The sequence below is a fragment of the Nocardia sp. NPDC006982 genome, assembly GCF_042869435.1.
Classification (GTDB): domain Bacteria; phylum Actinomycetota; class Actinomycetes; order Mycobacteriales; family Mycobacteriaceae; genus Nocardia.
The window spans coordinates 57,672-114,380 of sequence record NZ_JBIAFV010000016.1; the positions used below are offsets into that span (position 1 = coordinate 57,672).

Here is a 56,709-nt window from a genome sequence, read left to right on the forward strand (position 1 = left end):
ACCGAGCACCGTGCCGAGGCCGATGATGACCGCGATATGCCCGAGAATGCCGCCGAAACCGGTCTCCAGCAGCGAATCACCGGGCTTGATCGCCGTACCGACGATCTTCGACACCGGTAGTCCGGCCGCGAGCGCCAGCCCGAGCCCGGTGAGCAGCAGCGCGATGAACGGCTCCAGCTTGACCTTGATAATGGCGAACAGCAGTACGGCAATCGCGAGACTGCACAGCACCAGCAATCCGGGTGTGGTGGTGCGCAGCCAGTCGACAGTGGCGTTCATGCCCGTGCCTCGCTGGCGCTCGGCCCGGGCATACGCCACTCGGCGCTGTGTTGGATGGCTCGCTCGCTGCGCTCGCTCACGGTGGGTACCTCTCAATTCATGGATCGAACGAATGACGCCGCACGCGAAGCGATTTCGGACCATCGGCCCGCGGCGACGTCGGATGGGGCCACGACATCGGTACCCGCGGTCACGGCCACGGCTCCGTTGGCGAGGAATTCGGCGGCATTGCCCGCATTGACGCCCCCGGAGGGAATGAGCGCCACATCGGGGAAGGGACCGCGCAGGTCTTTCAAATAGCCGGGACCGAGCGCCCTGGCGGGGAAGATCTTCACCGCGGCGGCACCGAGGTCGAGTGCGGTGAGCACCTCGGTGGGCGTGAAAGCGCCCATGACGACCGGAATGTCGCGTTCGGCCGCGACGGCCGCGACCTCCGCGCGCACACCGGGCGTGACGAGGAACCGTGCACCGTTATCGATCGCGGCCGCGGCCTGGTCGGCATGCAGTACGGTTCCGACACCGACGACAGCATCGGGAGCTGTTGCGGCGATACGCAGGTAATCGAGGACGCCAGGCGTGGTGAAGGTGAGCTCCAAGGTGCGAATCCCGGAGCGCGCCAGCGCATCCGCGAGCGCCAATGGATCCGGAATCTCCGGTGCCCGCACCACGGTCAGCACGCGGTCGGCGCGCATGACTTCCAGAGCGCTCGTGGCGTTCAATATGTCTCCTTCCGCGTGGCATCCATGCGCAGCGCGCGGCCGGCGAGCTTGCCGGTGGGCGCACCGTTCTCGATGGCGAATTCGCCGTTTACCAGCACGTGCCGAATGCCGCGCGCCTGCTGCTTCGGGTTGTCGAAGGTCGCGGCATCGGTGATCGTCGATGGGTCGAACAGCACGAGATCGGCTGCGTACCCGGTGAATACGTGTCCGCGGTCGCTCAGTCGCAGCCGCTCGGCGGGCCGACCCGTGAGGTGGTGCACACACTCCTCCAGCCCGAGCACACCGAGCTCGCGGACGTAATGGCCCAGATAGCGCGGGAAGGTGCCCCAGGCGCGCGGATGCGGCCGATCGCCGACGAGCAGTGCGTCACTGCCGCCCATATGCACCGGGTGCACCATGATCGCGCGCACATTCTCCTCGTGCCCGACGTGCTGCAGAATGGTGGTGGCCAACTGATCTCTGCGCAGCAGATCGAAGAACACCGCAACCGGTGCGCGATCGGTATCGGCCGCGATTTCCGCGACGGTCTTACCGACGTACTCCCCCAGCTCCGCATTGGCGACACCGCTGATTTGAATGGTCTCCCATTCGACCGTGACGCCGTGGCAGCCGTCGGAACCGTTCACGTTCACGTCCAACGTGATTCGCGCGCGCATCTCGGGATCATCGATGCGAGCCAATGCCGCATCCGGGCCACCGGACATCGCCCAGCTCGGCAGCAGCGCCGAAAGTGTGGTGGAACCAGGCAAGTACGGATAGGTGTCGAGGGTGATATCGCATCCCTCGGCCCGGGCCGCGTCGATCAGCGCCAGGAATTCCGGTGCGCGCCCGCGGTTCACGCCGAAGTTCATCGTCGCGTGGGTGAGATGCAGTGCGCACCCGGTGCTGCGAGCCAGGCCGATCATCTCGGCGTATGCCGCCAACGCGCCCTTACCGTAGGAGCGTGTATGCGGCGCATAGAACCCGCCGTATTCGGCGACGATCTCGCACAGCGCCGCCAATTCCCCGGTGTCCGCATACATTCCGGGCGTATATGTGAGCCCGCTCGACATACCGACAGCACCCTCGCGCAGCCCCTGCGCGAGCAGGTCCCGCATCCGCCGGATCTCCGCCACCGTCGCCGGGCGCTGCTCGCTACCGACGACCAGCAGCCGCAGCGTGCCCTGCGGTACGAGATACGCGGCGTTCGGAGTTATGCCCTGATCGAGCCGGTCCAGATACTCCGCGACCGTGCGCCAGGAGAAGTCCAGATCGGTGGGATTGCCGTTCCATCCGGCGATCTGACGCCGCAACACCGCCAGCGCGGTGTCATCGATCGGGGCATACGAGAGCCCGTCCTGTCCGATGACCTCGGTGGTGACACCCTGGCTGATCTTCGGGAAATGGCCGGGCTCGGTGAGCAGATGCAGATCGGAGTGCGCGTGCATATCGATGAAGCCGGGGGTGAGCACCGAACCAGGCGCGTCGATGAACCGGGCCGCGTCGATGATCGTTCGCGGGTCGGCGATAGTGCTGATCCGTCCCCGATCGATGCCGACATCGGCGCGGAAGCGTGGCGCTCCCGTGCCGTCTATGACATCGATATCGCGAAACACTAAGTCCGTCATGGCCACTCGTCAGAAGAAGGTGTGAACGAGATCGACAACACGTGGCCGTGCCGCATCGGCATCATCGACGACCGGGATCAACCGCCACTTGTCGAATGCGGTGCACGGATGTGATAGGCCGAGCCGCACCACACTGCCGACTGGCAGGTCACCGGCGGCACCGCCCGGCAGCCGCAGGAACGTGTGCTGATCATTGAGCGCACTGACATGTGCCGCCGGATTCAACGAACCTTCCGGTCCCGCAACGAATTGCGGGACCGGAAGCCCCTCATCGAATGGCAGATCACGCTTACCGGCGTCCAGCAGCGCGAGTTCTGCCTCCGGTCGCGAAACGGTCCGCGCCCAGCCGTGCATCGCCGAGCGCAGCGGTCGTTCGCTGCGTGGCGCGGCCAGCGGCGAAATGCCCGCGTAGAAGCCGTCGTCGTGAATGATGTACGCACCGGAGCGCAGAACCACCGCGGTCGGAACACCTTGCTCATCGGCGAGTCCGGCCAGACATTCGACGACCAGATCCGGGAAGGCGCTGCCGCCCGCGGTGACGATCGCGCCGTCCGGGTAGCGTCCGGCTGCGGCGAGTTCGCGGTGTAAGCGGGCGATTTCGTCCAGATAGTGCCGGACGGCGGCGATCCCGTCCGGGGTGCGATCGTGAGCGAGCGCACCCTCATAACCGCCGACTCCGGCCAGCGTCAGTCGCTCGGCGCGGCCGACTGCCTCGGCAATCGCATGCGCCTGTTCGACCGTGCGCGCGCCCGTACGCCCGTGCGGCCCACCGAGTTCGACGATCACCCGAATTCGCACATCACCCGTCAGGTGCTGCTCCATCAGCGCGACAGTCTCGACGCTGTCGACCCAGCAGAAGAATTCGAACTCCGGATCCCGCGCGGATTCCGCGGCGACCCAGCGCAATCCGACCGGATCGACGAGCGCATTGGCCAGCACGATCCGTCCGACTCCGAACGACCGGGCCACCTGTACCTGCCACACGGTGGCGAAGGTGATCCCCCAGCACCCGGCGGCCAACTGCTGCGCCCACAGCTGCGGGGCCATGGTGGTCTTCCCATGCGGCGCCAGGCGCACACCCGCGGCCGCGGCCCAATCGGCCATGACCGCGACATTCGCCGCGACAGCCGCGCGGTCGACGGTCAATACCGGGGTTTCGAACTCGTCGAGGTGTGGCGCGGAGTCCAGAAAGTCGCGAACCGTGCGGCCCCACGCCGCGGGCGGCAGGCCCTTGTGCTCGGGTCCGAGCGTCCGATCCGCCAGTGCGGCAACGGCTTTCTGATCGATAGCCATGTCGCTCCTTCCCGCGGAATCTCTCCGCCGAATCATATCGCTCAGGCATTGCATATTTTGCAACACTTGTTGCACATCGTGTTTTGTGTGGTTATTCTGCACTGGATGGCCGGTAGCCGCAAGGGCAGAAGGGAGATCGATGTGACGTGGCCTACTACGTCGCTCCGCCCGCGGGCGGTGACCATCGGTGAGGGGCTCGCCGTGCTGGTGGCGTGTCCCGGTCCGCTGGAGGACTCGGAGAATTTCGAGCGAACCGCGGGCGGCGCCGAGGCGAATGTGGCCACCGTGCTCGCTCAGCTCGATGTGGACGCCGCGTGGATTTCCCGGGTCGGCGATGACGGATTCGGCCGGTATCTCACCGGACACCTCGCGGCACGCGGCGTGGATGTGTCGGCGGTTGTCATCGATCCCGCACGCCCCACCGCCGTCTATGTGAAGGAGCGCGGCAGCGGCTCGGGCAAGGCGACCGATCTGGCCGATGGAGCCAGCCGCATGCTTTACTACCGCACCGGCTCCGCCGCCAGCGCACTGTCCACCGCCGATCTGACAGCGGCGGCCGGACTGCTCGAACGCACCGACCTCGTGCACTTCACCGGAATAACCACCGCGCTCTCGGAATCCGCGACCCGCCTCACGGAAACCCTTGTCACACTTCCCCGCCGGGCCATGCTGGTCAGCTTCGATCTGAATTACCGTCCGGCGCTGTGGGCGGGGCGCGTCGAGCGGGCAGCCGAGGTGCTGGCTCGTCAGGTACGCGGCTGCGATGTGGTGTTCCTCGGCGCCGACGAGGCGGATGCGGTCTTCGGCACCGACGATGCCGACCGATTGCGCGCACTGTTCCCCGAGCCGGAACACTTGGTGGTCAAGAACAATGAGCATTCGGTGACCGGGTTCTCCGGAACCGAGCGCGTCGAAGTACCCGCGCTGGAACTGGAGATCACCGAGCGGATCGGTGCCGGTGATGCCTTCGCGGGCGGCTATCTTGCCGCCCTGCTACATGGACGCCCGCTGGCGCAGCGGCTGCGCTTCGGGCATCTGTGCGCCGCGGCCGCGCTGACCGGCACCGGTGATGTCGCGGAACTGCCGTCACCCGGTGCGCTGGAAGCATTGGCGATGCTCGACGAGTCCGCTTGGGGGCGCGTGCACTACAGCAGGGATGTCGTAGCAGAGAATGTGGCGTCATGAGCGAGCGAATCGAAGGCACAGCGCCCATGGCGATGACGGAGCCGAGTGCCGGCGAGGCGCAGTCATGAGCCAGAGTTTGTTGCGCGCGTTGACCATCCTGCTTTCGCTCGGGGAGGATGCGCGCTCGCTCGATCAGCTGGCCGGTGAACTCGGCGTGCACAAGTCGACGGTGCTGCGGCTACTGCAAACCATGGAATCGCAGCGCTTCGTCACCCACGACAGTCAGCACCAATACATTCTCGGTTCCCGGCTTTTCGAACTCGCCAATCGTGCCTTGGAACAGCGTGATGTTCGCACCATCGCCCGCCCGCACCTGAGCGCACTGAATTCCGCTACCGGACAGACGATTCACCTCGCCACCTACGAATCCGGTGACGCCATCTACATCGACAAATTCGATGCGATCCAGAGCGTGCGCATGTATTCCCGCATCGGCCGACCCGCCCCGCTGCACTGCACGGCGGTCGGGAAGGTGCTCGTCGCCGCACAGCCGCGCACGGAATGGCGCGCGATCGCCGAGCGCCTCGACTACCGCAAGTTCACCGACCGCACCATCCGCACCCCGGAGCGCTATCTGGAAGAGCTGGAACTCGTTGCGACACAGGGCTATGCGGAAGACCACGAGGAGCACGAAAGCTTCGTCAACTGCATCGGCGTCCCGGTGCGCAATGGCACCGGGACGGTGGTCGCCGCGGTCTCGATGTCGGTGCCGGACATGCTGCTCGACCACGACCAGGTGTTGGCCGAATTGCCGAGGGTTTGTGCGGCGGCCGATGCCATTTCTGCCGAACTCGGCTGGACTCCCGGCCGCACCCCGATGAAAGGCCACTCATGAGTGAGAAAATCGCCGTCCGCACCACCGACGCCCCCGCACCCGCGCACACCTTCTCCCAGGGCGTGCGCAAGGGCCCGTTCGTGCAGGTCTCGGGCCAGGGTCCGGTCGACCCGGCGACCAATGAGTACCTCTTCCCCGGCGACGTTGCCGCCCAGACGATTCGGACGCTGCAGAATGTCAAGGCAATCGTCGAGGCGAGCGGCGCCACCTTCGACGATGTGGTGATGCTGCGCGTCTACCTGACCAAGCGCGAGGACTTCGCCGTCATGAACGACGCCTACGGCCAGTTCGTCACCGCCAACACCACCGGAGACGTTTTGCCGAGCCGCACAACGGTATTCACCGGCCTGCCGCGGGAGGAAATGCTGGTCGAGATCGATGCGGTCGCCATCGTGTCGGCGTAACTAGCCGGAGTTGCGCAGCGCGGTGGCGAGTCCGTTCATGGTCAGCAGGATGCCGCGTTTGACGAGTTCGGAATCGTCGCCCGCCCGCAGCCGGCGCAGCAACTCGACCTGCATCTGGTTCAGCGGTTCCAGGTACGGGAAGCGGTTGTGGATCGATTCCGCCAGTGACGGGTTGTCGGCGAGCAGGTGATCATTGCCGGTGATCGCGGCGTGCATGCGGATGGTGCGGGCGTGCTCGTCTCGGATCATCCCGAAAATATGTTCGCGCAATGCCACATCATCGACGAGTTCGGCGTACCTGGCCGCGATATCCAAGTCGCTCTTGGCCATGACCTGGGCCAGATTCGACAGCACCGTCCGGAAGAACGGCCAGCGGCGATAGAGGTCCGACAGAATCGCCAAGCGGTTGGAATCGCCGCCGACCCACTCCTCCAACGCCGCACCGGTCCCGTACCAGCCCGGCAGCATGACGCGGGCCTGACTCCACGACATCACCCACGGAATGGCCCGCAGATCGTTCACCGAATTCGTCGGCTTGCGGGAGGCGGGACGACTGCCGATATTCAGATCGCCGACCTCGGCAACCGGCGTGGACTGCCGGAAATACTCGACGAATCCCGGTGTTTCGTGCACGAGCCGCGCATAAGCCGCACGGGCGCGCGCCGCCAGATCATCCATGAGGTCATAGGACGGCTCGGCATCGGGGCCGAGCCCCTCCACATCGAGCAGCGTCGACTCCAGGGTGCCCGCGATCAACGACTCCAGATTGCGATGCGCCGCACCGGATTCCGCGTATTTGGCCGCGATCACCTCACCCTGCTCGGTCAACCGCAGCGAGCCCCGCACGGCGCCGATGGGCTGGGCGAGAATGGCGTCATAGCTGCGCCCGCCACCACGACCGACCGTGCCGCCGCGACCGTGGAAGAGCCGCAGGCGAATTCCGGTCTTGCGCGCCACCTCGACCAGATCCAGCTCCGCCCGGTAGAGCGCCCAATTGGCGGCCAGATACCCACCGTCCTTGTTGGAATCGGAGTATCCGAGCATGACCTCCTGCCGCATTCCCTTGGCAGCCACCAGCTCTCGATACACCGGGACATCCAGCACCGCGGACAGGGTCGCCGCACCGGCACCCAGATCCTCGATGGTCTCGAACAGCGGCACGATATTCACCGGGCAGCTCGGCGGCCCATCGGGCTCACCGGGATCGAGCAGCCCGCCCTCCTTCAACAGCAGCGCCGCCTCCAACATGTCGCTGACCGAGGTGCACATGCTGATGATGTAGTTCGGGACCGCCTCGACGCCGAAGGTGACGACGACATCCCGTGCGGCACGGACGATATCGAGCTCCTTGGCGGCGAGTTCACTGAGCCGTGCATGCGGGCCGAGCAGCGGGCGACGGGTACGCAACTCGGCGGCGAGCAGTTCTACCCGCTCCGGCTCGGCGAGACTCGCGTAGTCCTGATGTACACCTGCCCAGGCCAGCAGCTCGGTGACGACCTGTTCGTGCATCTCCGAGTTCTGGCGCATGTCCAGGCCCTGCAGGTGAAATCCGAATGTCTCGACGGCATATCGCAGTGCGGCGAGCCGATCGTCGGCGAGCAGACCGTCACCACTGGCCCGCATCGAGACGTCCACGGCGTCCAGGTCGTCGAGTACCGCCTGCGGGGTCGCGTATGCCGGTGCACCCATGTCCAGCCCGTCCGCGGGCAATTCGCCGAGCGCGGCAAGTGCCGACGCCGACAGTCGCGCCCGAATCCGGTGCAGCGCACGGCGATACGGCTCATCGGAATGCGTCGCGGGATCGGGATAACCGGCCTCGGCCAGTGCGGCCACTTCCGGTGTCACCAGCACCAGCCGCGCCGATTGCGACAGCGACTTCTCCAGCTCCACCAGCTCGTGCAGGTACCGTCCGAACGCCACCGCCGACGCTTGCGATGCTGCCTGACGCACGACATCCGCTGTCACATAAGGATTTCCGTCACGATCGCCGCCGATCCACGATCCGGGGCGCAGGATCGGCCGCGGCAGCAATTCCGCGCCCGGCCACCGGGACCGCAGCGCCGCCCGAACTTCCGCATTGATCGCCGGAATGACGTCGAAGAGCGTGATGTCGTAGTAGCGCAGACCGACCGAGATCTCGTCCTGAATCCGCAAGCGCTGCAATCGAATCAGCGCGGTGCGCCACAGCGAGAGCACCTGGCGGCGGATCCGCAGCTCCAGATCCGCACGCGCCCGCTCGGTTTCGGTATAGCGCTGCCGCAATCGCATCAACTCGGTAATGCGGGTCTGCACATCGAAAACGGTGCGGCGCCGGGTTTCGGTCGGATGTGCGGTGATCACCGGCGATACCAAGGCGTCGGCGAGCAGATCGGCGACCTCGGCGCCGTCCAGGGCCGCTGCGTCGAGCTTGCGGTAGGTCGCCGCGAGCGAGGAATCCTGCGGCGGCTCCCCCGCCGCCTCATGCGCCGCGCGCCGCCTATCGCGCTGGATATCCTCGGCCAGATTCGCCAGCAGCACGAAATAGGTGAACGCGCGGATCAGCGGCAGCGCGACCGCTATCTCGACGCCGTCCAGCATCTCCGCCACCGCGCTGCGCTCGACCTCCTCGCGCCGCACCCGGAACGCCTCGATCCGCACCCGCTCGATCAAGTCGAAGACCTCGGGGCCCTCGTGATCGCGGATGGTGTCGCCGAGGACGCCGCCAAGGAAGCGAATGTCATCGCGCAGTGGCCGGGTCGCATCCTGTTCCGTCTCGATCCGCGCTTGGGTCATAATTTCGACCCTAGTGCCAGGTGCGACCCGGTTGGCGGTGACATTCGCCTCGGGCGGTTCGCGGCGAATCAGCCGAGCAGCTGGGAGAACCGCAGGTGGTTGCCCCACGGATCGCGGAAACCGCAGTCGCGGACGCCGTAGGGCTGGGTGATCGGCTCCTGATCGACATCGACACCGGCGTCACGCAGCCGGGCGAAGGTGTCGTCGACGGCCTCGGTGGTGAAGATCAGGGTGCCCTGCGCACCGCTGGCCAGCCTGGCCTCGGCGGCCGCGCGAGCGGCCTCGTTCGGGTTCATCCCTGGGTTCTCCAGGATGAATTCGATACCCGGCTGCGATGCCGGCCCGACGGTCAGCCAGCGACCGCCCGGAAACGGCATATCCTGGCGGACCTCGAAGCCGATGACATCGCGGTAGAACTCCAGCGCCTTGTCCTGGTCGCCGACCAGCACCGCGACGTGGGTGAGGGTGAAATCCTTGCCGTTGCTCATTTGATATCTCCTAGTCTCGAGCGGTATCACGAGCAAAGACGGCGAGTGCGCCCGGAATTCATCGGTGATCCCGCGAAAATGTTCGATCTCGGTGAATCGCTCACAGCTCCCCCAGCACCGCATCGCGCCGCTCGGTTTCCTCCCGGCGCGTGCGGTTGAACTCGTCGCACAACCCGCTGTGCCCGGATGCGCTCGGCCACCAAATCCGGATCGCTGTCCCGGTACAATTCGCCGCGCAGCATCCGTTCCTTTTGCTCGCCCACGAGCGCCGGGTCAGCCGACCTCGCTGGGTTGCCTGCGTGGTGCGGACAGGCGCTGGACGAGCACCTGTTCGAGCAGTGCGACGAGTACCTCTTTTACCGATCCCCGGTCTCGCGCATCACATTCCAGGATGGGGATCCACTCGTCGAGCTCGAGTGCCTCCCGGACCTCGTCGAGTTCGAAGTGCTCGCCCTGTTCGAATCGGTTGACCACCACCACGAATGGCGTGTTGTGCTCTTCGAAGTAGTCGAGCACCGGATAGCAGTCCTCGACCCGGCCCGTGTCCACCACGATCACCGCGCCGAGCGCGCCGTCGACCAGGTCGTCCCACAGGAAGACGAAGCGGTCCTGGCCGGGGGTGCCGAACAGGTACAGGATCAGCGAGCTGTCGAGGGTGATGCGGCCGAAGTCGAGGGCGACGGTGGTCTCGGTCTTATCCGCGCGCCGCCCCGGATCGTCCACGCCGATGGCGACCTCGGTCATCGCCGCCTCGGTCACCAGCGGTTCGATTTCGGAGATCGCGCTGATGAATGTTGTTTTGCCGACACCGAATCCGCCGCTGATCACGATCTTGACCGACGAGGGCATCGACCGCTCGGCCGGTGGTGTCCGATATTCAGAGTGCCCGTACAAGGTCCCTGATCCTCTCGATGGCTGCGGTGGAAAGTTCCGGAGCGTCCCGGACCGAAACATGCCCGGCGGCCGCGAGATCGCTGACGATCACCTTCGCGACGCCCACCGGAACGTGCAGCGCCGTCCCGATTTCGGCGATGGAATGCGGCTGCTGGCACAGCCGAACGACGGTGCGCTGTTCGAAGTGCAGCGGCGCGGACAGCGCGGCGGGCAGCGCCCGCACCAGTGTTTCGATGCGCAGCCCGTCGATCAATGGCGTGGTGCGTCCCGCCGTGACGACGAACGGGCGCACGAATCGGTCATCGACGCCCTGCTCGTCCGGACTGTCTTTCGGCGACCGGCCGGCCGCGAGCCGGCCGAAAGTTTGGTTGACCGGGATCATCCGCGGGTCCGGCAACCGCGGCCGGTATGGATCTCTCATCGGCGCAACGACTCTCGCAATTCCGAAATGAGCGCCGGGTCCAGCAGCGCACCGGCCCGCTCGGCCAGCACCGCCATCTCGTAGCCGACGAGACCGACATCGCAACCGCCGTCGGCGATGACCCCGAGGCAGCTGCCGTCACCGATGGCGGAGACCAGCAGGAAGCCACGCTTCATCTCGATCATGATCAGCTTCAGGCCGTCGAATGCGTAACTGCGCGAGGCACTTCGAGCCAGGCTGGACAGACCCGACACCATGGCCGCCAGTCGATCCGCACCGGTACGGTCCAGGCCCTCCGACATGGCGATGAGCAGGCCGTCGGAGGAAACGGCGACGGTATCGCGGACGCCATCGGTATTGCGGACGAAGTTGGCCAGCATCCAGTTGAAGGTGTGCGGGTCCGCAGCCTGTATATGGGTGGTCATCGAATCTCCTCTGCGGTGGTGGGTGAAGCCGAGGTTTGCGCCAAATCCGTGGCGCGCGGGATGTTTTCGGACGTCCCTGTTCCTGGCGGGGTGAGAGCGCCACGCTCATGTCCGGCGCGGAAGGACGAGAGCATGCTGCGAATCTCGGCCGGTGAGCGATCCGCGACCGGAGCGCTCGGCGGCTCAGGAGCGAGAAGCCCTGGTGCGCCGTCAGTTCCGATGTCCGCTGGACGTGCTCGCTTGTTGCGCTTGACCAATCCGTTCTTGGTGCGCTGCACCACGTTCGGCGCACCAGCGGATTCCGCTGCCGCTGTGACCGTTTCGGGAACCTGCCATAGCGAACCGCTGGCCGAAGACGGCGAAGCGGGCTGTGAACCCTTGAATGCGGTTATGCCGTCGATAGGGCGGGCACCGGATCCGTCGGCTGCGGGCACACCGTGCGGGGCTCGGCTGGCACCATCACTTCCGGTAGCGCTGGGCAGACGGGTCAGCGATCCATTGCTCCCGTCGCGTGTGTATATAAATCCGATGGATCCGATGGATTCGGCACTGTCATCGGAACCGTCCGGCGTGGACAGGAATTGGGCGAACGGCGCGGGTCCCGGTGCGACGAATCCCGGTCGGGAATGCGCGGGTCCACCGGAGCGTGGTGGCCGAGACGCGGTGCCGTCGGGGTCGGATGCGCCGGTCGTCCGCGCATCATGGGTCGGCGCACCGGATAGCGGAGCGCCAGGCACCGAAGCGTCGGGGTCCGGAGCACCGGCGAGCGGGGCACCAGGCATGGAGCCGCCACCTACCACCGCGTCATCGGCTGGGGCACCATTGACCAGAGCGACCGGCACCGAGGTCCCGTTCACCGAGGCACCAGCTATCCGAGCGCCGTTAACCGGAGCGCCAGGAGCCCCATCAGCCGGGGCACTGTGCCGCGGCCTGCCGAGCACCGGTCTCGGCGAAACAGCTTCGCTCGCGGGAGATCCCCCCAAGGCCGGGAGGTCACCGGTCGCCGCCGACTCGACCTGCCCTTGCGCACCGGCCACCGCAGCCGAATCGCTCCGCTCTCGCGCTGCGGGTGCGCGCCGATCTTTCTCTCCCGCAATGATTCCCGCGGGCAACAGCAGCCGCGCGACGACCCCGCTCACCGGCGAGACATTCAACTCGACTTCGATCCCGAGCCGCCGCGCCAACCGGCCGACCACGTAGTGGCCCAGATACCGCGTCGGCGCGACAACGAAATCGGTCTCGCCGCGCAGCCGGGCATTCGCCTCGTCCAACTGCTCCACCGGCATCCCGACACCGTGATCCACCACCGCGAGCAGATATCCGGCAGGCAGCTTGCGTCCGTAGATCTCGACCTCCATATCCGGTGGAGAGAAGGCCAATCCGTTCTCGATGAGCTCGGCGAGCATATGCGCGAGATCAGTGACCACCGCGCCGGTGATCGCGAGATCGTCCACTCGCCGCAGCACCACCCGGCGATAGTCGTCGACCTCCGACAACCCGGCGCGAATCACATCGGTGAGCGAAATCGGCTCGGCCCAGCGCCGCGGGCTTCCCGCACCCACCAGCACCAGCAGACTTTCGGCATTGCGCCGCATGCGGGTAGCGAGGTGATCGAGCTCGAACAGATTGGACAGCGCCTTGGGATCGAGTTCCTCGCGTTCGAATTCACTGATCAGCCCGAGCTGACGGCGAACCAGATTCTGGTTGCGCCGCGCCAGATTCGCCATCGATTCGGTGGTATTGCGGCGGACCAGCGCCTGTTCCGAAGCCAATTCGAAGGCCGTGGTCTGGACACCGTCCAGTGCGCCCGCCACCGCGGCGATTTCGACACTCGCGCCGCGCGGCGTGCGCACCGGCGCAGGCGGATCCGGTTGGGTGTCATCGGATTCCCGCCAGGCCGCGATCACCCCGGGCAGTCGGTGATTGGCGACATCATCCGCCTCCGCCGCCAACTCGGCGAGTGGACGCACGATGGCGCGCACACTGGTGAAGACCAGCGCTACCTCGGCGGCAACGGCGATCAGCGCAGCGAGCAGGAAGCCGCCGAGGGTCAACAACGCATCCCGGCGCAGCGCCGTCGCGCGCCGCTGCACATCGTCACCGACCGCCTGCTGGACCGTGCGCTGCTCATCGATGACCGCCGTCATCTGCGCCCACCAAGTGCTCGGATCCACCGAACGCCCCAGCGGACCGGCGCTCGACGCGATCGCGATCCGCTCCGATTCACCAGCCTTGACGGCATTCTCGCTGCGCAGCGCCGCATCGAGCTCGGCCTGCTGTGCCGCGGTCGCGTCGCGCGCGAAGGCGGTCAGACCGGCCATCTTGGCGGCGCGAATATCGAGGAATTCGACATACTCGCCATTGCGGAACTCATCGGCGGCGAAGACGCCATTGAGGAATCCGCGTTCCTTGGCGGTCTGCTCCTTGGCCTCGCCGAGGGCGTACAGCGCCTCGAGGCCGTGCCGCACCTCGGCGTCGCGCGCCTGATCGAGCCCGAGCGTCAGACGATTCAGTGCGGAAATACCGTCGGTATAGAACTGAAAGGCGGCCTGCCTGCTGGTGCGGCGGGCATCGATCTGGGTACGGGTCGCATCCAGCGCGTCGAATTGGCCGATCGCCGAACGCACCTGGGCCGCGCCCGGCGCGTTCCCGGCCGCGGCCTCCTCGAGTGCGGCCAGCGCACGATTCGTTTCGACCCGCTGATCGGCCACGGTCTGCACCAGCCGGGCATCGCCGCCCAGCAGACCATTGCTGAGGCCGCGTTCGCGCTGTGCCTGCTGCACCAGATCCTGGACGGCCAGCGCGAGCGAGACCGCGCGCACGGTGTCACCACTGTCTCGGAAGGCCTTGACCTCCCGGGCGACCGTCACGCCGAGCAGCGCCAATACCAAAACCAATGAGACGACGAGGATTCGGGCCAATTGCCCCCGAATCGTGCGCGGTCGCACTATTCCGCTTCCGGCAACCTGGCGTTCACTTCTGGAGTCGGCAGTCATATCCGTTGTGCCACCGGGTTTTTCCGACCGTTGACGTAAACGCACCACCCTGCTCCTCCGATTGCCAAGCCGTGACAGCTCCACGGCGAGCACACGGAAGGTCACGCAGCAGCCTGCTGCAGGGGTAGGTCGCTGTCAACGCGAAAACCGGGCAAAACGGTCACAGAACGCATTTGTATACATGCTGGTAATGCACCGTTTCCGCGGTGTCGATCCGCTCACACCGCGGCGCCGGACGGTGTGACGTGACGGCCGTCGCAGACAGCTGTGCCGAGGATTCGCTGTGCACGATTCCGGCCGAATCCTTCGCTCCCACCTCCCATCGCGACCAGCAATGCCCCGCATATCGTTTGATATGGTCATGATCTCCGGATAGCCGCAGGTCGAGAGGGCGGGGATGGCGCACCGATTGAAGTTGATGCTGCTCGCGGCGGCTGTGCTGCCGGGGTTGGTCGCGTGCGGGAGCTCGAAGAGCGGAGACGCGACGCCGAGCAGCGGAACGAGCGCCGCTCCTGTGAAGTTGTTCGATCCCTGCACGCAGATCCCCGATGACGTACTCACCGCAGCCGGGGTCAAGCCGTCGACCAAGGAAAGTGGTATCGCTGGCGTCCACCAGTCGGGGTGGGAGATCTGTGGCTGGAAGGCCCCCAAGTATTCGATCACTGTCTTCTCCACGGCTCGCCCGGTATCCGACTTTGAGCAGAAGCCCGGCAATGTCGATTTTCATGACACCACCGTCGGGGGGCGAAGCGGCCGCCAATTCCGGGTCGAAGGAGGGTCCAAAGACCTTCGCTGCGACGTTGTCCTTCCAGCCGCTCAGGGCGTGCTGCAATTGATGTTGGTCAACAACGCCGCCCTCGATAACCCTGAGGACCCGTGCGTCCTTTTGAACCGAGTCGGTTCCTCGATCGTGCAAGTTCTTCCGAAGTAGCCAGAAGGGGGAGATGTGAGCGAAGACGACATTGCTCAGTGGCGCAAGTTCGCAGGCCAAGCTCGGACCGGGGAACTGTATCTAGATGACGAAGCCGCAGCGCGCCAGTGCCTGACCGCGTGTGACGATCGCATCAACGATCTCAATGCCATGCTCACGTACGCGAATGCCGCCCAAAACGTCTCAGGCTTCGGCGATTTCAACATGGCCAACGACCTGGTCAAAATGTTCAAAGGTCAAGCCACCGGCGAGAACAACTCGATCGACGTGATCATCCGCGAACACATCGAGGTCGTCAAAGATATGGGCCAAATCATGGCCCTGTCGATCAAGCGCATTACCGGTCAAGACGTGACCAACTCGACATACTTCAACACCAACACCGAATCACTAGGCGGCTGACACCATGGGATTCGGCATGTTCAATTGGAGCGCAGGCGATCTCGGCTCCGCAATGCTGGAAAGCCTCACCGACTGGATCGCCGGCGACGAGCGCAAACCCGGCGTCGACCCCGCCGCAGTGCAGACCAAATTCAATGAGCAGCGCGACGGCGTCCGCAGCACCGCCAATGGCATCGGCTTCCAGGGCGATTTCCGGCCGCGTTCGGTCAAATCCCGCGACGACTTCGATACCCCGTCCACCTCGCAACTGCGCGAAAAGGTCGACAAGATCGATCTCACCGCCGTCGGCAATCTCGCGACAGCATGGAATGAAATCGGCAAACGCGCTGAAACCTCGTTGAATACTTTCAATGACGCGATGAAACGCGCGACCGACGAAAGCATCTGGAAAGGCGCTTCGCGCAATGCCGTAGCCAAGGCGGTCAGCGACTACAGCACCCAGGCTGTGCAACTCGCCAACGCCGCCAAGCTGACCGGAAGCAAGGTCGCCGAACTCGAGACCGGTCTGGAACCGACGAAAGCCCTTGTGCCGCATGCCCCTGACCTCCGGTCGAATGTCGAGAACGCCAGGCATTGGATCGCGGGCCGCGGTTGGCGCGATAACGACGAGGCCGAGAGCACCGCGCATGCGGAAGCGGTCCGTGTGCTGCGCACTGTGTACGCCCCGGTGATCGAGGAGACAGACACCAACGTTCCGGTCATCCCGAAACCTGATAATCCGACCGCGAAGCCGGGCGAAACCCCCAACACCGGGCCGGGTTACAGCCCCGGCGGCAGCCAGCCCGGTTCCACCCCCGGCGGCAGCCAGCCAAAACAAGAACCCTCGAACACCGAGGAGAGTCCGACCACCGATCCGTCGGGTACCCAGTCGACGGCTGGTTCGACGACGCCGAGCACCACCGGCACCGACCCGACCACGACCAAGCCGGACACCACCGCGACCAACCCGTCGTCGACGACAACACCGACCAGCGCGGGTTCGCCGACCCACTCGGGCAGCCCGAGCGGCACCCCCGGTTCGACCGCCCAGTCCCCGGGCCGAACCGTCACCGGCACACCGACCGGCTCCGCCACGCCCACCGCCGCTGCCACAACCACCGCTGCCACCACGGGTCGCAATGGCATGTCCGGCATGGGGTCCCCCGGCAATCGCGGCGGCAAGGACGAAAACGAGTCCAGCAAAGCCATCCCCGACTACTTGATCAACCAGCAGAACGGCGAAGAGCTCATCGGGCTCGCCAATGCACCGAAGACGGTCCCGCCGGTCATCGGCGAATGAGCGTCGGCAGACAGGAAGACCGCATGACAACCGCGCGGCGGTGGCGTTTTACCGCGCTCGAATTCCGAGTGCTCTGGGAATCGACCGGACGGGATGTGCTCCCCTATCCGCTGCGACATCGTTCCACCGAGGTCCTCCAGGAGGATTCGGATCGGCTGCGTCGGGCCGCGGCCCAGGTGGTGGTGCCACAACTGGACGAGGATCTGGTGCGCGCCGTCGAGGTGCTGCTGGCGCCCGAGGCGCGGGTGGAGGTGGCGGGGTTCCGCGGTCCGCGCAACGAGCGCAAGATCCGCGCGCACGGCGGCGTGCATTTCCAGCACGGCGCACTGGCTATGCAGGAGCCGGGCCCCGAGCACGAGCATGGCGGGGATGTGGACCTGCTGTTCCTAGCGGCCGACGATCTGGCCCCCGCCGTGGTCGATGTATTGCCGGAATCCCGTCCGGGACAGGGTAAACCGATGCGGGTACCGATCGAGGAGCTGGAGAAGCCGCCGCCTGTGGTGCGCGACGCGTGGCGTCCGACGGTGCGCGAGGAGTTCGACACATTCTTCCGTCGCCCGACGACCGCCACCGTGCACGTCGGGGTGTATCCGCTCGGCAGCGTGGACAATCGGCATACCAAGGGCCGCAAGGACTTCCAGATCACCGATTTCGAAAATGACGGCCGCTATGTCAGTTTCGGCAGTCGCACCGTGATCGTGAAGCCTACCGATCGCCGGCGCATCACCACGACGCTGCGCGAAATGATCAGCCGCACAGTCGAAGAGGTCCGCAGCGGCGATCATTTCGTACGCTGAGGACTCAGCTCTTGACCTCGCCCAGGATCCCGAGCACCACATCCGAGGTGTAGAACGGCTCCAGCCGCTCGCGAATCAGCTTGCCCAGCACGCCATTGCGCTTCGCACCCTCGATGACGGCGGGACCGTACCGCAGGATCTCCTTGGCGATATCGTCGCCGGACAGACCGAGTTCCGGCAGCATCGCGGCCAGCGTGAAATCGCCGTACTTGGTGAAGAAGACATCCACGCACTCGTCCACGAGCAGCCCGAAATACTCCTTCTCCCTGGTGGTCACCGCGATCTCGTAGCAGAGCAGCACCAGTTCGTTGAGATCCTTCTGGGTCAGATAGTCCCGCAGACCGCTCACCGGCTCGTCGGCGTGCAGATCCCAGAACTCCATCGCGGCATCGTGCACCGGAGCGTCGCGCAACATCTCCCGGATGGCATTGTTGGTGCGCTTGAGCGCGAATACCGCACCCTTACCCGCCATATCGCCGATGAAGGTGCTCTCGGTGGCCTTCTTGGCGGTCTTGGCCGCCGACTGTCCCATGGAGATCAGCGATGAGACACCGGGAATCTTGCCCGCGAACTGCTTATTCGCCTCCATGAAATCGGAGATGAGCTTATCCACGAACTTGGAGGCGACTGTGGCGACCAGCGGGCTCTCGGTCAGCCGCTCCAGGATCCGCTCCTGCGCCTGATGCATGCCGAAGATCTTCTCCAGCAGCGCCTCGACCGGTTCGCGGTCGACCACCTGCCCCAGGGTGTAGTCGTTGTTCGTGGCGATGTGGTCGTAGATCGAGTCGGCGAATACCCCGACCATATCCGCGATGACCGGACTGCCGCCGATGAGATCGATGACAGTGCGGACCGTTTCCTTGGCATCATCGATGCCGACGACATCGCGGAAGATCAGGGTGTCGGCCACCCCGAGCACCGATTCCACGTCCCGGACGACGACCTCGGTGAAGCGCTCGCCGCTCACCTCGGCCAGCAGGAACTCCACTTGGGCATCGAGTAGCCGTTCGGCGATCTCACGCGGCTCGCTCATCGAATATCACCATCACATTCGTAGTCCGTCGCTCGGTCAGGTTACGGATCGTTCGATTCGACGTCATTGCCGTGCAACGATTTCCGTATCTGAGCCAGACGCTCGCGCGCCGCTTTCTCGCGCGCCTCCCATTGTTCGTCGGCGCTGCGGCCCGCAGGAGTCTGCCGGTCGAGTTCGCCCATCCCCTGCGCGGTGCCGAAGCGCTGCTCGACCTTATCGCGAACTGACTCAAAAGTAGGTACGCCGCCGGACGAATATCCGCCCAGCTCGGAGCCGGACGGGATACCGGTCGGCGGTACCGGTACCGCAGGTACCGGAGAAATGCCTCCGACCTGCCCGGATGCTCCCGTGCCCGACTGTTGGTCATGCGGTTGCGATGTCACAGTGGCGGGACTCACAGCGGCCTCGGAGCCGGTATTACCGAGTCCGGCTGCCTCCACAACCGCGGTGTGCACCCACGAGAGCCGAGGTCGCCCCGCGGTGGCAGCGCCGAGCACCGCCAATAGTTCGTCATCGGACAGTGCTGCGAGGCGCGCGGTGATCTCACCCAAATCACTCATATCGCCAGGCTACGCATCAGCGCAATCACGGGTTGAGCAGTTCACCCGCCCAGGAGCGGATCAAATCCTGCCAGTCGACTCCGGTCGACATGATCAGATCGTTGTGATGCCCGCCGGGAAAGACCACAAATCGCTTCGGCTCGGGTGCCGCCGCATACAACCGCTCGGCATGCCGCAGTGGCAGGAGTTCGTCCTGGTCGCCGTGCATGATCAACACGGGTGCGCGCAGCTTGCTGATGCGGCGCAGGCTCGGATAGGCGTCCGGGACGAACGGGCTGGGCAGGAAGGGATATACCGAGCGGGCCGCGTCACGCAGCCCGGTAAAGGTGGACATCAGAATGAGCCCCGTGGGTGGATGCTCGATCGCGAGTTCGAGCAGCACGCCGCCGCCGAGCGATTTGCCCAGGTAGACCACACGATCCGGGTCGACGCCCGGCTGTTCCAGTAAGACCCCGCGGGCCGCGTGGGCGTCGAGATAGGTGCCGTACTCGGTGGGTCGCCCGGTGCTGCGCCCGTAGCCTCGGTAATCGAAAGTCAGTACGTCCAAACCGATTTGGGTGAGCAGCGCGTAGATCGGCACCCGGTCGCCGATATTGCCCGCATTGCCGTGTGCGAACAGGACGTGCCCGATCGAGCGTGTGGCGGGCAGCCACCAACCCTGCAGCGTCTCGCCATCGGTCGTGCGGATGGACAACTCGGTGTAGTCCATCCCGAGGATCGACGGCGTCTGCACTACCTGGCGATCGGGCATGAAGGTCAGCGCATTGAGGATCGGACTGGCCGGATGTCGCATGCCATCGTTCTTACCCGGAACCCGCCGCCGCTGCGCGCCGACTCCCCGAATGCACTACACCTCGACGACGTCGACGCCCTTCCAGAACGCGACCCGGTCACGCACCTGCTCGGCCTCCGGCTTCGGATCCGGGTAGTACCAGGCGGCATCCGGATTCTTCGCGCCCTCGACCTCGACCGTGTAATACGACGCGAGCCCCTTCCACCCGCACACGGTATGCGTATCGCTGTCCCGGAAGTACTCCGTCTTCAGCGCTCCCGCCGGAAAGTAGTGATTACCCTCGACCACCACGGTGTCGTCGCTCTCGGCCAACACCGTGCCATTCCAGATGGCTCGTAAACTCATCGAATCTCCCACCGTCGCACCGGATTCCGCCGCGCACAAACCACGGCTGACGTGTGTAACCCGACTCACACCCGCCCTATTCCCGCGCTCGTGTTCCGCGACGCAGCGCACGATCCTTTTACACCGCGCACCTGCTGCTGGCCGCCGTGCGTACCAGCAGCAACCGCGTGTGACCGGTGTTCCGTTATACGCCGAGACCCGCTTTCAGCGCCGGCCAGGATTTGGGCAGTGCGGCCTTCCAGTACGGCCATGAGTGCACGCCGACGGCGGCGTAGTCGATGGAGAGATCGGCACCGAACAACTTCATAGCCGGCGAGACAGCGAGGGTGCAGTCGTGCGAGATGTTTTCGATCTCGTTCGACCGGATCGGGTCGTTGGGCCACGACCATCGATCATCGAACGGGGCATCATCGGGTCCGGGCACGCCCGTGCCGACGTACAGGTGGACCGGTTTACCGCGCAGCGCGTCGAGGTGCTTGCTCGGATCGTGCGCCGCCCACTCCGGGTTACCCGCGGCTCCCCACATATTGTCCGGATTCCCACCCTTGGATTCGACTACCGGCCGCACCGACAATTGCCCGACACCGTCGGTGGAGTAGCAGCCACTGAAGGCCGCCAGGGCCCTGAACATATCCGGATGCCGCACCGCCAGAATGGCTGCCGCTCCCGCTCCCATCGAAAGCCCGCCCACGGCGTAGACCCCATTGCCCTTCAGCTCACGGTCGATCAACGGCGGCAACTCCGAGGTCAGGAAGGTCTCCCACTTCTGGTGCCCCAGTTTCGGGTCATCCTTCAACCAGTCGGTGTAGTAGGTTCCCCCGCCACCGACCGGCATCACCACATTGACCGGCTTGTCGGCGAAGAACTCCTCGGCGCCACCGCGCAGCGTCCAAGTGCTCGCCGGCTGGGATTCCGATGCCCCGTTTCCGTCCAGTAGCAGCAGGGTCGGCCGAGATGCCGACTGGTTCGCCGGCACCAGCACGTCGAGGTGGATGGTCCGGTTCATCGCGGGCGAGCGAACATACATCTGCCATTGCTGCGCGGAGGTGTGCTCGATCCGCTCGACGGTGGCGGCCGCGTTCGCCTGCGGAGCCGCGACGATCAGTGGCGCGACCGCGACCGCCATGGTCGCGGCGACAGCCCCCAGTCGGCGGAAAACCCGATGTCCTCGCAACACCGACATGCGCAAACCCATGTGCACCCTCTCATCGACAGTCGGCCCTTTCGGGGCCCGTGGCTGATTCGCGTCGACAATGCCATGGAACGCGCACTCAGACTTCCCACCGTCGGTAACTATCGGGCAACGTCGCAATCTGCGGCCCTCGCCGTGTGGTGACAGCCGGGCGCCTGCAATATCCGTGCCCCTAGCGCCACAACGCCAATTCTCAGCAATATCGCGGATTTCGTACGCGAGTGGGCGGTGAGCGCATCGGCGGCACGCACCGTACCCGCGCACAACGAATCGCTCGCTACCTGCGTCGGCGATCGCATGGTCGCAGGGAAACATAAATGCACTGAGCCCCAACGTAATTCGACCCGGGCACAGGACCGCCCGGGCCCGACATCAGCTCACCAGCCGCGTAACACCGCACCGACCACATCGGCAAATCGCAGGCTCACGGGCGACACGTAAGGCACCGAGCCACAACGCAAATCGACCCCGGACACAGTAGCGCCCGGGCCCGATAACAGCTCACCAGCCGCGCAGCACCGCACCGACCACATCGGCAAATCGCAGGCTCACGGGCGACACGTAAGGCACCGAGCCACAACGCAAATCGACCCCGGACGCAGTAGCGCCCGGGGCCGATATCAGCTCATCAGCCGCGCAGTACCGCACCGACCGCGCCGGCGGCGGCGGCGACCGCCGAATCACGCGCGGCACTCGCTTCGTCCTCGGTCAGTGTCCGGTCACCGGCACGGAAACGCAGTGCGTAGGTCAGCGACTTGCGACCTTCACCCGCCTGCGCGCCCTCGTACACGTCGAACAGGGCGATATCCTCCAGCAACGCACCGCCGCCAGTGCGCAGCGCCGATTCGACCGATGCCGCGGGCACGGACTTCGCGACACTCACCGAAACGTCCTGCAGTACCGCCGGGAACGGGGAAACCACTGGGACAGGGCGGGATTCGCGCAGCGGCAGGGCATCGAGATCGAGTTCGACGGCGCAGGTGCGCGGCGGCAGGCCCGCCCGCTCCAGAACTGCCGGATGCAATTCACCCGCATACCCGATGACCTGACCATCGACCACCAACTCGGCGCACCGCCCCGGATGCCACGGCAGGTGGACCGCCGGACGACGCTCGATGCTCACGCCCGCCGCATCGCCGACGGCATCGGCGAGAGCGAAGGCATCGGCGGCCTCCGCCGGACGCCCGGCACCCCACGGCCCACGCGGTTCTCGCCGACCCGTCAGTACCGCGCCGATGTGCACCGGCTGGGCGGGCAGCGAATCGAGCAGTTCCTCGATCTGCGCATCGGTCGGACGTCGATCCACCGGCAGCGCCGCCACCGCGCGCACATTCGGACCGGGCAGCACCACCTGCGCGATCCCGAAGATCGCGAGATCGCGCGCACCGCGAGAGATATTGCGCGCGGCCACTTCCAGCAGCCCCGGCAGCAGCGTGGTCGCCAATTCCGCGCGCTCCACATCGAGCGGGTTCAGCACCCGTGTGGTGTTGCGGCGCGGATCGTCGGCGTCCAGACCCCAGATGTCGAAAACCCCGGCGGCGAGGAACAGCGGCGGCGGCACCTCGACGCAGCCGGCGAAGGCCAGCGCCCGGCTCACCGCGCGACGGCGACGCTGCGCGGTGGTCAGCCCACGACCGGCCGGCGCGGTCGGAATGACGGACGGAATCTGCTCCAGCCCCTCCAGCCGAAGCACCTCTTCGACGAGATCGGCGGGCTGGGCCAGGTCGGGCCGCCAGCTCGGCGGCGTGACGACGAGCTGTCCGTGGCCGGTGGCCTCGTCGACGCCCACCTCGACCGTGCAGCCGATCTGCGCGAGCCGACGCGCCGAGGTTCCGGTCGGATACACCACGCCCGCCACCCGATCGGCGAGATCGATATCGATCCGGATCGGCGGCGCGGCGGGCACCGGAACCCGAACATCGGTAAGCGCGGATTCCACAGTGCCACCGGCGATTTCGGCCAGCAGCGTGGCCGCGCGATCGAGCGCGGCGACATTGATCTCCGGATCGACGACGCGCTCATAACGCTTACCGGCCTCGGAGACCAGCTTGTGCCTGCGCGCGGTCCGGTAGACCAGCAGCGGATTCCAGGTGGCGGCCTCGAGCACGATATCGGTCGACTCCGCGCCGACTTCCGTTGTCGCACCGCCCATTACGCCCGCGAGGGAGACCACGCCGGAATCGTCGGCGATCACCACATCCTCGGCATCGAGCACCCGCTCGACCTCGTCCAGCGTGCGCAGCGTCTCGCCGCTATTGGCCGTGCGCACGACGAGCCCGCCGTTGAGCTTGGCCCCATCGAAGGCGTGCAGCGGCTGGCCGAGCTCGAGCATCACATAGTTGGTGACATCGACCGCGGGGGAGATCGGGCGCACACCTGAAAGCAGCAGCCGACGCTGTAACCACCAGGGGCTCACCGCATTCGGGTCGATACCGGTGACCCGGCGCACCGCGAAACGGGTGCACTTGGACTCCGGCTCGAGCCGGACCGGCCATGCGTCCTGCTCGTCATCGGGCAGTGTCCGCACCGCCGGATCCGCGTATTCGAGATCGAATCCGCACGCCAACTCGCGCGCCAGACCACGGGTCGAGAAGCAGTACCCGCGATCAGGCGTGATGTTCAGCTCGATGACCGTATCGTCGAGTCCGAGCAGCTCATTGGCGTCGGTGCCCGGTTCGGCGGTACCCGGCTCGAGCACCAGAATCCCCGAATGATCCTTGCCGATACCGAGTTCGGCGACCGAGCAGATCATGCCGTTGGACACATGCCCGTAGGTCTTGCGCGAGGAGATCTGGAATCCGCCGGGCAGCACCCCGCCCGGCAGCACCACGACCACCAGATCGCCGACAGCGAAATTCGTTGCGCCGCAAACGATCTCCTGCAGCTCCGGGTTGCCCACGTCCACCTTGCAGAACCGGATCGGCTTCTTGAACTCGGTCAGCTCGGTGATCTCGGCGACACGACCGACCACTAGCGGCTTATCGATATCACCGCTCACCCGCTGGAGCTTGTCGACCTCTTCGACCTCCAGCCCGACGCGGACGAATCCGGCATCGAGCTCCTCCGGGGTCACCGACCAGTGGGGGGTGGTCCGCTGGAGGATTTCGGTCAGCCAGGACTGCGCTACTCGCACTTGACGTTTCGCTCTCTCGATCGAAGGGTCGTTGAAATCGACAAGCTCAGGACCGGATACCGAAGGGCAGCGTGAAACGCACGTCGCCCTCGACGATGTCCCGCATGTCCGGGATGCCGTTGCGGAACTGCAGTGTCCGCTCCAGCCCCATGCCGAACGCGAACCCGCTGTACACCTCGGGATCGATCCCGCTGGCGATCAGCACCTTCGGGTTCACCATGCCGCAGCCGCCCCATTCGACCCAGCCCGCGCCGCCCTTCTTGTCCGGGAACCACACGTCGACCTCGGCAGAGGGCTCGGTGAACGGAAAGTAGTTGGGACGCATACGCGTCCGGGTATCCGGCCCGAACAGGGCGCGCGCGAACGCGTCCAGGGTGCCGCGCAGATGCGCCATGGTCAGACCCTTGTCCACCGCCAGTCCCTCCACCTGGGAGAAGACCGGGGTGTGGGTGGCGTCGAGCTCATCGGTACGGAAGGTCCGGCCGGGGCACACCACATAGATCGGCAGTTCGCGCTCGAGCAGCGAACGCACCTGAACCGGCGAGGTGTGCGTGCGCAGCACCTGCCGCGAACCTTCAGGCGCGATATGGAAGGTGTCCTGCATCGTGCGGGCCGGATGGTCGGGCAGGAAATTCAGCGCGTCGAAGTTGAAGTGCTCAGTCTCGACCTCGGGCCCTTCGGCGACCTCCCAGCCCATCGCGACGAAGACGTCGGCGATCTGCTCGGAGATAACCGTGATCGGATGCCGTGCACCGACGGCGTCCCGGCGCGCGGGCAGCGTCACATCGATCGTCTCGGCGACCAGCACGGCGGCGTCGCGCTCGGCGAGCAGGACCGTGCGGCGCGATTCGAAGGCCTCCGATACCCGCGCCCGCGCGACGTTAACGCGCTTGCCCGCGTCCGCCTTCTCCGACTTCGGCAGGCTGCCGAGCGCGCGCTGCGCCAGCGCCAGCGGCGCCTTACCGCCGAGATGCTCGGTCTTGGCGACCGCGAGCGCATCCAGATCGGCGGCCGCCGCAAACGCCTTCTCGGCCTCTGCCGCGGCGGCGGCCAATGCCTCCTCGCTCAGCGCTGCGTTCTCGACTCCATCGTTGTCGTCGGCCACGATCGTTCGTCTCTCCCCTGGGGATCGGTTCGCGGGTCCGCGTAATTGCCTACCCACATTGCTGCTGGTCGAATCGTATTCGATGCGCGATGGCCGATTCATCCGGATTACCGCTGTGGCGCTTGCCGAGCGTGTGCCAGCTCGAACTTGCGCAGTTCACCCACGGCCAGCGCGGCTCGACGGACAGCGGCAATTCGTTGATCGCCACAGCGCGCCGCAGTTCCCATTTCCGACGACGAACAGCGCGAACCCCGCGACGGGGACCAGGATTGCGAACAGCGCACGCTTCGGCCTCGCCGCAGGTTGCGCCCGGTTCGATGCCCGGCACGCACCACTCATGTCCAAAAGCCCGTCGTGATAAGGCCCGGAAGTGGCGCGCACCCCACGACGGCGGCCGTAACCAGAACGCAGCTGCGCGCCCGCCCCACGCGAATGACATGGGGCGGGCGCATAGCCGCCGATCAGTGCCGTGACAATCAGTCCACTGCGGTGATGCGGCTGGGCAACAGCCGGGAAAGCACCGCGCCCACCGCGACGATCGCGGCGCCGACCCACACGGCGGGAATCAGACCGTCGACGAAGCTCTGCGGATCGGTATAGGAGCCGTGTGAGGCAAAGACCGACGCCAGCACGGCGACACCCATGGCCACACCCACCTCACGGATGGTGCTGTTGGTGCCCGACGCCATCGCCCGATCCTCTGGACTCGCACTGGCCATCACCACGGTCGCACCGGGCGCGAAGGTCAGCCCCATCCCGATGCCACCCAGCAGGAACGGCCCGACGAATGCGACGTAGCTCGCGTCGACCGAGGCCACCGCCGCCATCCAGGCCAGGGCCACCGCAAGCAACGCCTGTCCGGCCGTCAGCAGATTCCGCGCGCCGACCCGGTCCACGATCAACCCGGCCAGCGGCGCAACCACCATCGGCGCCATCGTCCACGGCATGGTCCGGATGCCGGACTGCAGCGGCCCGAAGCCCTGCACCACCTGGAAGTACTGCGCCAGCAGGAAGATCGAGCCGAAGACGCCGACCGAAAAAGTGAAGACGGTCGTATTGCTCACCCGGAATGCCCGCGAGCGGAACAACCGCAGCGGCAGCATCGGATCCGGCGTCCGCAACTCCCAGGCGATCAGCAGTCCGAGCAACAACGCACCGCCGATCAGCGCGGTAAGCACGCCGGTCGAGGTCCAGCCGTCATCGGCGCCGTGGATCACGCCCCACACCACCGCGAGCACACCGCCCGCGGACAGCACCAGCCCGAGCGGATCCAGCCGCTTGGCCCGCCCGTGCGATTCGGTCAGCACCCGCGCCGCGAAGGGCAGCACCAGCACGCCGATCGGCACATTCACCCAGAAGATCCATTGCCAGCTCAGCCCCTCGACCACCGCGCCGCCGATCAGCGGGCCGAGTGCGACACCGAGTCCGGAGATGCCACCCCAGATGCCGATGGCGGCACTGCGCATCTTCTCCGGGACCGCCGATGACAGCAGGGTCAGCGAAAGCGGCATCACCGCGGCCGCACCGAAACCCTGTATCGCCCTGGCGGCGATCAGCATCCAGGGCTCGGTGGCCAGCGCGCACGCCGCCGATGCCGCAGTGAAGATCGCGATACCGGCCAGGAAGACCCGTCGGCGGCCGAGCCGGTCACCGATGGATGTCGCGGTGAGCAGTAGCGATGCGAAGGCCAGCGTGTAGGCGTTGACGAACCATTGCAGATCGGCGAGGGAGGCGCCGAGTTCGGTGCGGATCACCGGTAGCGCATTGGTCACCACCAGGTTGTCCAGCGTGACCATGAACATCGGGATGCCGACCGCGGCCAGCACGGCGGCCAGCGCCCGCCCGCCCGCGCGTTGTTCGACGGACGCCTGCGGGGCGGCGGTTACGAGTGTCTCGGACATGTCCAGCCTTTGTTGTAATCGACTGATAACTAACTGCTCGAAGAGTATGCATCGGCTGATAACATGTCAATGGCGAGCGGCCGACGACGAAGTGGAGCACGATGGCGAGTTCAACCCGAACCCGGATGACCGCATCCGAACGCAGCGAGGAAGTACTGCGCGCGGCCGTCACCGCATTCGCCGAATCCGGTTATGCCGCAACGAAAACCGATGAGATCGCGCGGCTGGCCGGAGTTTCGCAGCCGTATGTGATCCGCCTCTTCGGCACCAAACAGCAACTGTTCCTGGCTGCGGCGAACCAAGTATGCGACCGCATCGAAGACATCTTCCGCGCGGCCGCCGCCGAAGGCATCACACCCGACTCCACGCAGGACGAGAAGATGCGCGCGCTCGGCCAGGGCTATAAGACGTTCCTCGACGAACGCGAACTACTCCTGGTGCTGCTACATGCCTTCGCCGCCGCCTCCGATCCGGCCATCGGCCCGAACGTCCGCGAGCGCTTCGGCGGCATCTACAGCGTGATCCAAGAGCTCACCGGCGCATCCATCGCGGAGATTTGCCGCTTCCTCGGCAACGGCATGCTGCTCACCGTGATGGCCGCCATGGGTGTCGCCGGCCCCGATTCGGTCGAGGTCTGCTGGGCCACCGACATGCTCGAAAGCCTCCGTGCCGAGGCGGAGTAGCCGGTGTGTCCCGTGCCGTGACGGCACGGCCTGCGGGTGCGCAGTTTTGCTCATGGTGATCCAGACCGATGGCAACGGCGTCGTGGTGCCGGAAAATGCGCGAGACCGCTTCGTCGCGGTTGATGGCAGCGCAGTCGATTTGTCCCCACGACCATGTCAGGAGTATCTCGCTTGACCACATCACTGCCGGTGAATCTCAAGCACACCAACGATATTCACCCCTCGGTCGATGTACCGCTGATACGCGAGGCGGTGTGTCCGGAGCGGACGCTGTGGTCGCCGGCGGAATTGCGGGAGTTGACCAGGTCGGTCGCCGATGCCATGGCAACACCGCTTCTGGACATCGTGCGGTTCGATACGCAGCAACGTTGGTGGACGCGGCTGGCGCTGACCATGGGCGTCGAGGTGTGGCTGCTGTCGTGGGCACCGGGACAGGGCACCGAACCGCACGATCACGGCGGTGCGTCCGGCTCGTTCACGGTATCCATCGGTGAACTCGGCGAGGAATACCGTCATCCCGGCGGCCCGGTCCGCACGACGCAATGGCGGGCGGGCGAAACTGTCGCCTTCGGACCTGAACGCGCGCATCGGCTGCGCAACCACAGCACCCGCCCGGCCGCGTCGGTACACGCGTATTCGCCACCACTGCGACCGGTCCGCGAGTACCGCACGCTCACGGATTTCGTGGGCGTATGAGCGAACGCAGTGAGCGAACCGGTCATGCCGCAGGCGAGCGAGGCGCAGGCATAAGACCAGTCCTCGCCGGGGCGACACCCTCCAAGACGACCTGCCTCCAGCTAAAACCTACGGGGACGCCGTCTCATTTCAGTCTTCGAAGGACAAGCGCCGAAAGCATTCCCTGGAGGTCGCAGCCATGAAAGAAGGTAGTGCTATCAGCGCCGAGGACAGGCTCGACCAGGCACGAGCCAAACTCAATCGTGTCGACCCGGAGCAGGCGGCGGCACTACTGGCCGACGGCGCGTTGGTCGTCGATATCCGCCCGCACGCCAACCGACTCGCCGAGGGCGAAATCCCCGGTTCGGTCGTGGTGGAACGAATAGTGCTGGAATGGCGCCTCGACCCGACCGGCGCGCACCGGCTGCCCGGTCTCACCGAGAACACTCCGGTCGTGCTGGTCTGCAATGAGGGCTACGCATCCAGCCTGGCTGCCGCCGACGTCCTCGAACTCGGCCTGCACCGAGCCACCGACCTCATCGGCGGCTTCCGCGCCTGGCAAGCGGCTGGCCTGCCCGTCGCTCCCGGCGGCACACCAGCCGTCCCCTAGCCCGTCGCCTCGATCTGGCGGCGCCAACGCACTCCAGCCCGAGCTATCGCATCGGGCGGTATCGCTTTGCCCCGGGCAGAGGGTGGGCTCATGGCTTTTACCAGCCACTACCAAGTCTGGATGGCGTCCCGCAACGCGGGTTCGGGGTCATTACCGAGAAGCTTCGCCGAGATAGCGATCCCCAAAACCGTCGCAGCCTGGGCGAATATCGGTTCCGAAGAATTCATGACGTCAAAACCTGCGCGGTCGACGCGGAGCACACCGGGAGGCAAGGCGATTCGGGGCTCGGCAGTCAGACCGCGCAGGACAGCGTCGGCCATATCCGTCGGCAGACCCGAGGTGAACGGACGTGTCCACAGTCGGCTCGGGCAAGTTGGTTGGTCGGCTCCGTCGAGCAGGTCGAAAGGCACGACTGCGATTTCGATCTGCACAGCCGGACCGTTGCCGACAAGGAACTCCGCGACGAGCAGAGCACGCGGTGCGATACCGCCGAAGCGACGTAGCACTTCCACCAGAACCCGGGCGCCCCCACCTATATTGGGTTCAGCCATCGCGGAAACCGTGGAAGTGAGTACTCGCGCCACCGGATACGCGGCGCTCGTATCGTCTTCGTCAACAACAGCGATCCCGTGCTTCTCGAGTTCGAGCTTCATCATCGCGGCGGCAACCATCCTGCTCCCCCGCAGCTATTTTCTTTATATCCAAAATTGGGGCGAGCAGTCCTTTTCATCGACCTTCGTCAGTATTACCGTAACCTTCTGACCAATAGCTTTTGTCTACCTCGTAGGGTTTAACAACAAAATTCGCAGGGTAGTCGCGGAACCCCGGCTGATCACGAAGGCGGAGGATGGCATTGCGGGCGTCTTCTTCTGATTCGTACACGCCGATTCGCTTGCGCTCCTCCTCCCTATCATCGTTCTGATAGACATGTTCGAGTAAGAACACTGAACCCATCAATCCGACCTCTCGTCTCGCTTACGAATCAGGGGGTGAAAAAGCCTTCAGACCAGTGATCCTTGCCGACTGTGTACCGATCGATATGAAAATCGTCAGGTCGGTCGCGGAAACCTGGCAGGTCCTTCATTCGCTCGGCAGCCTGTACGGCCCTCAATTCGGTGGAGTACATCCCAACGGTTCTGACAAACTCCTCGCCGTTCTCCAACTCATACCAGTGGTCTAGGATGAAGATTTCGCGCATCGGCACTCCTGTTCTTCACTTCCTAATTCGGATTTTGCCACGACCGGTCGCCGTATTTCTTGATCTTATTGAACTCGCTATTGGGTCCGGTACCTTCCCAGTTTCCCGGTCCATAGTGCTCGTCCATCAGTCGTCGAGCATAAGCTTTGCCGCTTTCGCCCACATAGGGCGCTTTGCCTTTCGCCCAGCTCGGCGCATCGCTGGCCTTTTCTTTTCCGGAGCCACCTGCGGGAACCTTCTTAGGTCGGTCAGTGCCGTCAGCGACGGTATCGTCACTGTCAACGTAAACTTTCATGGCGATAATGGCACCGACTTTGACGGCCCATCCAGCCAGATCTTCGGAGGAGACATTATCGAACGCCGTGACCGTAAAGGCTGCGCCACCCGCGACTGCCGCTGCCGTACCGATAATCTTGGCGAGCTTACTGATGTCGTAGGTGCTTTTGAGCACTCTGGCGGTGTTACCAGCGATTGCGACGACGCCCACACCGGCGGCGACGTCGCTGAGGGCGGCGGTGATCCAGGAGGCCGCGACACCGATGACGACGGTTGTTCCCGCCGCGATCAAGGCGTTGGTGACAGCGTCTTTGAACTTTTCGCGGGCCTCGGAGGTGGCACTGCTGTATTCCTCGACCGGGGTGGCCAGGGCCAGCGAAGCAGAGGCTAGGTGAGTAGCGCCGCCGTTCAGGGTGGTCAGGTGCCCGAGGAGAGGTTCGAGACCTGTCTTGTCCTGGATATCACTGAACAGGTTGCTGATCTCGGTGATCCGACCTGCGGCTTCCTTGATGGCGCTGTGCCCGGCGAAGTCCTTCCAGACGGACGCGGCTTTGGCGAGTTTGTGTTTGTTGCCGTTGGGGAGTTTGCTTCCGAACTCTTCCTGGATCTTGCCGACAAGGGCGTCGTAGAAGCCCGGGATGCTGCCCTCCCCTTCGGTGACACCGTCACCATTCGTGCCCACCGAGGACGGGATCGACACCTTGTACTCCGACATCGCCGTCACGCTCGGACGGTCGGGCATCGGGTCGGACTCGTTGGCCAGTGCCCAGTTGTATCCAGCGGCATAGAGCATGTTGCCGAAGTTGGTGAGCGCATCGGCCAGGTTCGTACAGGTCTGCATCGTTTCCTGGGCGACACGGTCATAGGTCCTACCCCATGCCGCACATCCGCCAGTGTCACCGGCCATGCCCGCGCATTCACCTTTGACCGCATCGTGGACCGGTTTGTCGGCGGCACGGAGGTCGGTGGCCAGGGCGTGGCATTTCTTGCCGGCGTCGTAGTAGGTCTGCCAGTCGATAACCAGTACACCCATGTGTCTTATCCCTGGGAGAACATTGTGTAATTGGTGCCGTGGGCGGTGGTGTAGCGCGCGTGGGCCGCCTTGGCCGCGTCGCTGACATCCTTCACACCTTCGACGAATTCGCGTGCCCCAGTGACCCATTGAGCGTGTGCATCGGCATATGCCTGGGCAGCAACGCCTTCCCACCCACTGCCGGCCAGGGTGGCGACCCGGTCATCGATCTCATCGAGATGCTCGCCGATGAACCCGGCCAGTCCCGACAGACGAACCACGATCTCATCGAGATGGTCCAGGTCGACCGAAAACTGAGAGCTCATGGCAGATCCAAACTCGACGTGCTCAATGTGGTGGCGTTGCTCTCGTCTCCCGCCTGAAAGGTGTCAGCGGTGACGCCCAGTTTCTCCGCCATCCCGGTCAGAGCGGTCATGATCTGGACACCGCCGTCACGCACTTCGGTCCAGCCCTCGGAAAATTTGTTGGCCGCATCGCCGGTCCAGCTGCCATCGGTCAGCGAAGCGACGTCCTTCGCAGCGGAATCCAACGCCGTGCGCAGTGCCTCGGCCAACTCGTACACGTACTTGCCGACCTCGCGCACCTTCTCGGGTACCACCGAGAGGTTCTGGCCAGAGGCTGGTGTCCCCCCATCACTCATGATGCGGATCCTAACTGATGCTCGTTAGGGTAGCGATAGAGCGAGGTGGGAGACCTTGATCGGGCGGCGGGGTCGAGATCCCCGGATGCTGTGACCACGACCTTCTGTAGATGTGCTATTTCTCGAATTCATCAACTCCGCTGCAGCTCGGCCCCGAATGACGGGTACTGGCGATCGATTTCGAGCAGATCACCCGACCGTGCCGGACAATTCAGCCCTGTCAAAGTTGTGAATCCACGACGGTTCCGCCGCCGGTTCGGAGTCGCGAAACGCATCAAATGCCTTGTCGCGCTGCGGCGAAAGGTAGGGCTCGAGCTGTGTGCATGATGGCTCGATTCTGCACGGCGACAGTGTCTTTCGTCGGTTACAGTGTCGACCCGAGCCAGGATGCGAACCCGAGCAAGCTGTCTGTCTGCCGACGCTGGGCCATGGCGATACCCGAGAGCGTCTCGCGAACCGACGGGTGCAGCCGGGTTTGCTGGGGTGCTGCGGCGCGGGCCTTGTTGAGCGCGGCCAAGGCGCGGTCGGGCTTGCCGGACATCAGCCAGGCACGAGCGTTGTCCTGCCAGTGGTGCGCGATACGGGTCGGTGGGGCGCCGGGTGTGTAGGTCAGCGTGTCGCCTTCGACAGCTGCCTTGTTGGGGTCGCCCGCTTCGAGTTCCACAGCGTGGCTGTGGATCTCGACGTTCAGTGGGCCGAATGCCGTCATGTACAGATCTGTCTCCCCCGTGCGGGCTGCGAACTCGTGTGCCGCGCGTACATGGTCGGCCGCAGCGGCGTAGTTCAGCGTCCGGGCGTCATTGATCGCGCCGGTCAGATGCGCGTACCCGGCGAGCACCATTCCCGCCCTGCTGTCGTCGGCGGCGTCGATAGCCGAGTCGATAAGTTGGGCAGCTACGGCGGACTCGCCGTAATGGGTGAGCACCCGTGCGCGGGCGAGTGCGGAGAACGCGCCGTAGATCGGGTCGTCGGCGAGTGGGGCGTAGCTGTCGGCCAGGTCGAGCGCCGGCAGCGCCATCATCATGTGTCCGGTGCGGCGCACCGACCATTCGGCGAGCACGTAGGCGGAGGTCAACAGTGTGTAAGCGTGCGCTTTGACGTCGCCGGACTGCTCACGGATCGCGCCGTGCAGCTGGCGGATCAGTGCGGGCAACACCTCGATGGTCTGACGGGTACGGTCGCTACGGTAAAGCTGTTGTGCCGCTGCGAGTTCCGCCTCGAGCCGTTCGAGCGGGGCTGGTTCGGTGGCGCGGGCGTAACGGCCTTCGGTGAGCAGAATCGACAACCTGTTGATTGCGTCGGACAGCGGCTTACCGTCGTTGTAGGGTGCGCCGGTCAACTGCTCGGGTGTGATCAGTAGCGCGCTGGCCACCGCGGAGATGAATCCGGGTGAAGCGACCTCACGGCCTTGCTCGACAGCCTTGACCATGCTCAGGCTGTACCGGGCGCGGGTGGCCAACTGCCGTTGGCTCAGCCCGGCGATCTTGCGTTCGGCGGCGAGTGCTTGCCCAATGTGGTGCTGCCCCATGCTTCGAGCGTAGATCGATGCGGAGACTGCGTCTTCCTGTCCCTTCGCTGGCCCTTCGGCCGTTCGCCAAGCGCGAAGCTCAATGCAGCCCCGCCGCTGGGTCGATGCCATGTTCCCCTTCGGCACATCGACCGCCGGACCACGCCACACGGTCGGTGGCGACTGCTCCCCGGCGGCGGGTGCTTACCAACACGCGATAAGGAGGGACTGCACGGAATGAATCCGGACACGGACATCTGCCAGCAGCACACGCCGTGGCGATCCACATCCGCCGATGCTGACGAGAGAAAGCCGAAAGCCGTGCGCTTCGAACGGACCAATGGGTCTGGGCTGGACGCGCCGCAGCATGTGATCGTGACTCGTTGCGGCGCCGAGCGGCTGGACTGTCGCTATTTGCTTGATCCCAAGCCACCGGCGGCACCCGGCCCCGACATGCAGACCTTACTGGATGTACTGGATGGGCTGACCGACCCCGATGCCGATGCCGCGGCACTCGCCGCACAGCTCAGACCGACAGCCGTACCCCACGATGCAAGGCAACGATGAGGTCGCGTCCGACCGCGCTGGGTTGGGTAGACCCGGTGGTCACCGGAATGCCGGAATGGGATGCCGCGCAGGTGCGGCGGCTGGCGCGGCGGCTCGGCTACGCGCTGGTGTGGCCGCCGGAGCTCACGCTGGTGCCGCTGGTCGACCAGGTTCGGGGTGCCGATGTGGATGCGGTGATAATGCCGTCGCCGCTGCATATGGATGTGCTGATGTTGCATGCGGTGATGTGTGTCGCGGACGTCGAAACTGTTGCTCCGCGAATGTCTTTCGCTCGGTGGACCGCGTTCTCCTGTGGAAGGCAGGGATGATGAATTGGAGCACGGCCGGGCTGGTGCTGGCGGCTGGTGTGCCGTTGGCGGTGTTGGTTTGGGCGCTGTGCTGGCCAGTGCAAGTATCGCAGCGTAAGCCCAAGCGCAAGCGGCGCGGAAGTGAATAGCAAAGACCCACAAGGGTTTTGACTGCTTCGCAAAGCGGAGTGAAATTCGCTGTGACCGAACGGATTCCTGGCCATCGGGCCCATCCGACCCGAGCGTTCCACTGCAGGTTCGCGCCAACCTACTTCGTGTGCTGGACCCGCGCGCTCGCGTACAGGCAGATAGCTGCTGCGGCAGCAAGGTTCAGGCTCTCGGCGCGGCCGTGGATCGGGATACGCACTCGGTGGTCGGCCCGGGTGGCTACCGACGGGTCCAGGCCGTGCGCCTCATTACCGAACAGCCAAGCCACCGGACCGGCCAGCAGTTCGTCGGCGTCGTCCAGATCGACCTCGCCCTTGGCGGCGGTGGCGAGCACCGTAATGCCCGCTGCCGCAACGGCATCGAGCACCTCGCCGATATCGCGATGTCGCGCGATCGGCACATGGAACAGACTGCCCGCGCTCGCGCGGACGCATTTGCCGTTGTGCGGATCGACCGCATCCCCCGCCAGCACAACGCCATTCGCGCCCACCGCATCGGCGACTCGAATGAGTGTGCCCGCATTGCCGGGCTCGGCGATCTCGACCGGGACGGCGAGCAGTGTCGGCCGCTCGGCCAGCACGTCCGCCAGCGGCACGTCGATGTGGTCGCACACCGCGACGAGCCCCGGCGCGGTGACGGTTTCACCGAGGTGTTCGGCGGCGCGTTCACTCACCAACGTGGTGCGCACGCCCGCGGCGGCGGCCCCGGCGATCAGCTGATTCTCCCGAACCGCGGCGTGCATCGAGTAGAACAGCTCGCGCACGCGCCCGGCTTCCAGCGCCGCCGCAACGGAATTCGCGCCCTCGGCCAGGAACTGTCCGGTCTTGCGACGCTGCGCAGCGCGCTGGAGCTTGACAGCGGAAACGACCCGCGGATTGTGCTCGGAGAGCGCATCCACGGGTCGTTCCGAATGCTGTGTCGTCACGCAGGTGCGGATCAGGCGGCCGGGGCGTTGACGTCCTGCGGGAGGGCGGCCTTGGCGACGGCGACCAGACCGGCGAACGCCTCCGCGTCGGAGACGGCGAGCTCGGCGAGGATCTTGCGGTCCACCTCGACACCGGCGGCCTTGAGGCCCTGGATGAAGCGGTTGTAGGTGATGTCGTTCAGGCGCGCCGCGGCGTTGATACGGGCGATCCAGAGCTTGCGGAAGTCACCCTTGCGCGCCCGGCGGTCGCGGTAGGCATAGGTGAGCGAGTGCAGCTGCTGTTCCTTGGCCTTGCGGTACAGCCGCGAGCGCTGGCCGCGGTAGCCCTTGGAGGCCTCGAGAACGGAACGGCGCTTCTTCTGCGCGTTGACGGCCCTTTTGACGCGTGCCATGGGTCAGTCCTTTGTCGATCTAGGGGGCGCTGTGCGTGACGCCCTGGAATTGGTCGGTGGTCGGCGTCCGGAATCCCGGTCGCGCGGGTGCTGGCCTAGGTCTCAGAGACCCAGGAGGCGCTTGACGCGAGGGACGTCAACGGACGCGACGGCTTCCGTGCCGTCCAGACGACGAGTCCGGCGAGTGGACTTGTGCTCGAGCAGGTGGCGACGGTTCGCCTGCTGACGCAGCAGCTTGCCACGGCCCGAAACCTTGAATCGCTTCGAGGCGCCGCTGTGGCTCTTCATCTTCGGCATGGATTCCTCTATCTGTCTCGTACCGGTGGTCCTCGTCGGACCACCGGTTTTCTGATCGGTATTACTGCGGGTCGGCCGGCGCGGCCTGTTCGGCGACCGGTGCGCCCGCGGCAGGTGCGGGAGCGGCAGGCGCTTCGGTGGCGGCGGGACGCGGTGCCCGCGAATCCTCCTGCGCCTTCACCCGCGTCTTCGCACCCTTATGCGGTGCGAGGACCATGGTCATATTGCGACCGTCCTGCTTGGCGGAGGTCTCGACGAAACCCAATTCGGCGACGTCGGAGGCCAGACGCTGCAGCAGCCGGAAGCCCAATTCGGGACGCGACTGCTCACGACCGCGGAACATGATCGTGACCTTGACCTTCGAGCCGGCCTCGAGGAAGCGAACAACGTTGCGCTTCTTGGTCTCATAGTCGTGGTCGTCGATCTTGGGACGGAGCTTCTGCTCCTTGATCACGGTCTGCACCTGGTTCTTGCGAGACTCGCGCGCCTTCTGCGCCGTCTCGTACTTGAACTTGCCGTAGTCCATGATCTTGCAGACCGGTGGACGGGCATCCGGCGCGACCTCGACCAAGTCGAGATCCGCCTCGAGGGCGACGCGTAGTGCATCTTCAACACGCACGATCCCAACCTGTTCACCACCCGGTCCGATAAGTCGGACCTCGGGAACGCGGATGCGATCGTTGATGCGGGTCTCAGTGCTGATGGGGCCTCCTAGGTCAAGCGGTGTCGTCAGACGACCGCGCGCAATAACGGCAACCCCTTTTCAACACAAAGGCCCCGTTGCGGTATTCCGCTACGGGGCCCGAGTCGACCGGCCTTCGACCACGAGCATGCTCGTGCCGACCTTGTCCATGAGGGTCCTCGCCGAGGACCCTCCGCACAAGAAACCCGCCCAGGCAGGGCGGGGGACCGGACCGTTTGACCAGTACGATTGCTCGTCGGCAACGGTGGGAGTCGGGCTCCACTTATCAGCCCCAGGCAAGCCCGGGGCGGTCGTCAGCGGAAAGTCTAACATTCCCACTCGCTATCGCCGAATCGCCCCGCCCCGGCGACCGCGCCCGACCACCACGATGCCATCCTCGTGCCTATGAGTGACGAGGCAGTATCCGATGCGACCGACGTCCGCGAGTTGGCCGAGATCCCCGCGGTCGAGATCATCAGCCGCGCCGCGATGATGCTGATGAGCGCGGCAGCGGAAAAGCTCGGACTCGCCGACGAGGATCCGGACAACAGTCCGCGCCGCGATCTGGACGAGGCGCGCCGCCTGATCACCGCGCTCGCCGGGCTGATCACCTCGTCTATCGAATACTTCGGCCCGCATGCCGGTCCGTATCGCGACGGCCTGAAGTCGTTGCAGCTCGCCTTCCGCGAGTCCTCGGCGCATCCGGACGAGCCGGGCAAGGGTCCGGGCGAGAAGTACACCGGCCCGGTCTACGCCTAGCTAAATTTTGCCCAGCGGGAAACATTGCCCGATGGGCAAGTTTCGTCGTACTCTGGTGTCATGCCAGATGAGCAAGTCCTCGGCCTTCGCGAGCGCAAGAAACTCGACACCCGCAAGGCACTCAGCGATGCGACGCTCGAGCTGGCATTCGAACGCGGACTGGCCAATATCACCAGAGAGGACATCGCCGCCCGCGCGGGCGTGTCGGTCAGGACCTTCAACAACTACTTCACCGGTAAGCACGAGGCGCTGGCCTACCGGCAGACCGAGCGGATCCAGCGCAGTCTGATCGCACTGCGGAACCGGCCCGTGGACGAGCCGCTCTGGACCGCGATCACCGCGGCAGTCCTCGAACCACTCGAAGCCGACGGCGCCGGAGACCACCCGCCGACACCGCGCCAACTGGCGGTCATTCGCGAATTGCTCGAAGCGCCGGAGACCCGGACCGCGGTGTCCAAGGCGGTATCCGACGACTGGATCGAGGCGATCGCGGCACGCACCAGAACCGACGCGGCCCGCGATCTGTATCCCCGCCTCGTCGTCGGCGCGATCGGCGCGATCTACCAGGCCGCTACCGCGACCTATGTGTACGCGGATCCGCCGGTATTGCTCACCACATTGCTACGACAAGCCATCGACGAGGTAGCCGCGGGACTTCCCGCGCCGTCCGTCGACGACTGACTCACCGCACACTCACTTTTCAAAGGCAACTAGAGGTGTATTTGTCATGCCCGAAAACTCTTTCGACGTAGTCATTTCCGGTGCCGGACCGAACGGGCTGATGCTCGCCTGCGAACTCGCACTGCTCGGCGTGCGTCCCATCGTGCTGGAGAAACTGAGCGAGCCCAGCGCCGAGCCGAAAGCGAACGGCCTTGTCGGCCAGGTGATTCGGCTGCTGGATATGCGCGGCCTGTACCACGAATTCGGCGGCGCGCCGGGCGCTCCGCAGCCCGTGCCCGGCTATCTGTTCAGTGGGATGCCGGTGTCGTTCGCCGAAGTCGCGAACAATCCGATGTACGCGCTGCTCATCCCCCAGCCGAAACTGGTTCGCTTGTTGGAGAAGAGGGCACGCGAACTCGGTATCGAAATCCGCTGGGGCCATGAGCTGACCGATCTGGTCCAGCGGGACGGGAGCGTGACCGTCACAGTGACGGGTCCCGACCGCGAGTACGACCTGACCACCACATACTTGGTCGCGGCTGACGGCGGCAAGAGCTTCGTCCGCAAACACATCGGAATCGAATTCCCCGGCAGCACAAACGCATCGAAGTTGGTCCGGATGGCACATGTGAGTGTGCCGGAGGAACTGCGAACCGGAGACGGCGGCATCCTGATTCCCGGCCTCGGGCGACTCCCCTTCGGACATAACCGACTCGAACGTGGCATGTTCATCTTCGCGGAGCTCGAACGCGGCCGCCCGTTGGTCGCGACCATGGAGTTCGACGGCGATCCGGTACCGGAGGATACGCCGATGACGCTCGACGAACTACGCGCGAGTCTGCGGCGGGTGCTCGGTGTCGACCTGCCGATCGCGCCACCGCCTGGATCCGGCCCGCACGCCTTGCGCCGTACCGAAGGCCAGAACACTCGACTGGCCGAACGCTATCGCGACGGAAATGTGTTCCTGCTGGGCGATTCCGCCCACGTGCACTCGGCGATGGGCGGCCCCGGCCTCAACCTCGGTTTGCAGGACGCGGCCAATCTCGGTTGGAAGCTCGCCGCACAGGTGAACGGTTGGGCACCCGTGGGACTGCTGGACACCTATCACTCCGAGCGTTACCCGGTCGGCGAGCGCGTCATGATGCACTCACTGTCCCAGCTCGCACTGATGGCGCCCGGTCCGGAGGTCACCGCGCTGCGCGAGTTCATGGGCGAACTACTCAAAGCACCTGAAAGCGCTGGACATATCGCACATCTGCTCGCGGGATCCGATATCCGCTACGACGTCGGCGATCCGCACCCCCTGTCCGGACGCATGGTCCCTGATCTCACCCTCGAAACCTCGGACGGCCGAACACGTATCGCCGATCTGCTGCACTCGGCACGAGCTGTACTGGTCCAATTGACCGAGAACAGCGGGTTCGCCGATATCGCGGGCGACTGGAACGACCGGGTCGATACCGTGATCGCGACCTGTCCGGACGCGCCCGCTGACGCGCTACTCATCCGACCGGACGGCTATGTGGCCTGGGCAGGTGAAGTCGGTACCGAAGATGACCGACTCCGGAACGCATTGACGCGGTGGTTCGGTCCAGCTCGAAGCTCGTAGGCACGCCGATGTGGCCCGCCCGGAATCGCGGAGATGCCACCCGGGTGGGCCGCAAGCAACGCGGGGCAATCCGTGCCGCCGCTGCCCGTCGATCTCACGGGGCAATCCAACTCGACCCGAAGTAGTTCACCTTGTGAACAATGAAACGCACTGTGCGCGTGGCCATCTCGGTGACCCAGACATATTACTGCGGATTTGCGTTCCGCCAGGTTCGGCGTGCGATGCTCACTGCATGGCACGGATACTTCTGATCCCCGGATTCTGGCTCGGCGCGTGGGCATGGGACGACGTCGCGGCCGAACTGCGCGGCCGGGGTGACGATGTGTCGGCGCTGACGCTGCCCGGACTCGATCCGGACGATGACGACCGGCTCGACGCGACCCTGGAAATGCAGGCGCAGGCCATCCTCGACGAAATCGCCCCGGATGAAGCCGTGGTGGTCGTCGCGCACTCGGGCGGCGCGGCGGCCGCCTATCTCGCCACCGATATCGCCCCGGAACGCTTCGGCCGCGGCATTTATGTCGACGCCGCTCCGCTACCGAATGGCTTCATCCTCAATTCCGCACTGGATGCGACCGTTCGCGAACTCGCGCTGCCGGATTGGGATCAGTTGGAAGCCGACGGCAATAGCCTCACCGGACTGGACGAGGTGTCCCTGGCCCGGTTCCGCGAATGTGCCGTTTCCGAACCCGCTGGAGTCGCCGCCGCTCCCCTGCGACTGAGCGATTCCGCGGCGCGCCTTGCCATCCCGACGACGGTGATCTGCAACAGCATCACCGCTGACCTGGTCAAAAAACTCCGCGACGCGGGTCAGGAACCAATGTTCGCCGAGTTGGCCAAGATCGACGCCGAATACATCGATCTGCCCACCGGCCATTGGCCGATGTGGTCCCGATACAAGGAACTCGCCGAACTGATCCACACCATCGCGAACCGCTGAGTCCGCAACCCATCGACGATAGTCAAATGGTGGCTCCAAACACACCCACAACCACCATTTGACTACCTTCGCCGAAAAGCCGCTCCGAACGCAACGACGGCCGGCCGACTGAGCTGGAGGCTGCGAGCCTGTCCAGCCGACTGCCGAAGGTACGGCGGGTACGACACACGAGGTGCCCAGCACTGCTCCGGTACAACCACTGGACGGCCACGCCTGTCTTGTTCAGCGGTTCCCTGAAAGTCGGCGCGCAACAACAGGCCTCCCGAAGGTAGACCTAGCGGAGACGGGGACGCCGCCCCGTGGGGAGATTTTTGTCATTTTGGCCAGGCGGGTCAGGCCAGCCACAATTTGCCATCCCACGGTTTGCCGGAGCAGTGCTGGCACGCCGTGTGCCGTACCCGACATACCTCCCGCGTTCATGCACGCAGCCAACAATTTCCAGCTCAGCCAACCGGCTGTGGTCGCGTTCTAGAGCGTTTTGGCGAGGGTAGTCGAATGGTGGTTGTGGGTGCTGTTTCGAGCAACCATTTGACTACCCTCGCTAGGTTTTATAGGCATTTGACCGGGCTTGCTCTGCGAGAGATCAGCGGAGCGCAGCGGCCTTTCGCGATGCGCGCTTCGCGGCGGCAGCATTCGGTGCCGGAATCTTGGTCGCCGTCGCCTTGGTGGCCGACGAATTGTTCGTCGCCTTCTTCGCTGGGGCTGCCTTCTTCGCCGCTGCCTTCTTGGCCGGAGCCTTGGGCTTGGTCGCGGCGGGCAGTGCCAAGACCTCCTTCAGGAACTGGCCCGTGTAGCTGTCGCCCACTGCCGCAACATCTTCCGGGGCGCCTTCGGCGACGACCGTACCGCCGCCGGAGCCGCCCTCGGGACCCATGTCGACCACCCAATCGGAGGTCTTGATGACGTCCAGATTGTGTTCGATGACGATGACCGTATTGCCCTTGTCCACCAGGCCGTTGATGACGAGCAGCAGCTTGCGGATGTCCTCGAAGTGCAGCCCGGTGGTGGGCTCGTCGAGGATGTAGACGGTGCGTCCGGTGGAGCGCTTCTGCAGTTCGGCCGCCAGTTTGACGCGCTGTGCCTCACCACCGGAGAGAGTCGGCGCACTCTGGCCGAGTCGCACATAGCCCAGGCCGACGTCGACCAGGGTCTTGAGGTAGCGGTGGATCGAGGTGACCGGCTCGAAGAATTCCGCGGCCTCCTCGATCGACATATCGAGCACCTCGGCAATGGTCTTGCCCTTGTAGTGCACCTCGAGCGTCTCCCTGTTGTACCGGGCGCCGTGACAGACCTCGCACGGAACATACACATCCGGCAGGAAGTTCATCTCGATCTTCAAAGTGCCGTCACCCGAGCATGCTTCGCAGCGGCCGCCCTTGACATTGAACGAGAACCGGCCGGGCTGGTAGCCGCGGACCTTCGCCTCGGTGGTTGCCGCGAACAGGGTCCGGATCTTGTCGAACACGCCGGTATAGGTGGCCGGATTCGAGCGTGGCGTCCGGCCGATCGGCGACTGGTCCACCTGCACGAGCTTGTCCAGATGATCGAGGCCGTTGATCCGGGTGTGCCGGCCCGGCACCTGCCGCGCACCGTTCAGCTTGTTCGCGAGCACGGTCGCGAGAATGTCGTTGACCAGCGTGGACTTACCGGAACCGGAAACACCGGTGACCGCGGTGAGCACGCCGAGCGGGAAGCTGACATCGATATTGCGCAGGTTGTGCTCGTTCGCACCGACCACGGTGAGCTGGCGTTTCTTGCTCACCGGCCGCCGCACCATCGGCACCTCGATGCGCTCGCGGCCCGAAAGATATGCGCCGGTCAGCGATTTCGGGTCGGTGAGCAGTTCCTGATACGGTCCGCTGTGCACGACTTCACCACCGTGCTCACCGGCCAGCGGACCGATGTCGACCACCCAGTCCGAGGCCCGAATGGTGTCCTCGTCGTGTTCGACCACGATCAGCGTATTGCCGAGATTCCGCAGCCGCGTGAGCGTTTCGATGAGCCGCCGGTTGTCGCGCTGGTGCAGACCGATCGACGGTTCGTCGAGCACATACAGCACACCGACCAGCCCGGATCCGATCTGGGTCGCCAACCGGATGCGCTGCGCCTCACCGCCGGACAGCGTCGCCGCGGCCCGCGACAGGCTCAGATATTCCAGTCCGACATCGAGCAAGAAGCCAAGGCGCGCCTGCACTTCCTTGAGCACCTGCCCGGCGATGGCGGTCTCCCGCTCCCCCAGCGTCAAGGCGTTCAGGAATGCCGAGCAATCACCGATCGACAATTCGCTCACATCGGCGATGGACTTCTTCTCACCGCCCGAGGCGATGGTGACGGCCAGAATTTCCGGACGTAGCCGAGCACCGTTGCACACCGGACACGGCACATCGCGCATATACCCGTCGTAATGCTCCTTCATCTGCTCGGATTCGGTGCTCTCCATGCGTCGCTGCAGAAACGGCATCACGCCCTCGAAATCGGCGTAATACGAACGCTTCCGGCCGTACCGGTTGGTGTAGGAGACGTGCACCTGATCCGAACTGCCCTCCAGCACCGCCTTGCGCGCCTTCGGCGGCAGGTCCTGCCACGGCGTATCCATGGAGAATCCGATGGATTCGGCCAGACCCGACAGCAACCGGGTGAAGTATTCGGCGGTCTGTCCGCGCGACCACGGTGCGATCGCGCCCTCGGCCAGGCTCAATTCGGGATCGGGCACCACCAGTTCCGGATCTACCTCCTTGCGGATGCCGAGTCCGGTGCAGTCCGGGCATGCGCCGTATGGCGAGTTGAACGAGAACGAGCGCGGTTCGAGATCCTCGATATCCAGGGGGTGACCATTGGGGCAGGCCAGGCGTTCGGAGAACCGGCGCTCCCGATCGTGGGCGTGCTCGTCGCGGTCGACGAAGTCCAGTACCACGATGCCGTCGGCCAACCGCAGCGCGGTCTCGATCGAATCGGTAAGGCGCTGTTTGGAACTCGGCTTCACCTGGAGCCGGTCCACCACGACCTCGACGTCGTGCTTCTCCTGCTTCTTCAGCTTCGGCGGATCGGTGAGCGGATACACCACGCCATCGACCCGGACGCGCGAATAGCCCTGGCTGTTCAATTGGTCGAACAGATCGACGAATTCGCCCTTGCGGGTGCGCACCACCGGCGCGAGCACCTGGAATTTGATGCCCTCCTCCATGGCGAGCACCTGATCCACGATCTGCTGCGGACTCTGCTTGGCGATCAGCTCACCGCAGACCGGGCAGTGCGGAGTACCGGCGCGCGCATACAGCAGACGCAGGTAGTCGTAGACCTCGGTGATGGTGCCGACCGTCGATCGGGGGTTGCGGTTGGTCGACTTCTGATCGATCGAAACGGCAGGCGAAAGGCCCTCGATGAAGTCGACGTCCGGCTTGTCCATCTGCCCGAGGAACTGGCGCGCGTAGGCCGACAGCGATTCGACATAGCGGCGCTGCCCCTCGGCGAAGATCGTGTCGAAGGCGAGGCTGGATTTGCCCGAACCGGATAGACCGGTGAACACGATGAGACTGTCGCGGGGCAGATCGAGATCGATGCTCTTGAGATTGTGCTCCCGAGCTCCGCGCACAGTGAGGCGTTCCGCCACCAGGTGTCCCTTCTCGATCGTGTCGGTCCAACAGACGTGATACCCCCAGCGCCATGCTAGGCCGACCCACCGACAAGTTTCGTCGCACGCCGGGTTCCCCGGCCATCGGTCCAGGTCAGGAGTCGGATCGACGCAGCTTTCCAGCTAATCCGCTGAGCTGCCAGCCCCCATTGTCCACGGTGACGGTGAGCACATCGGACCCCACCCGGACCCCGCTTACCCGCAGGGGCAGGTACCGATCCGGCACCGCGGGCGCGACCGACGCCGAGCCGGTACCCGGCTCCAACCGCAACATGCTCCGCATGAAAAGCAGCGGCGCCGCCGACGCCCACGCCTGCGGCGAGCAGGAGGTCGGATACGGCACCGGCGCGTCGAATTCCGCGCGGTCGAAACCGCTGAACAGCTCGGGCAGTCGATAGCCGAAGCGAGTCGACGCGTCGAGAACCCCGTCGATCACACGGTTGGCATGTTCGGTGAAGCCGTAGCGCATCAGTCCGGCGGCGCAGATCGCGTTGTCGTGCGGCCAGACCGATCCGTTGTGATAGCTCACCGGGTTGTAGGCACCCATGTTGGTGGCCAAGGTGCGGATACCCCACCCACTGAACATCTCCGGCGACAGCAGGTGATCCGCGACCGGCCGCGCCTTGTCCTCGTCGATGATCCCGGTCCACAGGCAGTGCCCGATATTCGAGGTCAGCGCGTCGATCGGCCGCTTGTCCCCGTCCAGACCGATGGCGAACCAACCGTGCTCGGGCAACCAGAACGTCTTGTTGAACGCTTCCTTCAATGCCGCCGCCTTGACGCGGAACCGATCCGCGCTCGGGTGATCGCCCACATCGGCCGCGAGCGCCGCCCGGGCCACATACGCGGCGTACACATATCCCTGCACCTCGGCCAGCGCGATCGGCGCCTCGGGCAGCCTGCCGTCGGCGAAGTTCACCCCGTCCCAGGAGTCCTTCCACCCCTGATTCGCCAAACCGTGCTCGGCCGCGCGCTGATACTCGACGAATCCGTCGCCGTCCGCGTCACCGAAGTTTTCGATCCATTCCAGGGCCCGATCCGCATGCGGAAGCAGTTCGTCCCTGGTCTCGGCATCCAGTCCCCAGCGATGCAACTCACCGAGCAACATCACGAAAAGCGGTGTGGCATCGGCGGTTCCGTAGTACACGGTGTCACCGCCGAGCAGCGACGTCGCCGCCCGCCCGAACCGCACCTCATGCGGTATCTTTCCCGGCTCCTCCTCGGTCATGGCGCGCACCTCGCTGCCCTGCAGACCCGCCAGACTCTGCAGCGTGCCGACGGCGAGCCGCCGGTCCAGCGGCAACACCATCCACGAGGTGAGCAGCGAGTCCCGCCCGAACAGTGCCATGAACCACGGCGCGCCCGCGGCGACCACCGCCCGTTCCGGATGACCGGGATCGAAGATGCGCAGTGCGCCGAGATCGACGACAGCGCGGCGCAGTACCTCAGCGAGTGTCTGATCGTCGGTCTGCACCGACGGCGAATTCTCGTACCATTCGCGCATCCGCAGTGCGGGCGCGCTGTGCGAGATCGGATTCCCACACTGATGCCGCGGTGTCACCACCGAACCGAGCGTCGGCTGGTACTGGATGCACACCGACCATTCCCCCCGCCCGGGCAGCTCGACCTGCCACCGCAATTCGCGATCGACCGCGGTCGCCCCCGCGGCGGTCACCGTCACTGCCAGCGGCAGATCGGTCCGGCTGATCTCGACCGTGCCCGCCGTCGCCTTGCTCTTGGTGACCACCACGCTGTCGCCGATCCGCCCCTCCTTCACCTCGAACAGATCGGCGAAATCGGCATCGAGTTCCAGCACCACCACACAGCTGATCGCCGCACCGGAGAGATTGCGGACGGTCACGTCATCGCGCATGCCGTCGCCGACATACCGCGCGACGGTCACCAGTGCCGTGCTGTCGGCGCGTCCGGGCCGCGGCGGCGTCCTGGCCAGCAGCGTCGCGCTATAGGGCTCGGTGTGCTGGACGGTGAGCGGTTGCGGCGCCAACCCATCGACGGTCAGCCGCCACCGCGACAGCACCCTGGTATCGCGCACGAACAATCCCTCGGCACGATTCGGGCTGATGACACCGCCGTCCTCGCTGATGCAGAAGGTCGAGCCCTCGACCAGGGTGACCCCGGCGACCGCCCGGGGCGCCCCGGGATCGGCGCCGTCACCCCAGGGGCTCGTCAAGCGACCGGCGTGGGCAGCATGGCCCGGCTCGTCGCTACCCGAGGCGCCAGTGGCTCCTGACGCGGTTCGGGGTCGTCGGCTCCCATCAGTGGACGCACCCGCTCAGTGTAGTAGCGCCACTGCTCCGGTTCGCGGATCTTGGTGATCATCACCAGTTTTCGGCGCGCCAGCCGATCCAGACCGCCCGATGCGCCCGTTCTCCGCATTCATCCGGCCGACGAAGGCGATGTAACCACCGGCGCGGGCACTCACGGCCGCACGATCAGCCCGATCTTCATGGACACGTCCACGCTTCTTCGGGTCCCGGCTGGGAATCGATAGCGGGGAACTCTCGAATGGCGCGGCCATGTGCGAACCGCCATTGCACGCCGCATTCTCCGCATCGGAACAGGGCGTCCCGGTGGTCGACGAAGGTGCCGATAGCATGCGAACCACAATCGGGACAGCTCCGCGGCGGACCGAAAACGTTGCCGAAATCGAGCGTCGCTGAATATGTCATTGTTCGACATAACTATGCATGGGGCCCTCCAAGGCCGCGCTACCAAAGACCGCTATGAATGACTTCGGCCTCAGCATACCCGGAACCCCGATTCGCACAATGCCATTCAAGCGGTCGGTTTCTTTCGGTGTTTCGATAGTGCTCGTCGGTAAATTCGGGTCGCCATTACTCGAAATTGTCGTTCCCAGGCATACCGGTGCGGCCCGCCGAGGGATACCTTGTCGGGTAGGACCACACGCCGGGGGCGCACGAGATCCCCTGCACCGCACAGGAGGTCGCGTGATCACAGTGTTCCTCGTCGACGACCACGAGATCGTCCGGCGCGGCCTCGTCGACCTGCTGGAGAGCGATCCGGAACTAACCGTGATCGGCCAGGCCGGCGATGTCGCCGACGCCATGGCGGGCATTCACGCCCTGCGACCCGATGTCGCTGTACTGGACGTCCGACTTCCCGACGGCAACGGCATCGAACTGTGCCGCGACCTGCTCGCCGAAATCGACGATTTGCATTGCCTCATCCTGACGTCCTACACCGATGAACACGCCATGTTGGACGCGATATTGGCGGGCGCGAGCGGCTATGTCGTCAAGAACATCAAGGGCATGGAATTGGCCGCGGCGATCAAACAGGTCGGCGCCGGGCGTTCGTTATTGGATAACCGCGCGGCGGCCGCACTCAAGGCCCGGCTACGTTCCAGCACCGAAAAAGACGGGCCCCTGGCCGGCCTCACTGAGCAGGAACGTCGACTGCTCGCACTACTCGGCGAGGGATTGACCAATCGACAAATCGCGGCGCGAATGTTCCTGGCGGAGAAGACCGTCAAGAATTACGTCTCCCGACTTTTGGCCAAACTCGGCATGGAACGGCGCACCCAAGCCGCGGTGCTGGCCTCCAAACTGCGTGAGAGCTAGCGAATTTCGACCGGAACGACGATGGTGAGATCCCCGTCGTAGCGGCGGTACAGCAGGCGGCCGCGGCCGCTGTCGGCATCGGTGAAGAACAGGAACGGCAATCCCTTACGGCACAGCCGGGTCACCGCCGCCTCCTCGATCAGGACCGACGCCGGATCCGAATCCGTGATCAGTGGTAGGGAATTCACCGTGAGCGGCCGCTGCGCCGGAGCCTGCGGCGGCTGTGTGGTGCGCTGCCTGGTCAGCCGGACGCCGACCGGATCCGCCCAGCTCACCAGGGCGTCCTCACCGGTTTCGGCATCGATGAACAGGTACGAGTCGTAATCCATCGCATCCATCACCGCCGACGCCTCGGCGGGCGTACCGGTCAGCAACGCGCAGTGCTTCCTCCGCACGATCGGGCGCGGCTCGGTGACCCTGGCCAGGGGCGGACGCGCCGGATCGGGCCACTCGCGTGACTGTTTGGTCGCCAGCCGGGCGATCTGACGGTCCAGCCGTTCCACCGCGAAGGTCACCGCGAAGCCGCGCGGACCGGTGACCTGCACGCGGGTCGGGGTGTCGTGTATGCGAATGTTGGCCTGTACCAACGTGGGTTCTTCCGAATCCACCGGCGCGGTCACCCGCACCCGCGCCGCTGCGTCGAGGTGGTGCCGGCGCAGTACGCGGCCGATCCCCCGCACCGCCCTGGTCACATCCGCGGGTGGCACCGCACCCCGGGTGGTCACGGCAAGTTCGGGGTCGGCGGCAGTGGCCCACAGCTCCGACGAACGCAACGGCGAATTCATAGGACATCCCTACTTTCTATTCCCGGTGTGCGACTATGCCATCACCGCTACGCCACCGCGAACAGGGCCGAAAGTCCTCGATCGACCAACTAGACTGGCGTAGGCGCTGTTACGCGCCAGCCAGAACAGGATGCCGTCATGACCGAAGAGCTGGGCAGCGGCCTCTATTCGGTACGCGACACGCTGTCGCAACTTCGGCTCCGGGAGCTGCTGTCGGAGGTCAAGGAACGCGTCGAGCTGATCATCGATTCACGCGACCGGATGGACGGCTTGGTCGAGGCGATGCTGACCGTCACCTCCGGCCTCGACCTCGATGAAACGCTGCGCGCCATCGTGCACACCGCTACCAGCCTGGTCGACGCCCGCTACGGCGCGCTCGCCGTACGCGGACACGAGCAGCAGGTCACCCAGTTCCTCGACGAAGGCATGGACGACACCATCCGGGAGCGCATCGGCCGACTTCCCGCCGGACACGGCGTACTCGGCGAGGTGTTCACCCAACCCAAACCGCTGCGCCTGGACGAAATCTCGAAACACCCTGCGTCCGTGGGGTTCCCAGAACACCACCCGCCGATGCACACCTTCCTCGGCGTCCCGGTGCGCATTCGTGACGAGGTCTTCGGCAGTCTCTACCTCACCGAGAAAGCCAATGGTCAGCCGTTCACCGAGGACGACGATGTACTCGTGCAGGCGCTGGCGGCCGCGGCCGGTATCGCGGTCGACAACGCCAGGCTCTACGAATCGGCGCGTACCAGACAGGCCTGGATCGAGGCCACCCGCGATATCGCAACCGAATTCCTCGCGGGCACCGAACCCGATCTGGTGCTCGCCCACGTCGTCGACCATGCGCGCACCCTGACCGGCTCACATCAATCGTTCCTGGCCAGCACCGCGGTACCGCAACTCCAACTCGTCGCGGTCTCCGAACTCGTCATTACCCAATGGTCCGGTCCGGGTAGCGGATTCGACGGACTGATCGTGGACGCCGACGGCACCGCACTCGGTGAGGCCTTCACCCGCCGCACACCGCTGCGCTTCGACGATGCCGCCCTGATCGACCTCGGCGTCCCACTGCACGATGTCGGGCCCGCACTGATCCTGCCGCTGTGCACACCCGACGCCACCCTCGGCGCGCTGGTCACCGTGCGTCCCATCGGCTCACCGCCCTACCCCGACGAACTGGTCGAGCTGACCAACGCCTTCACCGACCAGGCCGCGCTGGCCATGCAGCTGGCCGAGACCCAGCGCAGAATGCGCGAACTCGATATCCTCGCCGACCGCGACCGCATCGCCCGCGACCTGCACGACCACGTGATCCAGCGGCTGTTCGCCATCGGGCTCACCCTGCAGAGCGCGGTACCGCGCGCCGAGGTGCCCGAAGTGCGCCAACATCTTTCGACGGTCATCAATGATCTGCAGGAGGTGGTCCAGGAGATCCGCACCTCCATCTTCGATCTGCACGGCGGCAATGGCGGCGGCATCGAATTGCAGCAGCGGATCGAGGATGCGGTGCGCCAGCAGACCACCGATTCGCCACTGCGGGCCACCGTGCAGGTGACCGGACCGCTTTCGGTGCTGGAGGCCGAATTGGCCGATCACGCGGAGGCGGTGGTGCGCGAGGCGGTGAGCAATGCGGTGCGACATTCCGGCGCGGCGACCGTTTCGGTGGCGATCAGCGTGGCCGATGATCTGACCATCGTGGTCACCGATGACGGCTGGGGCATCCCGAATCACGTGATCCGCAGCGGATTGCGGAATCTGGAGCAGCGGGCCGAGAAGTCGGACGGGCAGTTCACCATCGGACCCGCGGTGGCGGGTATGCACGAAACAGAGGGCATGCCGGGCACGAAATTGTCCTGGTCGGTGCCGCTTCCGTAAACGGCCTCAGTCGACGGGACCGAGCACGACCATCGAATTATTGCCGCCCATGCCGAGCGACAGCTTGACCGTGATCCCGCCCTCGAAGGGCGTGGGACCGTCCAATAGTCGCTCGTAGGCGGGTGCGACGATCGGTGCGGCGGGCACGATGCCGCGGTCGTAGGCCAGCGCCGCGGCGGCCACCTCGACACCGGCCGCCGCCCCCTGACAGTGCCCGGCCAGAGGCTTGACCGAATAGACGTGCGGCCGGTCGTCGAACATCCGCCGCAGCAGATCCCGCTCGGCCACATCGCACTGCCGGGTGCCGGTGCCGTGCGCGTTGAAATACCGCACGTCCGCGGGGGCGATGGCAGCGTCCGCGAGCGCGTGACGCGCACAGTTGAAGATCTGGGTGTGCCCCGGATCGACCGAAACCACGTGATAGGCGTCATTGGTCATGCCGCCGCCGAGCACCGCGGCATAGGGCCGCTCGACCGACCGTGTGAGGACGAAGGCGACCGACGCCTCACCCATGCTGAAACCGCGGCTGCCCTCCTGAAAGGGGCGGCAGGCGACCAGTGGTTCGGCATCGCCGACCGCGGCGCCGAGCCGGACGAAGTGCTCGAGCATTTCAGGGGTGGCCGACATATCGGTGGCGATGCAGATCACGTCGTCGGCGACGCCGCACTGCAGCCAGAGTTTGGCGGTGATCAGCGCGACATTCGCCGAACTGCACGCCGCCGAGACATTCATCGATGGCCCGTGGAAGCCGAATTCCTGCTGTAATACCGAGATCGGTGTGGAGGGTAGTAGTCGCATGTAGTCGCGCGAGCGCCGGTGCCCCTCATCGACCAGATAGAAGTCGCGCCAATTGGCGACGTCGCCGAGCACGATGGCGTGCAGCAGGCCGACCGTGCGGCCCGGTCGCCACCCGCGCGCGGAGGCGTCGGCGATCGCCTCGCGACCCGCCTCCTGCATGGCACGCCCGTAGAGGCTGGTGCTCACCATCGGATCGCCACCATCGGGAATCAGCGAAACCCAGGCGTGCTCATCGCGGCCGAAGCCGTAGCCTGGTTGTAGCGAGGCCGCGGATTTCCCGCTCAGCAGTCCCTGCCAGAGCGTCTCCCGACCCCAGCCGTACCCGCTGACCGCCCCGATCCCGGCGATCGTCATATGATCTTGATGGTGCTTTTCACTGTTCGGGTTGGTACCCGGCATGGCATCGCTCCTTCACCGGCTCCCGGGGCCGAAGCGACGTTCGGCTCGAGAAATGTTCACAAATCCGGGTTCTGTAATGATCACCAGATAGCGGCGGATCGAGGGGCCGCACTGTGAGCGAAGCAATAGCGTCGACGATGTGATCTTGTACACGTCGAGACCAGAATAATCCCATGTTCCAATGGCCATGATCGGGTCGATGATCGGGGGTTCGGAGTGGATCAGGACAAGGCAGTCGACGCCGGGGTCGACGCCGAGCAACTGGCGCAGCGCTACCGGTCCCTGGTCGAACACACCCCGGACGGGATCGTCGTGCACGAGCGCGGCACCGTCGTCTACGCCAATCAAGCCACTGCGCGCATGCTCGCCGCCGACAGCGCCGATCAGCTGATCGGCCAGCCACTGACCCGATTCGTGCATCCCGATTCGGTACCCGGCATGGTGGACCGCATCAACCAGCTGACCACCGCGGGCGCCGCCTCCGAACCCACCGAAATGGAGCTGATCCGGGTCGACGGCGAGATCGTCCCGGTCGAGACCGTTTCGGTGCTCACCGTATGGCACGACCATCTCGCCTATCAGGTGGTCATCCACGATCTCACCGCACAGCGCGCCGCCGAGGCCGCGCAGCGCCGGGCCGAACAGTACTTCACCACGGTGGTCTCGCAGTTGGAGGAGGGCGTGGTGGTGATCGACCGGAACGGCCGCATCGAATCGGCCAATCCCGCGGCCGTGCGGATCTTCGGCACCGACGAACGCACCGGCGAACTCATCGGCGCCGCGATCGACGAACTGCCGCTGATCCTGCTCGACGCCAATGCCCAGCCGCTACCGCCGAGCCGACATCCGGTCGCACGCACCTTGGCGACCGGCGAAACGATCACCGGATACATCTTCGGCGTCGACCGTCACGACGGTCAGCGTCGCTGGCTCTCCGGCAGTTCGCGGCTGCTCAATCCGGGCGATCCGGATTCACCCGCGGTGTCCTCCTTCGCCGACATCACCGAATTCCGGGCCAGTCGAAGGCAATTGGAGTTCCAAGCCACACACGACTCACTGACCGGACTTGCCAACCGCTCACTGATCCTGTCCCAGCTCGCCAATGCGCTGGCCGCCAGCGAGGATCTGCCGGTCTCGACCGTGCTGTTCATCGACATGGACGGATTCAAGGCGATCAACGACACCCTCGGCCACGCGATCGGCGATACCGTGCTGCAGATCGTGGCCCAGCGGTTGCAGCGCGCACTGCGCGGCACCGATCTGGTCGGCCGTCTCGGCGGCGACGAATTCCTGGTACTGCTGTCCGGCCGGACCCGACGCGTCGATCTCGACTCACTGGTCGAGCGGCTGCGCTCGACCATGGCCGAGCCGATCATCGCGCGCGGGCACCGGATCGAGGTGAACGCCTCGATCGGCGTGACCGAACTCGCAGAGGGCGACAACCGCACGCCCGAGGCGGTGCTGCACGACGCCGATCTGGCGATGTACCGCGCCAAGCCGACCGGCCATCGGGAAGGCACCAGCCTGGGCCGCAGACCGAATAACACGCACGCTTCCTGAGGGTTCCATGATCATCGAACACGCGCTGTTGCCCGTCCGCCCCGCCGAGTCGGCGGCCTTCGAGGCGGCGTTCGCCGAGGCCAGGCCCATCATCGAGAGTATGCCGGGCTTCCGGTCGCTATCGCTGTCACGGTGCGTCGAGGCGCCCGACACATATTTGCTGTTGGTGGGATGGGAACAGTTGAGCGACCATGTTGACGGCTTCCGCGGGTCCGCCGGATATCAGCGCTGGAAGCAACTGCTCCATCACTTCTACGAACCGTTTCCCGTCGTCCAACATTTCACGCCGGTCCTGGCCACGGACCCGCTGCCTGCGGTTACAGCGAGCCCGCCGAACCAGCAGTAGACTCGAAAACTCTGTTTTCAATGGCGTTCGCGTGCACCGTGACCTGCGTGTGCACCGGCTCATCGCGGTGACAAGGAGTTCAGTTTGCCCGACCGCCTCACTCAGGATCGTGCCGCGCACGACGGCACACCCGAGCGGAACCGCGAGATCGACCTGGAGCAGGCCTACCTGTCCGTGCTCTATGAACGACTCGACGATATGCGCGAATACGCCACGAAACGGCTGCGCACCGTGCTGCTGGAAACCGGCGGAACCCCGCAGGCCCGTACCGAACGCGAATCCTTCAGCCAGCTCTATTCCGAGGATCTGGCCAAATACGACGCCGCCGAACACGGCCTGTGTTTCGGCCGAATCGACCTCGACGGTGAGCTAGAAGGCGAATACCGCTACATCGGCAGGCTCGGCATCCTCGACGAGAAGGACGATTACGAGACGCTGCTGCTGGATTGGCGCGCGCCCCTGGCCCGCCCGTTCTATCTAGCGACGACCGCCGCCCCGGACGGGGTGATCCGGCGACGACATATCCGGTCCCGCAATCGGCGGGTCACGGCCATCAATGACGAATACCTGGACCTCGACGCCGCTCGGACCGCGGGTGTGACCGATGGTGAGGGCGGGGTCGGCAGCGAGAGCGCATTGCTCTCGGCGCTCAACGCCGCGCGCACCGGCCATATGAACGACATCGTCGAGACCATCCAGAGCGAGCAGGACGCGATCATTCGCTCCGAGCACAAGAGCGTGCTGGTGGTCCAAGGCGGTCCGGGCACCGGCAAGACCGCCGTCGCACTGCACCGCGCGGCATACCTGCTCTACACCTACCGTCAGCAATTGGCCAAGAGCGGTGTGCTGATCATCGGTCCGAACGCCACCTTCCTCGACTACATCGGTCAGGTGCTGCCATCGCTCGGTGAGACCGGCGTGCTGCTGTCCACCATCGGCGATCTGTATCCGGGAGTGAAGGCCACCCGCGAGGATTCGCTGCGCGCCGGAGAGGTCAAAGGCTCGCTGGCCATGCTGGAGGTGCTCAAGCAGGCGGTGCGCGACCGTCAAGAGGTGCCCGCCGAGCCGGTCCGCCTCGCCTTCGACGGCTACCCGGTCACACTCGATCGCAAGATCGCAACCAAGGCGCGCGGTCGCGCCCGCTCCTCGCGGCGTCCGCACAATTTGGCCCGGCCGATCTTTGCCTCCTCGGTCATCGACGCACTCACCGAACAACTGGCCCAGACCATGGGCGCGGATCTGTCCGGCGGCCCCCGGGGGATGGCAGGAGGCGCAGCCGACGGGGCGGGTAAGGAAAGTCTGCTCAGCCGAACCGATCTCGCCGAGATCCGGGACGAAATGCGCGCCGATCCGGAGATCCAGGCGGCCATCGGCAAGCTCTGGCCGATCCTGTCGCCGCAGGAGGTGCTCGCGGATCTGCTGGCCGATCCCAAACGACTCGACCGGGCCGCGAGCAGTCTGGATCCGGCCGACCGAGCCGAACTCGCGCGCTCGGACAACGGCGAATTCAGCGCGCCGGACGCACCGCTGCTCGACGAACTGGCCGAACTACTCGGCATCGACGACACCGAGGAACGCGAACGCGCCCGCCGTCGCTGGCGGGCCCAATTGGCCGAGGCGCAGGACGCGCTCGACATCCTGACCGGTTCCGCGCCACAGGATCTCGAGGACGACCTCGATCCGGAGATCCTGATGGCCTACGACCTGATCGACGCCAGCCAGCTGGCCGAACGTCAGGATGTACGCAATCGGCAGACCACCGCGGAACGCGCGGCGGGTGACCGCAATTGGACCTACGGCCATGTGATCGTCGATGAGGCACAGGAACTTTCGGAGATGGCCTGGCGGATGGTGATGCGCCGCATACCTAATCGGTGGGTCACTGTGGTCGGCGATGTGGCGCAAACCGGCGATCCGGCGGGCGCCTCGTCCTGGCAGCGGATGCTGGAACCCTATGTGGCACAACGATGGAAGCTCACCGAGTTGACCGTGAACTACCGGACCCCGGCGGAG

General features: G+C 65.3%; 56 protein-coding genes (2 of these 56 running past the window's edge). 21 read left to right on the forward strand and 35 right to left on the reverse strand.

Annotated elements, in window-relative coordinates; all coding sequences use genetic code 11:
* The 4 genes from ACFYOW_RS39340 to ACFYOW_RS39355 all read right to left on the reverse strand — a co-directional run.
* On the reverse strand, positions 1-279 hold the 5' end (the start) of the coding sequence (locus ACFYOW_RS39340) for a GntP family permease (protein WP_387295418.1). Its footprint begins 1,173 nt before the window's first position; the window shows 279 of its 1,452 coding nt (coding positions 1-279); the start codon lies at positions 277-279; the stop codon falls past the left edge of the window.
* Between the two features lie 92 nt (positions 280-371).
* On the reverse strand, positions 372-971 hold the full coding sequence (locus ACFYOW_RS39345) for a bifunctional 4-hydroxy-2-oxoglutarate aldolase/2-dehydro-3-deoxy-phosphogluconate aldolase (protein ID WP_387295646.1): 600 nt from the start codon (positions 969-971) through the stop codon (positions 372-374).
* Positions 972-994: 23 nt separating this feature from the next.
* Entirely contained in the window at positions 995-2,605 is a 1,611-nt protein-coding gene (locus ACFYOW_RS39350; protein ID WP_387295420.1) for an amidohydrolase family protein, read from the reverse strand.
* Between the two features lie 9 nt (positions 2,606-2,614).
* The gene (locus ACFYOW_RS39355; protein ID WP_387295422.1) at positions 2,615-3,898 is read right to left on the reverse strand and encodes an amino acid deaminase; all 1,284 of its coding nucleotides are present in this window, start codon (positions 3,896-3,898) and stop codon (positions 2,615-2,617) included.
* Positions 3,899-4,003: 105 nt separating this feature from the next.
* On the opposite strand from ACFYOW_RS39355, the gene ACFYOW_RS39360 reads away from it, so the two are divergent.
* The 3 genes from ACFYOW_RS39360 (at position 4,004) to ACFYOW_RS39370 (ending at position 6,322) form a co-directional block, all read left to right on the forward strand.
* Complete coding sequence (locus tag ACFYOW_RS39360; protein ID WP_387295424.1) at positions 4,004-5,083, forward strand: sugar kinase; 1,080 nt, start codon at positions 4,004-4,006, stop codon at positions 5,081-5,083.
* 64 nt (positions 5,084-5,147) lie between these two features.
* Positions 5,148-5,918, forward strand: a complete 771-nt coding sequence (locus ACFYOW_RS39365) for an IclR family transcriptional regulator (protein ID WP_387295426.1) — start codon at positions 5,148-5,150, stop codon at positions 5,916-5,918.
* Positions 5,915-6,322, forward strand: a complete 408-nt coding sequence (locus ACFYOW_RS39370; protein WP_387295428.1) for a RidA family protein — start codon at positions 5,915-5,917, stop codon at positions 6,320-6,322. Before ACFYOW_RS39365 ends, ACFYOW_RS39370 begins: the two co-directional genes overlap by 4 nt.
* On the opposite strand, the gene ppc is transcribed toward ACFYOW_RS39370, so the two are convergent.
* The 7 genes from ppc to ACFYOW_RS39405 form a co-directional block, all read right to left on the reverse strand.
* Complete coding sequence (gene ppc / locus ACFYOW_RS39375) at positions 6,323-9,094, reverse strand: phosphoenolpyruvate carboxylase (RefSeq protein ID WP_387295430.1); 2,772 nt, start codon at positions 9,092-9,094, stop codon at positions 6,323-6,325.
* 68 nt (positions 9,095-9,162) lie between these two features.
* Positions 9,163-9,582, reverse strand: coding sequence for a VOC family protein (locus tag ACFYOW_RS39380; RefSeq protein WP_387295432.1), 420 nt, complete (start codon positions 9,580-9,582; stop codon positions 9,163-9,165).
* Positions 9,583-9,608: 26 nt separating this feature from the next.
* Positions 9,609-9,824 carry a maltose acetyltransferase domain-containing protein gene (locus ACFYOW_RS39385; RefSeq protein ID WP_387295648.1) on the reverse strand — a complete coding sequence of 72 codons (216 nt, stop codon included), beginning with the start codon at positions 9,822-9,824 and terminating at the stop codon, positions 9,609-9,611.
* A gap of 31 nt (positions 9,825-9,855) precedes the next feature.
* The gene (locus ACFYOW_RS39390; RefSeq protein WP_387295650.1) at positions 9,856-10,410 is read right to left on the reverse strand and encodes an ATP/GTP-binding protein; all 555 of its coding nucleotides are present in this window, start codon (positions 10,408-10,410) and stop codon (positions 9,856-9,858) included.
* 49 nt (positions 10,411-10,459) lie between these two features.
* Positions 10,460-10,897, reverse strand: coding sequence for a DUF742 domain-containing protein (locus tag ACFYOW_RS39395; RefSeq protein WP_387295434.1), 438 nt, complete (start codon positions 10,895-10,897; stop codon positions 10,460-10,462).
* Positions 10,894-11,322, reverse strand: a complete 429-nt coding sequence (locus ACFYOW_RS39400; protein WP_387295436.1) for a roadblock/LC7 domain-containing protein — start codon at positions 11,320-11,322, stop codon at positions 10,894-10,896. Before ACFYOW_RS39400 ends, ACFYOW_RS39395 begins: the two co-directional genes overlap by 4 nt.
* Positions 11,319-14,270: a nitrate- and nitrite sensing domain-containing protein gene (locus ACFYOW_RS39405; RefSeq protein ID WP_387295438.1), complete on the reverse strand. Its 2,952-nt coding sequence runs from the start codon at positions 14,268-14,270 to the stop codon at positions 11,319-11,321. Before ACFYOW_RS39405 ends, ACFYOW_RS39400 begins: the two co-directional genes overlap by 4 nt.
* Before the next feature lie 466 nt (positions 14,271-14,736).
* Here ACFYOW_RS39405 and ACFYOW_RS39410 point away from each other — a divergent pair, with 466 nt between their 5' ends.
* Genes ACFYOW_RS39410 through ACFYOW_RS39425 form a run of 4 tightly spaced genes read left to right on the forward strand, consistent with a single transcriptional unit; the run spans position 14,737 to position 17,727 of the window.
* The gene (locus ACFYOW_RS39410) at positions 14,737-15,249 is read left to right on the forward strand and encodes a DUF3558 domain-containing protein (RefSeq protein ID WP_387295652.1); all 513 of its coding nucleotides are present in this window, start codon (positions 14,737-14,739) and stop codon (positions 15,247-15,249) included.
* A gap of 15 nt (positions 15,250-15,264) precedes the next feature.
* On the forward strand, positions 15,265-15,651 hold the full coding sequence (locus tag ACFYOW_RS39415; protein WP_387295440.1) for a hypothetical protein: 387 nt from the start codon (positions 15,265-15,267) through the stop codon (positions 15,649-15,651).
* Between the two features lie 16 nt (positions 15,652-15,667).
* Positions 15,668-16,930 (forward strand): hypothetical protein, encoded by a 1,263-nt coding sequence (locus ACFYOW_RS39420; protein ID WP_387295442.1) that lies wholly within the window; start codon positions 15,668-15,670, stop codon positions 16,928-16,930.
* Between the two features lie 23 nt (positions 16,931-16,953).
* Entirely contained in the window at positions 16,954-17,727 is a 774-nt protein-coding gene (locus ACFYOW_RS39425; protein WP_387295444.1) for an ESX secretion-associated protein EspG, read from the forward strand.
* A gap of 4 nt (positions 17,728-17,731) precedes the next feature.
* On the opposite strand, the gene ACFYOW_RS39430 is transcribed toward ACFYOW_RS39425, so the two are convergent.
* From ACFYOW_RS39430 to ACFYOW_RS39465, 8 genes are all read right to left on the reverse strand, one after another.
* The gene (locus ACFYOW_RS39430; RefSeq protein ID WP_387295446.1) at positions 17,732-18,760 is read right to left on the reverse strand and encodes a hypothetical protein; all 1,029 of its coding nucleotides are present in this window, start codon (positions 18,758-18,760) and stop codon (positions 17,732-17,734) included.
* 41 nt (positions 18,761-18,801) lie between these two features.
* On the reverse strand, positions 18,802-19,320 hold the full coding sequence (locus ACFYOW_RS39435; protein ID WP_387295448.1) for a PspA/IM30 family protein: 519 nt from the start codon (positions 19,318-19,320) through the stop codon (positions 18,802-18,804).
* 25 nt (positions 19,321-19,345) lie between these two features.
* The gene (locus tag ACFYOW_RS39440) at positions 19,346-20,113 is read right to left on the reverse strand and encodes an alpha/beta hydrolase (protein WP_387295451.1); all 768 of its coding nucleotides are present in this window, start codon (positions 20,111-20,113) and stop codon (positions 19,346-19,348) included.
* Positions 20,114-20,167: 54 nt separating this feature from the next.
* Positions 20,168-20,458, reverse strand: coding sequence for a DUF427 domain-containing protein (locus ACFYOW_RS39445; protein ID WP_387295453.1), 291 nt, complete (start codon positions 20,456-20,458; stop codon positions 20,168-20,170).
* Positions 20,459-20,642: 184 nt separating this feature from the next.
* Positions 20,643-21,653: an alpha/beta hydrolase gene (locus ACFYOW_RS39450; protein ID WP_387295455.1), complete on the reverse strand. Its 1,011-nt coding sequence runs from the start codon at positions 21,651-21,653 to the stop codon at positions 20,643-20,645.
* A 625-nt stretch (positions 21,654-22,278) separates the two neighbouring features.
* Positions 22,279-24,783 (reverse strand): phenylalanine--tRNA ligase subunit beta, encoded by a 2,505-nt coding sequence (gene pheT, locus ACFYOW_RS39455; RefSeq protein ID WP_387295457.1) that lies wholly within the window; start codon positions 24,781-24,783, stop codon positions 22,279-22,281.
* A gap of 46 nt (positions 24,784-24,829) precedes the next feature.
* Complete coding sequence (gene pheS, locus ACFYOW_RS39460; RefSeq protein ID WP_387295459.1) at positions 24,830-25,888, reverse strand: phenylalanine--tRNA ligase subunit alpha; 1,059 nt, start codon at positions 25,886-25,888, stop codon at positions 24,830-24,832.
* A 476-nt stretch (positions 25,889-26,364) separates the two neighbouring features.
* Positions 26,365-27,789 carry an MFS transporter gene (locus ACFYOW_RS39465; RefSeq protein ID WP_387295461.1) on the reverse strand — a complete coding sequence of 475 codons (1,425 nt, stop codon included), beginning with the start codon at positions 27,787-27,789 and terminating at the stop codon, positions 26,365-26,367.
* Between the two features lie 101 nt (positions 27,790-27,890).
* On the opposite strand from ACFYOW_RS39465, the gene ACFYOW_RS39470 reads away from it, so the two are divergent.
* The 3 genes from ACFYOW_RS39470 (at position 27,891) to ACFYOW_RS39480 (ending at position 29,757) form a co-directional block, all read left to right on the forward strand.
* On the forward strand, positions 27,891-28,472 hold the full coding sequence (locus ACFYOW_RS39470) for a TetR/AcrR family transcriptional regulator (RefSeq protein ID WP_387295463.1): 582 nt from the start codon (positions 27,891-27,893) through the stop codon (positions 28,470-28,472).
* Between the two features lie 171 nt (positions 28,473-28,643).
* On the forward strand, positions 28,644-29,168 hold the full coding sequence (locus tag ACFYOW_RS39475; protein WP_387295465.1) for a cysteine dioxygenase: 525 nt from the start codon (positions 28,644-28,646) through the stop codon (positions 29,166-29,168).
* Positions 29,169-29,346: 178 nt separating this feature from the next.
* Positions 29,347-29,757, forward strand: coding sequence for a rhodanese-like domain-containing protein (locus ACFYOW_RS39480; protein ID WP_387295467.1), 411 nt, complete (start codon positions 29,347-29,349; stop codon positions 29,755-29,757).
* A gap of 107 nt (positions 29,758-29,864) precedes the next feature.
* Here the strand turns inward: ACFYOW_RS39480 and ACFYOW_RS39485 are convergent, their stop codons facing one another.
* The 7 genes from ACFYOW_RS39485 to ACFYOW_RS39515 form a co-directional block, all read right to left on the reverse strand.
* Positions 29,865-30,428, reverse strand: coding sequence for a hypothetical protein (locus ACFYOW_RS39485; RefSeq protein WP_387295469.1), 564 nt, complete (start codon positions 30,426-30,428; stop codon positions 29,865-29,867).
* Between the two features lie 55 nt (positions 30,429-30,483).
* The gene (locus ACFYOW_RS39490; RefSeq protein ID WP_387295471.1) at positions 30,484-30,711 is read right to left on the reverse strand and encodes a hypothetical protein; all 228 of its coding nucleotides are present in this window, start codon (positions 30,709-30,711) and stop codon (positions 30,484-30,486) included.
* A gap of 28 nt (positions 30,712-30,739) precedes the next feature.
* Positions 30,740-30,955, reverse strand: a complete 216-nt coding sequence (locus ACFYOW_RS39495; protein ID WP_387295473.1) for a hypothetical protein — start codon at positions 30,953-30,955, stop codon at positions 30,740-30,742.
* Between the two features lie 22 nt (positions 30,956-30,977).
* Positions 30,978-32,264 (reverse strand): hypothetical protein, encoded by a 1,287-nt coding sequence (locus tag ACFYOW_RS39500; protein WP_387295475.1) that lies wholly within the window; start codon positions 32,262-32,264, stop codon positions 30,978-30,980.
* Between the two features lie 5 nt (positions 32,265-32,269).
* Complete coding sequence (locus ACFYOW_RS39505) at positions 32,270-32,569, reverse strand: WXG100 family type VII secretion target (protein ID WP_387295477.1); 300 nt, start codon at positions 32,567-32,569, stop codon at positions 32,270-32,272.
* Positions 32,566-32,904: an ESX-1 secretion-associated protein gene (locus ACFYOW_RS39510; RefSeq protein WP_387295479.1), complete on the reverse strand. Its 339-nt coding sequence runs from the start codon at positions 32,902-32,904 to the stop codon at positions 32,566-32,568. Before ACFYOW_RS39510 ends, ACFYOW_RS39505 begins: the two co-directional genes overlap by 4 nt.
* Positions 32,905-33,268: 364 nt before the next feature.
* Complete coding sequence (locus ACFYOW_RS39515; protein WP_387295481.1) at positions 33,269-34,432, reverse strand: helix-turn-helix domain-containing protein; 1,164 nt, start codon at positions 34,430-34,432, stop codon at positions 33,269-33,271.
* Positions 34,433-34,648: 216 nt separating this feature from the next.
* Between ACFYOW_RS39515 and ACFYOW_RS39520 the strand changes: the two genes are divergently transcribed.
* Positions 34,649-34,978, forward strand: a complete 330-nt coding sequence (locus ACFYOW_RS39520) for a hypothetical protein (protein WP_387295483.1) — start codon at positions 34,649-34,651, stop codon at positions 34,976-34,978.
* Positions 34,975-35,286, forward strand: a complete 312-nt coding sequence (locus ACFYOW_RS39525) for a hypothetical protein (protein ID WP_387295485.1) — start codon at positions 34,975-34,977, stop codon at positions 35,284-35,286. The genes ACFYOW_RS39520 and ACFYOW_RS39525 overlap by 4 nt, the downstream gene beginning before the upstream one ends.
* A gap of 247 nt (positions 35,287-35,533) precedes the next feature.
* Here ACFYOW_RS39525 and ACFYOW_RS39530 read toward each other — a convergent pair whose 3' ends face one another.
* From ACFYOW_RS39530 to infC, 4 genes are all read right to left on the reverse strand, one after another.
* Positions 35,534-36,331, reverse strand: coding sequence for a TrmH family RNA methyltransferase (locus ACFYOW_RS39530; RefSeq protein ID WP_387295487.1), 798 nt, complete (start codon positions 36,329-36,331; stop codon positions 35,534-35,536).
* Positions 36,332-36,369: 38 nt separating this feature from the next.
* A complete protein-coding gene (gene rplT, locus ACFYOW_RS39535; RefSeq protein ID WP_040689024.1) occupies positions 36,370-36,750 on the reverse strand; it encodes a 50S ribosomal protein L20 in 381 nt (126 codons plus the stop codon).
* A 102-nt stretch (positions 36,751-36,852) separates the two neighbouring features.
* Complete coding sequence (gene rpmI / locus ACFYOW_RS39540; protein WP_040689021.1) at positions 36,853-37,047, reverse strand: 50S ribosomal protein L35; 195 nt, start codon at positions 37,045-37,047, stop codon at positions 36,853-36,855.
* A 61-nt stretch (positions 37,048-37,108) separates the two neighbouring features.
* Entirely contained in the window at positions 37,109-37,795 is a 687-nt protein-coding gene (gene infC, locus ACFYOW_RS39545; RefSeq protein WP_387295654.1) for a translation initiation factor IF-3, read from the reverse strand.
* Between the two features lie 339 nt (positions 37,796-38,134).
* Here infC and ACFYOW_RS39550 point away from each other — a divergent pair, with 339 nt between their 5' ends.
* The 4 genes from ACFYOW_RS39550 (at position 38,135) to ACFYOW_RS39565 (ending at position 41,697) form a co-directional block, all read left to right on the forward strand.
* Positions 38,135-38,488 carry a DUF1844 domain-containing protein gene (locus tag ACFYOW_RS39550; RefSeq protein WP_063044273.1) on the forward strand — a complete coding sequence of 118 codons (354 nt, stop codon included), beginning with the start codon at positions 38,135-38,137 and terminating at the stop codon, positions 38,486-38,488.
* A gap of 60 nt (positions 38,489-38,548) precedes the next feature.
* A complete protein-coding gene (locus ACFYOW_RS39555) occupies positions 38,549-39,169 on the forward strand; it encodes a TetR/AcrR family transcriptional regulator (RefSeq protein WP_387295490.1) in 621 nt (206 codons plus the stop codon).
* Positions 39,170-39,215: 46 nt separating this feature from the next.
* The gene (locus ACFYOW_RS39560) at positions 39,216-40,757 is read left to right on the forward strand and encodes an FAD-dependent monooxygenase (RefSeq protein ID WP_387295492.1); all 1,542 of its coding nucleotides are present in this window, start codon (positions 39,216-39,218) and stop codon (positions 40,755-40,757) included.
* A 232-nt stretch (positions 40,758-40,989) separates the two neighbouring features.
* The gene (locus ACFYOW_RS39565) at positions 40,990-41,697 is read left to right on the forward strand and encodes an alpha/beta fold hydrolase (RefSeq protein WP_387295494.1); all 708 of its coding nucleotides are present in this window, start codon (positions 40,990-40,992) and stop codon (positions 41,695-41,697) included.
* Between the two features lie 583 nt (positions 41,698-42,280).
* Here ACFYOW_RS39565 and uvrA read toward each other — a convergent pair.
* The 3 genes from uvrA to ACFYOW_RS39580 form a co-directional block, all read right to left on the reverse strand.
* Entirely contained in the window at positions 42,281-45,307 is a 3,027-nt protein-coding gene (uvrA, locus tag ACFYOW_RS39570) for an excinuclease ABC subunit UvrA (RefSeq protein WP_387295496.1), read from the reverse strand.
* Positions 45,308-45,422: 115 nt separating this feature from the next.
* Complete coding sequence (locus tag ACFYOW_RS39575; protein WP_387295498.1) at positions 45,423-47,519, reverse strand: glycogen debranching N-terminal domain-containing protein; 2,097 nt, start codon at positions 47,517-47,519, stop codon at positions 45,423-45,425.
* Positions 47,516-47,725 (reverse strand): hypothetical protein, encoded by a 210-nt coding sequence (locus ACFYOW_RS39580; RefSeq protein ID WP_387295500.1) that lies wholly within the window; start codon positions 47,723-47,725, stop codon positions 47,516-47,518. Before ACFYOW_RS39580 ends, ACFYOW_RS39575 begins: the two co-directional genes overlap by 4 nt.
* A 572-nt stretch (positions 47,726-48,297) precedes the next feature.
* Between ACFYOW_RS39580 and ACFYOW_RS39585 the strand changes: the two genes are divergently transcribed.
* On the forward strand, positions 48,298-48,930 hold the full coding sequence (locus ACFYOW_RS39585) for a response regulator (protein WP_387295502.1): 633 nt from the start codon (positions 48,298-48,300) through the stop codon (positions 48,928-48,930).
* On the opposite strand, the gene ACFYOW_RS39590 is transcribed toward ACFYOW_RS39585, so the two are convergent.
* Positions 48,927-49,715 carry a sigma 54 modulation/S30EA ribosomal C-terminal domain-containing protein gene (locus tag ACFYOW_RS39590; protein ID WP_387295504.1) on the reverse strand — a complete coding sequence of 263 codons (789 nt, stop codon included), beginning with the start codon at positions 49,713-49,715 and terminating at the stop codon, positions 48,927-48,929. The genes ACFYOW_RS39585 and ACFYOW_RS39590 overlap by 4 nt on opposite strands.
* Positions 49,716-49,853: 138 nt before the next feature.
* On the opposite strand from ACFYOW_RS39590, the gene ACFYOW_RS39595 reads away from it, so the two are divergent.
* Complete coding sequence (locus ACFYOW_RS39595) at positions 49,854-51,593, forward strand: GAF domain-containing sensor histidine kinase (protein ID WP_387295506.1); 1,740 nt, start codon at positions 49,854-49,856, stop codon at positions 51,591-51,593.
* Positions 51,594-51,599: 6 nt separating this feature from the next.
* Here ACFYOW_RS39595 and ACFYOW_RS39600 read toward each other — a convergent pair whose 3' ends face one another.
* The gene (locus ACFYOW_RS39600) at positions 51,600-52,790 is read right to left on the reverse strand and encodes a beta-ketoacyl synthase N-terminal-like domain-containing protein (RefSeq protein WP_387295508.1); all 1,191 of its coding nucleotides are present in this window, start codon (positions 52,788-52,790) and stop codon (positions 51,600-51,602) included.
* A gap of 216 nt (positions 52,791-53,006) precedes the next feature.
* Here ACFYOW_RS39600 and ACFYOW_RS39605 point away from each other — a divergent pair, with 216 nt between their 5' ends.
* From ACFYOW_RS39605 to ACFYOW_RS39615, 3 genes are all read left to right on the forward strand, one after another.
* The gene (locus ACFYOW_RS39605) at positions 53,007-54,350 is read left to right on the forward strand and encodes a diguanylate cyclase domain-containing protein (protein WP_387295510.1); all 1,344 of its coding nucleotides are present in this window, start codon (positions 53,007-53,009) and stop codon (positions 54,348-54,350) included.
* Between the two features lie 7 nt (positions 54,351-54,357).
* Complete coding sequence (locus tag ACFYOW_RS39610; protein WP_387295512.1) at positions 54,358-54,696, forward strand: antibiotic biosynthesis monooxygenase family protein; 339 nt, start codon at positions 54,358-54,360, stop codon at positions 54,694-54,696.
* A gap of 84 nt (positions 54,697-54,780) precedes the next feature.
* Positions 54,781-56,709: the 5' portion of a HelD family protein gene (locus ACFYOW_RS39615; RefSeq protein ID WP_387295514.1), read on the forward strand. 417 nt of this gene lie beyond the right edge of the window; the window shows 1,929 of its 2,346 coding nt (coding positions 1-1,929); its start codon is at positions 54,781-54,783; the stop codon falls past the right edge of the window.

What these genes read in the sequence shown, in the direction of transcription:
- ACFYOW_RS39370 (WP_387295428.1), top strand. Translation starts at nt 5,915, where the DNA reads ATGAGTGAGAAAATCGCCGTCCGCACCACCGACGCCCCCGCACCCGCG.
- ACFYOW_RS39500 (WP_387295475.1), bottom strand. Translation starts at nt 32,264, where the DNA reads ATGGGTGTACTGGTTATCGACTGGCAGACCTACTACGACGCCGGCAAG.
- ACFYOW_RS39600 (WP_387295508.1), bottom strand. Translation starts at nt 52,790, where the DNA reads ATGCCGGGTACCAACCCGAACAGTGAAAAGCACCATCAAGATCATATG.
- ACFYOW_RS39485 (WP_387295469.1), bottom strand. Translation starts at nt 30,428, where the DNA reads ATGGTTGCCGCCGCGATGATGAAGCTCGAACTCGAGAAGCACGGGATC.
- ACFYOW_RS39480 (WP_387295467.1), top strand. Translation starts at nt 29,347, where the DNA reads ATGAAAGAAGGTAGTGCTATCAGCGCCGAGGACAGGCTCGACCAGGCA.
- ACFYOW_RS39440 (WP_387295451.1), bottom strand. Translation starts at nt 20,113, where the DNA reads ATGCGACATCCGGCCAGTCCGATCCTCAATGCGCTGACCTTCATGCCC.
- ACFYOW_RS39365 (WP_387295426.1), top strand. Translation starts at nt 5,148, where the DNA reads ATGAGCCAGAGTTTGTTGCGCGCGTTGACCATCCTGCTTTCGCTCGGG.
- ACFYOW_RS39410 (WP_387295652.1), top strand. Translation starts at nt 14,737, where the DNA reads ATGCTGCTCGCGGCGGCTGTGCTGCCGGGGTTGGTCGCGTGCGGGAGC.
- ACFYOW_RS39550 (WP_063044273.1), top strand. Translation starts at nt 38,135, where the DNA reads ATGAGTGACGAGGCAGTATCCGATGCGACCGACGTCCGCGAGTTGGCC.
- rpmI (WP_040689021.1), bottom strand. Translation starts at nt 37,047, where the DNA reads ATGCCGAAGATGAAGAGCCACAGCGGCGCCTCGAAGCGATTCAAGGTT.
- ACFYOW_RS39355 (WP_387295422.1), bottom strand. Translation starts at nt 3,898, where the DNA reads ATGGCTATCGATCAGAAAGCCGTTGCCGCACTGGCGGATCGGACGCTC.
- ACFYOW_RS39515 (WP_387295481.1), bottom strand. Translation starts at nt 34,432, where the DNA reads ATGGGGCAGCACCACATTGGGCAAGCACTCGCCGCCGAACGCAAGATC.
- ACFYOW_RS39435 (WP_387295448.1), bottom strand. Translation starts at nt 19,320, where the DNA reads ATGAGTGATTTGGGTGAGATCACCGCGCGCCTCGCAGCACTGTCCGAT.
- ppc (WP_387295430.1), bottom strand. Translation starts at nt 9,094, where the DNA reads ATGACCCAAGCGCGGATCGAGACGGAACAGGATGCGACCCGGCCACTG.
- ACFYOW_RS39610 (WP_387295512.1), top strand. Translation starts at nt 54,358, where the DNA reads ATGATCATCGAACACGCGCTGTTGCCCGTCCGCCCCGCCGAGTCGGCG.
- ACFYOW_RS39465 (WP_387295461.1), bottom strand. Translation starts at nt 27,789, where the DNA reads ATGTCCGAGACACTCGTAACCGCCGCCCCGCAGGCGTCCGTCGAACAA.
- ACFYOW_RS39555 (WP_387295490.1), top strand. Translation starts at nt 38,549, where the DNA reads ATGCCAGATGAGCAAGTCCTCGGCCTTCGCGAGCGCAAGAAACTCGAC.
- ACFYOW_RS39525 (WP_387295485.1), top strand. Translation starts at nt 34,975, where the DNA reads ATGAGGTCGCGTCCGACCGCGCTGGGTTGGGTAGACCCGGTGGTCACC.
- ACFYOW_RS39505 (WP_387295477.1), bottom strand. Translation starts at nt 32,569, where the DNA reads ATGAGCTCTCAGTTTTCGGTCGACCTGGACCATCTCGATGAGATCGTG.
- ACFYOW_RS39350 (WP_387295420.1), bottom strand. Translation starts at nt 2,605, where the DNA reads ATGACGGACTTAGTGTTTCGCGATATCGATGTCATAGACGGCACGGGA.
- ACFYOW_RS39450 (WP_387295455.1), bottom strand. Translation starts at nt 21,653, where the DNA reads ATGGGTTTGCGCATGTCGGTGTTGCGAGGACATCGGGTTTTCCGCCGA.
- ACFYOW_RS39520 (WP_387295483.1), top strand. Translation starts at nt 34,649, where the DNA reads ATGAATCCGGACACGGACATCTGCCAGCAGCACACGCCGTGGCGATCC.
- ACFYOW_RS39445 (WP_387295453.1), bottom strand. Translation starts at nt 20,458, where the DNA reads ATGAGTTTACGAGCCATCTGGAATGGCACGGTGTTGGCCGAGAGCGAC.
- ACFYOW_RS39395 (WP_387295434.1), bottom strand. Translation starts at nt 10,897, where the DNA reads ATGAGAGATCCATACCGGCCGCGGTTGCCGGACCCGCGGATGATCCCG.
- ACFYOW_RS39595 (WP_387295506.1), top strand. Translation starts at nt 49,854, where the DNA reads ATGACCGAAGAGCTGGGCAGCGGCCTCTATTCGGTACGCGACACGCTG.
- rplT (WP_040689024.1), bottom strand. Translation starts at nt 36,750, where the DNA reads ATGGCACGCGTCAAAAGGGCCGTCAACGCGCAGAAGAAGCGCCGTTCC.
- ACFYOW_RS39360 (WP_387295424.1), top strand. Translation starts at nt 4,004, where the DNA reads ATGGCCGGTAGCCGCAAGGGCAGAAGGGAGATCGATGTGACGTGGCCT.
- ACFYOW_RS39495 (WP_387295473.1), bottom strand. Translation starts at nt 30,955, where the DNA reads ATGCGCGAAATCTTCATCCTAGACCACTGGTATGAGTTGGAGAACGGC.
- ACFYOW_RS39580 (WP_387295500.1), bottom strand. Translation starts at nt 47,725, where the DNA reads ATGCGGAGAACGGGCGCATCGGGCGGTCTGGATCGGCTGGCGCGCCGA.
- ACFYOW_RS39510 (WP_387295479.1), bottom strand. Translation starts at nt 32,904, where the DNA reads ATGAGTGATGGGGGGACACCAGCCTCTGGCCAGAACCTCTCGGTGGTA.
- ACFYOW_RS39565 (WP_387295494.1), top strand. Translation starts at nt 40,990, where the DNA reads ATGGCACGGATACTTCTGATCCCCGGATTCTGGCTCGGCGCGTGGGCA.
- ACFYOW_RS39470 (WP_387295463.1), top strand. Translation starts at nt 27,891, where the DNA reads ATGGCGAGTTCAACCCGAACCCGGATGACCGCATCCGAACGCAGCGAG.
- ACFYOW_RS39590 (WP_387295504.1), bottom strand. Translation starts at nt 49,715, where the DNA reads ATGAATTCGCCGTTGCGTTCGTCGGAGCTGTGGGCCACTGCCGCCGAC.
- ACFYOW_RS39345 (WP_387295646.1), bottom strand. Translation starts at nt 971, where the DNA reads ATGCGCGCCGACCGCGTGCTGACCGTGGTGCGGGCACCGGAGATTCCG.
- ACFYOW_RS39490 (WP_387295471.1), bottom strand. Translation starts at nt 30,711, where the DNA reads ATGGGTTCAGTGTTCTTACTCGAACATGTCTATCAGAACGATGATAGG.
- ACFYOW_RS39400 (WP_387295436.1), bottom strand. Translation starts at nt 11,322, where the DNA reads ATGACCACCCATATACAGGCTGCGGACCCGCACACCTTCAACTGGATG.
- ACFYOW_RS39385 (WP_387295648.1), bottom strand. Translation starts at nt 9,824, where the DNA reads ATGCTGCGCGGCGAATTGTACCGGGACAGCGATCCGGATTTGGTGGCC.
- ACFYOW_RS39425 (WP_387295444.1), top strand. Translation starts at nt 16,954, where the DNA reads ATGACAACCGCGCGGCGGTGGCGTTTTACCGCGCTCGAATTCCGAGTG.
- ACFYOW_RS39430 (WP_387295446.1), bottom strand. Translation starts at nt 18,760, where the DNA reads ATGAGCGAGCCGCGTGAGATCGCCGAACGGCTACTCGATGCCCAAGTG.
- ACFYOW_RS39380 (WP_387295432.1), bottom strand. Translation starts at nt 9,582, where the DNA reads ATGAGCAACGGCAAGGATTTCACCCTCACCCACGTCGCGGTGCTGGTC.
- ACFYOW_RS39420 (WP_387295442.1), top strand. Translation starts at nt 15,668, where the DNA reads ATGTTCAATTGGAGCGCAGGCGATCTCGGCTCCGCAATGCTGGAAAGC.
- ACFYOW_RS39560 (WP_387295492.1), top strand. Translation starts at nt 39,216, where the DNA reads ATGCCCGAAAACTCTTTCGACGTAGTCATTTCCGGTGCCGGACCGAAC.